General features: G+C 36.8%; 58 protein-coding genes, 1 pseudogene and 1 riboswitch (1 of these 60 only partly in view). Of the genes and pseudogenes, 15 read left to right on the top strand and 44 right to left on the bottom strand.

The features are described from left to right. Positions 1 to 47: 47 nt before the first annotated feature. Complete coding sequence (locus MKY81_RS11075) at positions 48 to 563, top strand: universal stress protein (RefSeq protein WP_165797667.1); 516 nt, start codon at positions 48 to 50, stop codon at positions 561 to 563. Between the two features lie 161 nt (positions 564 to 724). Beyond that, positions 725 to 2,299 carry an IS1182 family transposase gene (locus MKY81_RS11070; RefSeq protein ID WP_341116784.1) on the top strand — a complete coding sequence of 525 codons (1,575 nt, stop codon included), beginning with the start codon at positions 725 to 727 and terminating at the stop codon, positions 2,297 to 2,299. A 100-nt stretch (positions 2,300 to 2,399) separates the two neighbouring features. On the opposite strand, the gene thiT is transcribed toward MKY81_RS11070, so the two are convergent. Further along, positions 2,400 to 2,975 (bottom strand): energy-coupled thiamine transporter ThiT, encoded by a 576-nt coding sequence (thiT, locus tag MKY81_RS11065; protein WP_066234203.1) that lies wholly within the window; start codon positions 2,973 to 2,975, stop codon positions 2,400 to 2,402. Between the two features lie 135 nt (positions 2,976 to 3,110). Further along, positions 3,111 to 3,215: riboswitch (TPP riboswitch) on the bottom strand. Between the two features lie 210 nt (positions 3,216 to 3,425). Here thiT and MKY81_RS11060 point away from each other — a divergent pair. Then, positions 3,426 to 4,532, top strand: coding sequence for an ATP-binding protein (locus MKY81_RS11060; RefSeq protein WP_108071890.1), 1,107 nt, complete (start codon positions 3,426 to 3,428; stop codon positions 4,530 to 4,532). Between the two features lie 62 nt (positions 4,533 to 4,594). Here the strand turns inward: MKY81_RS11060 and MKY81_RS11055 are convergent, their stop codons facing one another. The 12 genes and pseudogenes from MKY81_RS11055 to MKY81_RS11000 all read right to left on the bottom strand — a co-directional run bounded on the left by MKY81_RS11055 (position 4,595) and on the right by MKY81_RS11000 (position 15,316). After that, positions 4,595 to 4,846, bottom strand: coding sequence for a hypothetical protein (locus MKY81_RS11055; protein ID WP_108071892.1), 252 nt, complete (start codon positions 4,844 to 4,846; stop codon positions 4,595 to 4,597). 201 nt (positions 4,847 to 5,047) lie between these two features. Then, positions 5,048 to 5,125, bottom strand: a pseudogene (locus MKY81_RS21125) (YjcZ family sporulation protein); the annotation flags it as partial. 85 nt (positions 5,126 to 5,210) lie between these two features. Continuing rightward, positions 5,211 to 5,855, bottom strand: a complete 645-nt coding sequence (locus MKY81_RS11045) for a GDSL-type esterase/lipase family protein (protein WP_108071894.1) — start codon at positions 5,853 to 5,855, stop codon at positions 5,211 to 5,213. A 171-nt stretch (positions 5,856 to 6,026) separates the two neighbouring features. Then, positions 6,027 to 6,815, bottom strand: a complete 789-nt coding sequence (locus MKY81_RS11040) for a serine hydrolase (protein WP_181294649.1) — start codon at positions 6,813 to 6,815, stop codon at positions 6,027 to 6,029. A gap of 2 nt (positions 6,816 to 6,817) precedes the next feature. Then, complete coding sequence (locus MKY81_RS11035; RefSeq protein ID WP_108071897.1) at positions 6,818 to 7,825, bottom strand: ABC transporter ATP-binding protein; 1,008 nt, start codon at positions 7,823 to 7,825, stop codon at positions 6,818 to 6,820. Between the two features lie 15 nt (positions 7,826 to 7,840). Beyond that, positions 7,841 to 8,743 carry a C40 family peptidase gene (locus tag MKY81_RS11030; RefSeq protein WP_107920791.1) on the bottom strand — a complete coding sequence of 301 codons (903 nt, stop codon included), beginning with the start codon at positions 8,741 to 8,743 and terminating at the stop codon, positions 7,841 to 7,843. A 176-nt stretch (positions 8,744 to 8,919) separates the two neighbouring features. Next, positions 8,920 to 10,557, bottom strand: coding sequence for a peptide ABC transporter substrate-binding protein (locus tag MKY81_RS11025; RefSeq protein WP_066233809.1), 1,638 nt, complete (start codon positions 10,555 to 10,557; stop codon positions 8,920 to 8,922). A gap of 35 nt (positions 10,558 to 10,592) precedes the next feature. After that, complete coding sequence (locus MKY81_RS11020) at positions 10,593 to 11,603, bottom strand: ABC transporter ATP-binding protein (RefSeq protein ID WP_066233805.1); 1,011 nt, start codon at positions 11,601 to 11,603, stop codon at positions 10,593 to 10,595. A 4-nt stretch (positions 11,604 to 11,607) separates the two neighbouring features. Beyond that, on the bottom strand, positions 11,608 to 12,561 hold the full coding sequence (locus MKY81_RS11015; RefSeq protein WP_066233802.1) for an ABC transporter permease: 954 nt from the start codon (positions 12,559 to 12,561) through the stop codon (positions 11,608 to 11,610). Between the two features lie 6 nt (positions 12,562 to 12,567). Beyond that, entirely contained in the window at positions 12,568 to 13,494 is a 927-nt protein-coding gene (locus MKY81_RS11010) for an ABC transporter permease (RefSeq protein WP_108071899.1), read from the bottom strand. A gap of 183 nt (positions 13,495 to 13,677) precedes the next feature. Next, the gene (locus MKY81_RS11005; RefSeq protein WP_108071901.1) at positions 13,678 to 14,604 is read right to left on the bottom strand and encodes a dipeptidase; all 927 of its coding nucleotides are present in this window, start codon (positions 14,602 to 14,604) and stop codon (positions 13,678 to 13,680) included. 10 nt (positions 14,605 to 14,614) lie between these two features. Then, positions 14,615 to 15,316 carry a gamma-glutamyl-gamma-aminobutyrate hydrolase family protein gene (locus tag MKY81_RS11000; protein ID WP_066233788.1) on the bottom strand — a complete coding sequence of 234 codons (702 nt, stop codon included), beginning with the start codon at positions 15,314 to 15,316 and terminating at the stop codon, positions 14,615 to 14,617. 152 nt (positions 15,317 to 15,468) lie between these two features. Here MKY81_RS11000 and MKY81_RS10995 point away from each other — a divergent pair, with 152 nt between their 5' ends. The 4 genes from MKY81_RS10995 to MKY81_RS10980 all read left to right on the top strand — a co-directional run bounded on the left by MKY81_RS10995 (position 15,469) and on the right by MKY81_RS10980 (position 21,275). Continuing rightward, on the top strand, positions 15,469 to 17,538 hold the full coding sequence (locus tag MKY81_RS10995; RefSeq protein ID WP_341117789.1) for a CocE/NonD family hydrolase: 2,070 nt from the start codon (positions 15,469 to 15,471) through the stop codon (positions 17,536 to 17,538). A gap of 27 nt (positions 17,539 to 17,565) precedes the next feature. Further along, positions 17,566 to 18,516, top strand: a complete 951-nt coding sequence (gene corA / locus MKY81_RS10990; RefSeq protein WP_066233782.1) for a magnesium/cobalt transporter CorA — start codon at positions 17,566 to 17,568, stop codon at positions 18,514 to 18,516. Positions 18,517 to 18,772: 256 nt separating this feature from the next. Continuing rightward, positions 18,773 to 19,402 carry a LysE family translocator gene (locus MKY81_RS10985; protein WP_341118774.1) on the top strand — a complete coding sequence of 210 codons (630 nt, stop codon included), beginning with the start codon at positions 18,773 to 18,775 and terminating at the stop codon, positions 19,400 to 19,402. 199 nt (positions 19,403 to 19,601) lie between these two features. Continuing rightward, complete coding sequence (locus MKY81_RS10980; RefSeq protein WP_445663930.1) at positions 19,602 to 21,275, top strand: glycerol-3-phosphate dehydrogenase/oxidase; 1,674 nt, start codon at positions 19,602 to 19,604, stop codon at positions 21,273 to 21,275. A 38-nt stretch (positions 21,276 to 21,313) separates the two neighbouring features. On the opposite strand, the gene MKY81_RS10975 is transcribed toward MKY81_RS10980, so the two are convergent. Next, complete coding sequence (locus MKY81_RS10975; protein ID WP_108071903.1) at positions 21,314 to 21,808, bottom strand: PCYCGC motif-containing (lipo)protein; 495 nt, start codon at positions 21,806 to 21,808, stop codon at positions 21,314 to 21,316. 247 nt (positions 21,809 to 22,055) lie between these two features. Between MKY81_RS10975 and hmpA the strand changes: the two genes are divergently transcribed. Continuing rightward, entirely contained in the window at positions 22,056 to 23,273 is a 1,218-nt protein-coding gene (gene hmpA / locus MKY81_RS10970) for an NO-inducible flavohemoprotein (protein ID WP_341118771.1), read from the top strand. A gap of 35 nt (positions 23,274 to 23,308) precedes the next feature. Here hmpA and MKY81_RS10965 read toward each other — a convergent pair whose 3' ends face one another. The 3 genes from MKY81_RS10965 to MKY81_RS10955 all read right to left on the bottom strand — a co-directional run bounded on the left by MKY81_RS10965 (position 23,309) and on the right by MKY81_RS10955 (position 27,432). After that, the gene (locus MKY81_RS10965; RefSeq protein ID WP_107920797.1) at positions 23,309 to 24,724 is read right to left on the bottom strand and encodes a SpoVR family protein; all 1,416 of its coding nucleotides are present in this window, start codon (positions 24,722 to 24,724) and stop codon (positions 23,309 to 23,311) included. A 130-nt stretch (positions 24,725 to 24,854) separates the two neighbouring features. Beyond that, entirely contained in the window at positions 24,855 to 26,087 is a 1,233-nt protein-coding gene (locus MKY81_RS10960; protein ID WP_107920798.1) for a TolB family protein, read from the bottom strand. Positions 26,088 to 26,343: 256 nt separating this feature from the next. Beyond that, the gene (locus MKY81_RS10955; RefSeq protein WP_108071907.1) at positions 26,344 to 27,432 is read right to left on the bottom strand and encodes a hypothetical protein; all 1,089 of its coding nucleotides are present in this window, start codon (positions 27,430 to 27,432) and stop codon (positions 26,344 to 26,346) included. A gap of 225 nt (positions 27,433 to 27,657) precedes the next feature. Here MKY81_RS10955 and MKY81_RS10950 point away from each other — a divergent pair, with 225 nt between their 5' ends. Both MKY81_RS10950 and MKY81_RS10945 read left to right on the top strand, forming a co-directional pair. Further along, on the top strand, positions 27,658 to 27,921 hold the full coding sequence (locus tag MKY81_RS10950) for a YhdB family protein (RefSeq protein WP_066233757.1): 264 nt from the start codon (positions 27,658 to 27,660) through the stop codon (positions 27,919 to 27,921). A gap of 109 nt (positions 27,922 to 28,030) precedes the next feature. Further along, on the top strand, positions 28,031 to 28,450 hold the full coding sequence (locus MKY81_RS10945) for a disulfide oxidoreductase (RefSeq protein WP_066233754.1): 420 nt from the start codon (positions 28,031 to 28,033) through the stop codon (positions 28,448 to 28,450). A gap of 206 nt (positions 28,451 to 28,656) precedes the next feature. Here the strand turns inward: MKY81_RS10945 and MKY81_RS10940 are convergent, their stop codons facing one another. Further along, positions 28,657 to 29,064, bottom strand: coding sequence for a DUF5365 family protein (locus MKY81_RS10940; RefSeq protein ID WP_066233751.1), 408 nt, complete (start codon positions 29,062 to 29,064; stop codon positions 28,657 to 28,659). 116 nt (positions 29,065 to 29,180) lie between these two features. Here MKY81_RS10940 and MKY81_RS10935 point away from each other — a divergent pair, with 116 nt between their 5' ends. Next, positions 29,181 to 30,089: an RluA family pseudouridine synthase gene (locus MKY81_RS10935; RefSeq protein ID WP_108071909.1), complete on the top strand. Its 909-nt coding sequence runs from the start codon at positions 29,181 to 29,183 to the stop codon at positions 30,087 to 30,089. A 94-nt stretch (positions 30,090 to 30,183) separates the two neighbouring features. Next, positions 30,184 to 30,498 carry a DUF3870 domain-containing protein gene (locus tag MKY81_RS10930; protein WP_108071911.1) on the top strand — a complete coding sequence of 105 codons (315 nt, stop codon included), beginning with the start codon at positions 30,184 to 30,186 and terminating at the stop codon, positions 30,496 to 30,498. A 39-nt stretch (positions 30,499 to 30,537) separates the two neighbouring features. On the opposite strand, the gene MKY81_RS10925 is transcribed toward MKY81_RS10930, so the two are convergent. From MKY81_RS10925 to wrbA, 3 genes are all read right to left on the bottom strand, one after another. Further along, complete coding sequence (locus MKY81_RS10925) at positions 30,538 to 31,749, bottom strand: acyl-CoA dehydrogenase family protein (RefSeq protein WP_341117781.1); 1,212 nt, start codon at positions 31,747 to 31,749, stop codon at positions 30,538 to 30,540. Positions 31,750 to 31,760: 11 nt separating this feature from the next. Next, positions 31,761 to 32,948 (bottom strand): CaiB/BaiF CoA transferase family protein, encoded by a 1,188-nt coding sequence (locus tag MKY81_RS10920; protein WP_341118770.1) that lies wholly within the window; start codon positions 32,946 to 32,948, stop codon positions 31,761 to 31,763. A 278-nt stretch (positions 32,949 to 33,226) separates the two neighbouring features. Beyond that, positions 33,227 to 33,835 (bottom strand): NAD(P)H:quinone oxidoreductase, encoded by a 609-nt coding sequence (gene wrbA / locus MKY81_RS10915; protein ID WP_108071915.1) that lies wholly within the window; start codon positions 33,833 to 33,835, stop codon positions 33,227 to 33,229. A gap of 335 nt (positions 33,836 to 34,170) precedes the next feature. On the opposite strand from wrbA, the gene MKY81_RS10910 reads away from it, so the two are divergent. From MKY81_RS10910 to MKY81_RS10900, 3 genes are all read left to right on the top strand, one after another. Continuing rightward, positions 34,171 to 34,791, top strand: coding sequence for a DUF47 domain-containing protein (locus MKY81_RS10910; protein WP_108071917.1), 621 nt, complete (start codon positions 34,171 to 34,173; stop codon positions 34,789 to 34,791). An 11-nt stretch (positions 34,792 to 34,802) separates the two neighbouring features. Next, positions 34,803 to 35,807, top strand: coding sequence for an inorganic phosphate transporter (locus MKY81_RS10905; RefSeq protein ID WP_341117779.1), 1,005 nt, complete (start codon positions 34,803 to 34,805; stop codon positions 35,805 to 35,807). A 211-nt stretch (positions 35,808 to 36,018) separates the two neighbouring features. After that, positions 36,019 to 37,326, top strand: a complete 1,308-nt coding sequence (locus MKY81_RS10900; RefSeq protein ID WP_341117778.1) for an NCS2 family permease — start codon at positions 36,019 to 36,021, stop codon at positions 37,324 to 37,326. A gap of 213 nt (positions 37,327 to 37,539) precedes the next feature. On the opposite strand, the gene qoxD is transcribed toward MKY81_RS10900, so the two are convergent. The 23 genes from qoxD to paaA all read right to left on the bottom strand — a co-directional run. After that, positions 37,540 to 37,827, bottom strand: a complete 288-nt coding sequence (gene qoxD / locus MKY81_RS10895; protein WP_066233724.1) for a cytochrome aa3 quinol oxidase subunit IV — start codon at positions 37,825 to 37,827, stop codon at positions 37,540 to 37,542. Then, positions 37,827 to 38,435, bottom strand: coding sequence for a cytochrome aa3 quinol oxidase subunit III (gene qoxC, locus MKY81_RS10890; protein WP_425319829.1), 609 nt, complete (start codon positions 38,433 to 38,435; stop codon positions 37,827 to 37,829). The genes qoxD and qoxC overlap by 1 nt, the downstream gene beginning before the upstream one ends. Beyond that, the gene (gene qoxB, locus MKY81_RS10885) at positions 38,432 to 40,375 is read right to left on the bottom strand and encodes a cytochrome aa3 quinol oxidase subunit I (protein ID WP_108071925.1); all 1,944 of its coding nucleotides are present in this window, start codon (positions 40,373 to 40,375) and stop codon (positions 38,432 to 38,434) included. Before qoxB ends, qoxC begins: the two co-directional genes overlap by 4 nt. Before the next feature lie 20 nt (positions 40,376 to 40,395). Then, on the bottom strand, positions 40,396 to 41,334 hold the full coding sequence (qoxA, locus tag MKY81_RS10880) for a cytochrome aa3 quinol oxidase subunit II (protein ID WP_066233714.1): 939 nt from the start codon (positions 41,332 to 41,334) through the stop codon (positions 40,396 to 40,398). Positions 41,335 to 41,658: 324 nt separating this feature from the next. Beyond that, positions 41,659 to 43,101 (bottom strand): dihydrolipoyl dehydrogenase family protein, encoded by a 1,443-nt coding sequence (locus tag MKY81_RS10875; RefSeq protein WP_108071927.1) that lies wholly within the window; start codon positions 43,099 to 43,101, stop codon positions 41,659 to 41,661. Between the two features lies 1 nt (position 43,102). Then, the gene (locus tag MKY81_RS10870; protein ID WP_341118769.1) at positions 43,103 to 44,272 is read right to left on the bottom strand and encodes a dihydrolipoamide acetyltransferase family protein; all 1,170 of its coding nucleotides are present in this window, start codon (positions 44,270 to 44,272) and stop codon (positions 43,103 to 43,105) included. A 28-nt stretch (positions 44,273 to 44,300) separates the two neighbouring features. Next, positions 44,301 to 45,299, bottom strand: coding sequence for an alpha-ketoacid dehydrogenase subunit beta (locus tag MKY81_RS10865; RefSeq protein ID WP_107920839.1), 999 nt, complete (start codon positions 45,297 to 45,299; stop codon positions 44,301 to 44,303). Beyond that, complete coding sequence (pdhA, locus tag MKY81_RS10860; RefSeq protein ID WP_066227631.1) at positions 45,296 to 46,363, bottom strand: pyruvate dehydrogenase (acetyl-transferring) E1 component subunit alpha; 1,068 nt, start codon at positions 46,361 to 46,363, stop codon at positions 45,296 to 45,298. Before pdhA ends, MKY81_RS10865 begins: the two co-directional genes overlap by 4 nt. 39 nt (positions 46,364 to 46,402) lie before the next feature. Then, positions 46,403 to 47,512: a Leu/Phe/Val dehydrogenase gene (locus MKY81_RS10855; protein ID WP_341117773.1), complete on the bottom strand. Its 1,110-nt coding sequence runs from the start codon at positions 47,510 to 47,512 to the stop codon at positions 46,403 to 46,405. A 28-nt stretch (positions 47,513 to 47,540) separates the two neighbouring features. Continuing rightward, positions 47,541 to 47,948, bottom strand: coding sequence for a thioesterase family protein (locus tag MKY81_RS10850; protein WP_108071935.1), 408 nt, complete (start codon positions 47,946 to 47,948; stop codon positions 47,541 to 47,543). Positions 47,949 to 47,970: 22 nt separating this feature from the next. Then, the gene (locus MKY81_RS10845; RefSeq protein ID WP_108071937.1) at positions 47,971 to 48,771 is read right to left on the bottom strand and encodes an ABC transporter ATP-binding protein; all 801 of its coding nucleotides are present in this window, start codon (positions 48,769 to 48,771) and stop codon (positions 47,971 to 47,973) included. After that, entirely contained in the window at positions 48,749 to 49,780 is a 1,032-nt protein-coding gene (locus MKY81_RS10840) for an ABC transporter permease (RefSeq protein ID WP_066227616.1), read from the bottom strand. The genes MKY81_RS10845 and MKY81_RS10840 overlap by 23 nt, the downstream gene beginning before the upstream one ends. A 14-nt stretch (positions 49,781 to 49,794) precedes the next feature. Continuing rightward, positions 49,795 to 50,802, bottom strand: coding sequence for an ABC transporter substrate-binding protein (locus tag MKY81_RS10835; RefSeq protein ID WP_341117771.1), 1,008 nt, complete (start codon positions 50,800 to 50,802; stop codon positions 49,795 to 49,797). Positions 50,803 to 50,871: 69 nt separating this feature from the next. Beyond that, the gene (locus tag MKY81_RS10830; RefSeq protein WP_107958275.1) at positions 50,872 to 51,822 is read right to left on the bottom strand and encodes an NAD(P)H-dependent flavin oxidoreductase; all 951 of its coding nucleotides are present in this window, start codon (positions 51,820 to 51,822) and stop codon (positions 50,872 to 50,874) included. A 16-nt stretch (positions 51,823 to 51,838) separates the two neighbouring features. After that, the gene (gene paaX / locus MKY81_RS10825; RefSeq protein ID WP_341117770.1) at positions 51,839 to 52,717 is read right to left on the bottom strand and encodes a phenylacetic acid degradation operon negative regulatory protein PaaX; all 879 of its coding nucleotides are present in this window, start codon (positions 52,715 to 52,717) and stop codon (positions 51,839 to 51,841) included. 64 nt (positions 52,718 to 52,781) lie between these two features. Continuing rightward, complete coding sequence (locus MKY81_RS10820) at positions 52,782 to 53,981, bottom strand: acetyl-CoA C-acyltransferase (protein WP_341117769.1); 1,200 nt, start codon at positions 53,979 to 53,981, stop codon at positions 52,782 to 52,784. Between the two features lie 30 nt (positions 53,982 to 54,011). After that, on the bottom strand, positions 54,012 to 54,785 hold the full coding sequence (locus tag MKY81_RS10815) for an enoyl-CoA hydratase-related protein (protein WP_066227600.1): 774 nt from the start codon (positions 54,783 to 54,785) through the stop codon (positions 54,012 to 54,014). Positions 54,786 to 54,795: 10 nt separating this feature from the next. Further along, positions 54,796 to 55,572: an enoyl-CoA hydratase-related protein gene (locus tag MKY81_RS10810; RefSeq protein ID WP_066227598.1), complete on the bottom strand. Its 777-nt coding sequence runs from the start codon at positions 55,570 to 55,572 to the stop codon at positions 54,796 to 54,798. After that, the gene (locus MKY81_RS10805) at positions 55,565 to 55,858 is read right to left on the bottom strand and encodes an EthD family reductase (RefSeq protein WP_066227596.1); all 294 of its coding nucleotides are present in this window, start codon (positions 55,856 to 55,858) and stop codon (positions 55,565 to 55,567) included. The genes MKY81_RS10810 and MKY81_RS10805 overlap by 8 nt, the downstream gene beginning before the upstream one ends. A 49-nt stretch (positions 55,859 to 55,907) precedes the next feature. Beyond that, positions 55,908 to 56,411 (bottom strand): 1,2-phenylacetyl-CoA epoxidase subunit PaaD, encoded by a 504-nt coding sequence (paaD, locus tag MKY81_RS10800; RefSeq protein ID WP_425319830.1) that lies wholly within the window; start codon positions 56,409 to 56,411, stop codon positions 55,908 to 55,910. Positions 56,412 to 56,425: 14 nt separating this feature from the next. After that, on the bottom strand, positions 56,426 to 57,268 hold the full coding sequence (gene paaC / locus MKY81_RS10795; protein WP_445663929.1) for a 1,2-phenylacetyl-CoA epoxidase subunit PaaC: 843 nt from the start codon (positions 57,266 to 57,268) through the stop codon (positions 56,426 to 56,428). Then, positions 57,210 to 57,584 carry a 1,2-phenylacetyl-CoA epoxidase subunit PaaB gene (paaB, locus tag MKY81_RS10790; RefSeq protein WP_341117767.1) on the bottom strand — a complete coding sequence of 125 codons (375 nt, stop codon included), beginning with the start codon at positions 57,582 to 57,584 and terminating at the stop codon, positions 57,210 to 57,212. Before paaB ends, paaC begins: the two co-directional genes overlap by 59 nt. A gap of 29 nt (positions 57,585 to 57,613) precedes the next feature. Next, positions 57,614 to 57,671: the 3' end of a 1,2-phenylacetyl-CoA epoxidase subunit PaaA gene (paaA, locus tag MKY81_RS10785; RefSeq protein ID WP_108071980.1), read on the bottom strand. 890 nt of this gene lie beyond the right edge of the window; 58 of the gene's 948 nt are visible here — the last part of the coding sequence; its start codon lies off the right edge, out of view — the gene reads right to left on this strand; the stop codon is at positions 57,614 to 57,616.

Here is a 57,671-nt window from a genome sequence, read left to right as displayed (position 1 = left end):
CTGAATAAAGGGTATATAAGAAGTAATATAAATAGGAGCTGATGAATATGTATAAACATATTTTAGTTTGCTTTGATGACTCAGACGGCAGTAGAAAAGCATTGGAAATAGCAGCGGATTTATATTTATTAAATCAAGAATGCCAATTAAGTGTTGTCCAAGTAATAAATGGAACGACTTATTCGATAGACACGCCACTACCTGAAGATAGTTTAGGCAAGTCAGGATATACTGCGATCCCGCGTTCAGATGGTGGTGTATATGTCACACACCTTCCACTTGAACATTCAATTCAAGAAAATACAAAACATTTTATACAGGATGATGACCCCGATCTTCGAGCGGAAGTCACGGAGATTTTACAATCTAGAGGAATCTCTTTTCATTTTGATACGCTTTATGGAAAGACATCCGACAATATATGTGAATACGCGAATTCCAATCAAATAGACTTAATTGTCGTAGGTCAAAGTGAAGAAGGGATTTTCAAGCGGATTTTTCTAGGCAGCACGGAGGAAAATATTATTAAAAATACAACTAAAGATGTGCTAGTCGTTAAGTAATTAAAGGGGCTGGGACATAACCCACCTCTGAGATGAAAAAGCCGGTGGAAATTTACGACAAGTAAATTTTCACCGGCTTTTGGTTTTTTTACAATAAAATAAGGACCACTTCTGATAAAATTAAGTTACCACACCAAATAAAATCAGAAAGAAGGATCCTTATGTTTAAAAATTATACCATGAATCAATTAGTTTTGCCTTTAGATTTAGAAGTAAAGTTACAAAAAAATGATATTGCCTTCCATGTTCATCATTTAGTTGAAAGTATCCCTCATGAAGCGTTCGAACCATTTCAGAGAAATGATGGCTGTCCTGCCTACCATCCACGCATGATGCTTAAAATTATCTTATGTGCCTACACGCAATCTGTTTTTTCAGGGCGAAAAATTGAAGCCCTATTAAAAGACAGTATCCGTATGATGTGGCTAGCTCAAGGGCATGAACCAAGCTACCGAACAATCAACCGATTCCGTGTTCAACCAGAAGTGAAAAATTTAATTCGCCAATGTTTCGTCCAATTCCGTTGCCAATTAATTGAAGAAAAACTGATCGATCAAGAAGCAATTTTTATCGATGGTACAAAGATTGAAGCGAATGCAAATAAATTTACGTTTGTCTGGAAGAAGTCGATTGAGAAGTATCATCAAAGTTTAATTGAAAAGTCAAACCAGCTATATGATGAGCTTCTTGAGAATGAAATCATACCTGAAATCGAACGTGAAAGCGATGAACAGTTATCATTGGAAGAGCTCGCTCAATTGGTTCAAAAAGTGGATGATGTCGTAAACGAGTATGATAAACAAATTGAAGCATCATCGGATGTTCCAGAACGAAAAGCTTTAAGAAATGAACGCAAATATCCGAAAAAAGTGCGTAAACAGTTGATTGATTTTATCGTACGAAAACAGAAATACCAACGAGACCTTGAAATCTTTGGTACACGTAATAGCTATTCTAAAACAGATCCAGATGCGACATTTATGCGAATGAAAGATGATTATATGAAAAATGGACAATTGAAGGCTGGTTATAATACACAAATCGCAACGGAAGGTCAATATGCGCTTGCCTATGGATTATTCTCAAACCCAACAGACACACGTACGTTAATTCCCTTTCTAGATGAGATTGAGCAGGATTATTTCGAGTTACCGGAACACATCGTCACAGATGCAAGTTATGGTAGTGAAGAAAATTATAATGATATCCTTTTGAACAGAAAACGTGAAGCACTTATTCCTTATACGCTGTATATGAAGGAAAAAAAGAAAACCTACAAACAAAACCTATTCAATCCAGACAACTGGCCGTACGATGAAGAAACAGATACCTATACATGTCCAAACCAGAAACATCTTACATTTCACGATTATTCTGTCCGTACTGATCGTACAGGATTCCAACGGAAGTTTAAAATCTATGAGTGCGAAGACTGTTTGGGCTGCCCGTTCCGCCCCTCCTGTACCAAAGCAAAAGAAGGCAACAATCGAAAACGAATGGTGAATGAAAAATGGGAACAACAAAAAGAATATGTAAGAGCGAAGCTTTCAGAAGAGAAAACGAGTGCCATCTATCGAAAACGCAAAATCGATGTGGAACCAGTTTTTGGATTCTTGAAGGCTAATTTGCGTTTCACACGATTTTCCGTACGAGGAAAATCAAAGGTAGAAAATGAAATGGGCTTTGCATTAATGGCAGTGAATTTAAGAAAATACACTGCCCAACAACTAAGATAATAGAAGAATTACACGCAAAAAAAGAAAAAGGTGAATTTGAGTACACTCAAATTCACCTTTTTCACTAATTGAAGCTAGTTATGTCCCAGCCTCTTTAACTTTATTTTTTGATTTGGACAAGTCTTGGAGCAATAAATAAGATCATGACAACAAGTACTGAGCTTAAGACAAAATTGATCGACATATATGTTCCATTATAAATCAATGAATATAATGCAACCGGTTGTCCTTTCGGTGCATACGAACCGAAAAAGACAATACCTGTGTAGAAATGGGCAAGGAAACGTAATAAACTACCAAGAAAAACACCTAAGACAGTGTATGTAGTCCATTTTCCGATATTTCCATTTTCTATAGATGTTTTGATTTGCTTTGCAAAAATACCTGCTAAACCAATCACTGTAAAGGCGACAAAATAGTCGACAATCCCTTGTACCGGATGATAAAATACTGAAAATCCTGTTACAACTTGTAGCGTACCTAATATAAATCCAGTTAACAACCCGCCTTTTAAGCCCCAACGATAAGCCATTAAAAATATCGGTATCATAGCTAATGAAACGGATCCGCCTTCTGGCCAAATAGCCTTACAAATAAATGCTGAAACAAGGTCAAGCAAGTAAGCAAGTGCTCCGAGAACAGCAACTTCTACTAAAAACAATGTTTTTTTATTCATCTTATATTCCCTTCCTTTCTTTTCGTCTGAAGAGTGACTATGAAGGCTCGGAGGGAATGTAAAAACAACTGTATTGCGTTTTTTACACAAAAAAAGCAATACAGGACGGTTTAAGGAAATCGCTGCATTGCTTTCTATTCCATCAAACCACAGTCCCTGCGCTAGCATTATCTAACAGGTTCATAGGGTCAGAACTCATACGTTCACTCTCAGCCGATTTAGGCTCCCCTTGTGGGATTATATTTATTTAATAATACTAATTAACTATACTATTTTTTAATACCGTTTACAACTGATTTATCCATATTCTTAAAGATATTTATATGCTATTTTATGAAACTATAAGTACATTTATATAACTTTAACTTGGTATTATTTAAATATTTTGATATATTTTAGATGAAGAAATTTTTGCTAATTGTTATTTTGAAGAAAAGGGAGGTGAAAAAAATGATACCGCTTAGACAAGATATCGTTGCATTTTTTGATAAAAATATTGATAAAATTGTTGCGATTTGGAATGAACAATTGATAAACTCCAAGTCAAATCCTTTAAAATCCAAATTTTTCAATAAAGATACTTGTCATGATTTTCTTATTCAATCATTGTCAATATCGAAGGAAAAATTGGAGCACTTTTTAAAATCCCTTGCATCTAACTTTGCTAAAGAAAAACTTGATCAAAATATTGATTTAGGTGAAGTTACATATAATTTAAGTATTGGTAAATCAATAACTACTAAGTTTTTATACAATAATTATTTAAATGTAAACGATGTCAATGCCTATATTGACAAAATTAATTATGCTTTTGACAAATTATTGTTTTATGTTGTTACATATTATTCAAATGTTAAAGATCAAATCATTGATAAAAAAAATGAATACATAAATACAACACATCATGAACGTTTAACACTTTTAGGACAAATGACATCTAGCTTCGTTCATGAATTTCGTAATCCATTAACTTCTATTCATGGATTTGTGCAATTATTGCGTTCTGAAAATCCACAATTGCCTTATTTGGATATTATCTCTAACGAAATTGAGCAATTAAAATTTAATATCTCTCAATTTCTTATGCTATCAAAAAAAGAAATTGTGTCAATTGAAATGACCTCTTTTTCATTAAATGATTTAATTGAAGAAGTCTTATCCTTTTTGTATCCTCGTATTTTAGAAGTAAATGTTGATATCCAAAAACATTATTTGCATGAAATTAGCATTCATGGCTTTAAAGATGAAATAAGACAGGTACTTATTAATATTATTTTTAATGCGGTTGATGTACTGAAAAGCGTGAAGAATCCGATTATCCAAATTGAATTGGATATTACTGAAAACTCCGTTATTATAGACATAAGTAATAACGGACCAAAAATACCGGAAGAAATGGTTGACACTATTTTCGAGCCTTTCGTTACAACGAAGAAGAGCGGAACAGGGCTTGGTTTGTATGTTTCCAAAAATATACTTGAAAAACACGGTGGAACTTTAACTTGTCAATCTAATGACGATTGGACAACTTTTACAATAATCTTTCCAATATTATAAAAGGATGTATTCGTTGAAAAAGACTCCCTTTAAAATAGGAGTCTTTTTCAAAAGACAACGGCCTACCAGAAAAACCAAGGAAGAAGCGCTAAGCCAACTATGGCACCAAGTGCGACACCCCAGCCAAAGCCGCCCCAGCCCCAACCCCAACCATAACCGTATCCTCCATAATTCCTTTGTGGGAGTGGGCGTAAATAAACCATTCGATTATCAACTCGATGAATGATTCCTCTGTGCACTCTTCCATCACGCGTTCTTATTTCAACGGGCTTTCCAATATTTCTTGAACAAATATGGTAATGTGAAGCAGACATGTACTATTCACCTCCAAATATCCTTCCACACCATTTTATGGTCAAGTCACTTAATTGGAGTGGGACAATGGAGTAGGTTAAACGTTTGATTATATATAGAAAAGCGAAAGCGCCTTGGTCAGCCCCGACAAGCAAATGTTTTTCTTTTCTTAAAATAGGAAAAGTCCAGTCTTAAAAAAGACCGGACTTCTTTATTTTAACCTAATAAACATATGCTGCTCCTACAATGATAAGTAAGATGAACAATACTACGATTAATGCAAATCCTCGGCCTGCACCCCAGCCGACACCGTAGCCATATCCACCTACTGGATAACCACAACCGCCATACCACATAAGCTTCTCACCTCCTTTTCAAGTGAATTTATCCATCTTGTTCTCCTCTAATAGAGTCATAGCCAATTTCATGTAGCCGATTTGCAATTTCAATATGTCCTAAATGGTTTGGATATAAATTGTCACTAGTACACCAATTGTCCAATTTATCTTGTAAATGTTGCTGGAGATTTATCGTTTTTAAACATCGTCGATTTGCCCTACATTCAATATAGCGATTTATACGCTGTACCCATTTATCTGCTAAAGGATCATTAGGATACGGATTGTGCAAACCGAGAATAATAAGCATGTAGTTATCTTCTTGTTCCTCTTTCAAATCGCGTATCCCACGAATGATGTCATCAATTGTACTTCTACATTTTCTTGACTCATGAATAAACTCTTCTTCATTGCCCGTTTCATCATATTTTTTCTTTGCTGTTTGTAAATCTTGGTGTCCGGCAGATAAAACAATCATGTCACTTTGTTTAATGCTTCTCATTATATTTGGATCACTCAATGATTGGAGGATATCATTGGCATGATTATTTGCCGCTGCTACATTTGTAACAAACACCCTTTCTCTTAAATTCCGTTCTGCAAGACGTGCATGTCGATGTACAAAACTTGGAGATAAAAATGGTGCACCATGCCCTGCACATAGTCCGTCACCGATCGCGAGATATCTCATGTCACCCCTCCCTACCCATCAAAAGATAAATCCTTATTTATATTTATTCAGCTCTTTATATGTGGTAACTGTCCATATTAAAAATGGGCTTTCGTCTATAAACGAGAAAACAATTTAGAAAATTACGAAATAAAATAGTGTATCATAAAATGATACACTATTCCTGTATTGTTATTGAATTAAATAGTCATATACAGCCTTGCCGGTCCGAGCAATAATTTGTTTTCCCTCATACTGATTTTCTAATTGATCGATTAATACTGCCATAAATACTTGATCGTCATTATGCCTAATAATTGCAACATCATGTTCAACACCGGGAATTTCCCCTGTTTTATTAGCAACAAATACATGATCCGAATCCATCATTGCAGGTAATTTATCTTGAAATTGCTGTCCAGAAAGGATATTCAATATTTCATACGTACTCTTTGAAGTAAGGAATTGATTTTCCACGATTTCTTTTAGGAATATTACCATATCGGATGCAGAAGTAACATTATCTAGCCCCATATCCCTGGCCACATAATCCATTAATCTTCTTTCTAGTCTTGTATGATTGCATCCTATTTGTTTATTAAAATAATTAATCGTTTCCTGACCGACTAGATCAATCATCATATTTGTTGCCGTATTATCCGAAACGATAATCATTAATGTCAAAAGGTCTTTAACGGATAAAAGAGTTCCTTCTGTTAAATATTGAATAACACCTGATCCTCCCACTTTATGCTCAGGTTTCACCTCTATTTTCTCTTCTAAATCAATTTTCCCTAACTCCGCTTGCTGAAATGCAGCCATAATAATCGGAATTTTTATTAAGCTAGCAGAAGACATTTCGCGTTTACTATTTTTACTAATTATCGTCTCTTCGTTTATTTCTACGACTATGCTTACAATGCCTAACGATTGTTCGATAATCCCATCGATTTGTTTTCTTAAGCTTGCTACACTTCTCATTATCATGATCCCTTCGTAAGTAGTGCTTCTTTATTCATTCCGGGGTGATTATTGTATAAGTGACAAGCGACAAAATGTTCTTCTTCTATTTCTCTCCACTCCGGAATTTTCGATTGGCATATATCACTTGCTGCGGGACATCTCGTTCTAAATACACACCCACTCGGAGGATTTATTGGACTTGGTATTTCTCCTTTTAAAATAATTCTTTCACGCTTATCTTCAATTTCCGGGTCGGGTATTGGGATGGCTGAAAGTAATGCCTGCGTATATGGATGAAGTGGATTTTTATATAAATTACTGCTACTTGTTAATTCAACTAAATGTCCAAGATACATGACACCTATGCGATCACTAATATGCTTGACCATTGATAAATCATGGGCAATGAATAGGAAAGTAAGCTTTTTCTCTTTCTGAAGCTTTTTTAATAGATTTACAACTTGAGCTTGAACGGAAACATCTAAAGCGGAAATCGGTTCATCGGCAATAATAAACTCCGGATCTAGCGCTAAAGATCTTGCAATACCTATGCGTTGGCGTTGCCCCCCACTAAATTCATGAGGGTAGCGATTTGCATGCTCACGATTTAAACCGACATCCTCTAAAAGTTCATAAACCCTTTGACGTCGTTCTTCTTTATTTTTAAATAACCCATGCACTTCCATTGGCTCGGAAATAATCTCTTGGACTGTTGAGCGTGGGTTTAACGATGCATATGGATCTTGAAAAATCATTTGTATTTTTCGATTGAAGGCAAGCTGTTCACTTTTATTTAATAGGTGAATATTTTTCCCTTTATATAAAACTTCACCTTCAGTTGGTTGATATAACCTCATTATTAATCTTCCAGTTGTTGACTTTCCGCAGCCGGATTCTCCAACTAGTCCGAAGGTTTCGCCTTCATTTATATGAAAACTAACATTATCAACTGCTTTTAACCGTGCTCCTTTTCCTACTTCAAAATGCTTCTTTACATGATTAATTTCTAAAACTTTGTTTCTCTCCATATGTATACCCCCAAACTAGATCCAATAGCGACGTGCTGCACAAAGTTCTTTCTCGTATGTTCCGGCTATTTCTTCTATTACGATTGATTTTCCCGTATTCGGTGAATGAATCATTTCCCCTTCTCCGTAATAAATAGCGACGTGATGAATATGTCCTTTTCCTTCTTCATAAGCGAAAAATAATAAATCTCCCGGTTGAATTTGTTGAAGATCTACATCTATGCCTCCATCTGCTTGCTCATGTGCATCTCTTGCAATTATATAGCCGGCAGCGTTACACATTGTATAGCTGAATCCGGAACAATCAAAACCAAATCCACTCATCCCTCCCCAAAGATACGGGAGTCCGATAAATTTTTCCGCTTCACGAATAATGAATTCCCCATTCTGTCTAGGAGCCTCATTTATTTTAAAAATATGAATATCTTCGTTTTTCAAATAAGCATAGCCTGAGGGAACTTTAACTTTACTATATTCCTCTAGTGTTTCCACTATTGGTAATTTCGTTTGATAACTGACTTCCATCCACTTGTTACCAGGTTTTTCGTAAAGGGTGGCAGTAGGTTGGCAAACAACGGCTACTTGATCGTAATTATTTTCTTCCTCTTCTTTTTTTCTTAATTGGTTCAACGGAATCCATCCGGGGTAGCCGCGATCATCCTTCTTACTTGATTGACTTGGAATAACACAGAATGCCCAATCACCGTCAATCTCTATTACTTGAGCTTCTTCACCTAGTAGAACTTGAGATTGCACAAGGTTGTCATTGCATAGATCTAGCTTTGTTTCATAAGTTAATGAATTTAGCCATTTTGGGATATCTACTGGATTTGTAATGGCATCCACATCTATTTTTCTCGCTGAATCTTTCGATGTCCATAATGTTGCAACTGCTACATTTATTTGATATAGTTCCATATTCCCCTCCGTAGGTTTGCTTAATTTGAGGAAAAAACCTTATCAACTGATACGCATGATAAGGTTTCTTCCAAGTTTCAATAATCTACCACTCCATTTATTCAATGGTTGTTTTCGTAAAATTGTGTTTCGCGAGCTGAACATTGACCGTTCCTTTCCGCTACAGGCACTTGCTTCTACTCAATATATGCCCATTTTAATTCTAAGTAGCCAACTGGGTGACGAACAATGCCTTTTACATTGTCTTTTTGTAATGTCACTTGGTTGTAGAAATGAATTGGGATAATTGGCATTTCATCAAATAGGATTTTTTCCGCTTCATGCATCATTTCGAAGCGTTTCGTTTCGTCTGCTTCGTTCTTTGCATCTTTAATTAGTTGATCAAATTTTTTATTGCTCCAAGCTGTTCGATTCATCGTATGTCCGGTTTGGAAGTTTTCTAAGAAGTTAATTGGATCAGCATAATCAGCTAGGAATGAACTTCTTGATAACTGGAATTTAAATTTCTTCTGTTCTTCTTGGAACACATTCCATTCCATATTTGCTAGTTTAATATCTACGCCTAAATTTTCTTTAATCATCGCTTGTATTGTTTCAGCGATCTTTTGGTGGTCAGGACTTGTGCTATAAGTGAGCGTAATTGCCGGAAGTTTCTTATAGCCTTCCTCCTTCATTCCTTTTTCTAATAGTGCTTTTGCTTCTTTTGCGTCAAATTTAATTAAATCGCCACCCGCTTCACGGAAGTCTTTTCCATCTGGTTGGTTAAACCCATTTGAAACGAAACCATGTGCAGGTTTTTCTTTATTTTTAGTGACGAAATCAACGATTTGTTGCTGATCGATTGCCATTGCAAACGCTTTTCGAATATTAACATTTTGGAACGGCTCTAGTTTTAAATTGAAACGATAAAAATACGTTCCCGCTTGATCTTCAATTTGTTCCTTACCTTCTTTAAATATTTGTTCACTTGCTTCAGCTGGAATAGCAGAAGTATCTAATTCGTCATTTTGATACATTTGATATTCTGTCGTAGGATCATTCACCATTGCCCATGTTACTTTGTCTAATTTAACATTCGCTGCATCCCAATAGTTTTCATTTTTGGCCATTTCCATATTACTATCATGTTCCCATTTCGTTAATTTAAATGGACCATTCGCAACAAAGGTATTGCTTTCCGCAAACCATTTTGGATTGGCTTCAGCGACCTTTTGATTAATTGGGAAAAATGCCGGATTAGCAATGACACTTAAGAAATATGCTTGAGGACTAGTCAACACAACTTCAAATGTTTTTTCATCCACTGCTTTTACTTTGACATCGTCCTTTGAACCTTTGCCGGTATTAAAAGCTTCTCCACCTTCAATAAAATATCCTAAAAATGCTGCTGGTGAACCTGTTTTAGGGTCAAGAAGGCGTTTCCATGCATATTCGAAATCTCCTGCTGTAACTGGATCCCCGTTCGACCATTTTGCATTTTCACGAATATGGAATGTATACGTTTTTCCATCCTTACTAACATCCCATTTCTCCGCTGTCGCTGCTTCTGGATTATGATCCTGACCTAATCTTGTTAACCCTTCCATTAAGTTGTTTAAAGAACTCCATGAATACGAATCAAATCCCATTGGTGGATCAAATGAGGTAGGTTCTGCCCCATTGTTTAGTCGTAAAACTTGTTCCACTTTTTTATCTTTATTATCGTTCTTGTTTGTGTCTTTCTCCTCCTCTTTCCCAGCTTCTTTTGAAGTGGTACATGCTGCTAAAGAAAAAACGAGGAAAAGCGTCATTAATGTACCGATAAGCTTCTTCATCATACTCCCCCTTAAATTCTTTAATATTATTTCATCTATGAGCTCTGGCCCATAGTCGAAATCAAATGGTGTCTTGCTCTTTCATCTTGCAGCCAGCAACTAACATGATGATTAGCCGAAAAACTGTACGTATTAGGATAAACTTTTTCACATACTTCCATCGCAAACGCGCATCTTGCTGTGAAAGGACATCCGATTGGCGGTGCAAACAGATCAGGAGGTGATCCCGGTATTGGGACTAATTCCTCATCTTCTAAATCAAGTCTCGGAACAGAACTTAATAGTCCTTTTGTATATGGATGCTTAGGTTTGTAAAAAATTTCTTTTCTCGTTCCTGTTTCAACAATTTTGCCGGCGTACATAACTGCGATTCTGTCAGCAACTTGTGCAACTACACCTAAATCATGAGTAATCAAAATGATAGATACGCCCGTTTTCTCTTGAATCTCTTTAAATAACTCAAATATTTGAGCTTGGATTGTTACATCCAAAGCGGTTGTCGGTTCATCAGCGATAATAATTTCAGGTTCGCAGATTAAAGCCATAGCAATAACTATACGTTGCCGCATCCCGCCGCTGAATTGATGCGGGTATTGCTTTAGCCTTTCTTTCGGGTTTGAAATACCGACTAAATGAAGGATAGAAAGAACTTTTTTAGTCGCTTCTGTTTTTGATATATCCTGATGCTGTCGAATCGACTCAATTAACTGATCGCCAATCGTTAAAGTGGGATTCAATGCTGTCATTGGGTCTTGAAAGATCATTGAAATTTCTGCTCCGCGAATCGATCGTAAGCTTTTTTCACTCATCTTAGTTAAATCCTTATTTTTATAAATGATCGATCCATCAGTTATTTTTCCTGACGATTTAGGAATTAACCCGATAATGCTTTGTGATGTTACACTTTTTCCGCATCCGGACTCACCAACGATCGCCAATATTTCTCCTTTTTTCAATTCTAAGTGAACACCTCTTACAGCTTGAACGGTTCCTCCATAGGTTGAAAATGATACGTGCAAATTCTGAATTTCCAGGACGTTTTCCATCATTCTACCTCCTTAGCTTCGGATCTAGCGCATCCTGTAAGCCATCACCTAGAACGTTAAAAGCAAACATTGTTAATGAAATGAAGAATGCTGGAAAAAATAATGTCCACCAATGACCAGATAAAATGGCCGGTAAGCCATCATTTGCCATCACTCCCCAACTGGCAAAAGGTGCTTGTATCCCAAGGCCAATAAAGCTTAAAAAAGCTTCTGCGAAAATGGCGCTTGGAACGGTTAATGTCATTTGAACGATAATCGTTCCCATCGTGTTAGGCAATAAATTTTTGCGGATAATTCGTGCTGTTTTCGTTCCAAAGGTTTTGGAAGCTAATACATACTCATAATTTTTGATTTGCAACACTTGTCCGCGAACAATCCTTGCCATACCGACCCATCCAGTAACTGATAAAGCGACAATGATCGTTTTCAATCCCGGACCCATAACTACCATTAGCAAAATGACGACTAACAAATATGGCAGTCCATATAATACTTCAACAACTCGCATCATATAATGATCGACTTTTCCACCTTTATATCCGGCTATTCCTCCATAAATGACCCCAATGATGAAATCGATCAGGGCTGCCATTACCCCTACAAACAAGGAAATTCTCGCTCCATACCAAGTCCTTGTAAAAACATCTCTCCCCAAATTATCCGTCCCGAACCAATGTGTGGATGAAGGAGCGAGATTTTGGTCTTTGAGTGTGACCTTTGTTACATTTTGTGGAGAAAACATCGGACCAATAATCGCCATGATGATTAAAAGAATAAATATGATTAGCCCAAACATCGCTAATTTATTTTTCAATAATCTTCTCCATACATCTTGCCAATATGAAATACTTGGGCGGACAACAGCTTCGGCTTCGCCATTTTTCTTATTTATTGGAACGAACCATTCGGTTGGAATATTGGGACTAATTTGCTGATCCTCTTGTTTTAAAGCGCCCACTCAAGTTCACTCCTTTTTATGTAACTTTATCCGTGGATCTAACATGCCATATGCTAAATCTACGACAAATAACATTAATATTAAAAAAACACTGTAAAATACCGTTGTTCCCATAATTACCGGATAATCGCGGGTATTGATACTTTCTACAAAATATTTTCCCATTCCAGGGATGGCGAAAATTTTTTCGATAACAAAACTTCCAGTAAGGATACCTGCTGTTAATGTTCCAAGTATTGTAATAACAGGCATTAGTGCATTACGAAGTGCATGTTTTATTATTATTTTTACTGGAGATAGACCTTTTGCCCTTGCCATTTTAATATAATCTTGCGTTAATACTTCGAGCATACTTGATCGGGTTAAGCGTGCTATGATCGCCATTGGACCCGTCGCAAGAGCTGCAGTCGGTAATATCATATGCTTCGTACTTGCCCAAGTCGCAGCGGGTAATAGATGCCAGTTGACAGCAAATTGTTGGATTAAAAGTGTAGCCATGACAAAGTTTGGAATCGATATACCTAATACTGCAATCGTCATTGCTAAGTAATCAATTACTCCATTATGTTTTAATGCAGCTAAAACACCTAATGTAATCCCTGATATAACAGCAATGATTAACGCTGTTATTCCTAACTCAAAGGAAACGGGAAATCCTCGTCCTAACATATCATTGACGGTTTGGGACGGTTTCTTAATGGATGGTCCAAAGTCAAATTGTGCGATTGATTTGAGATAAGTGAAATACTGTTCATAAAGTGGTTTGTCCAAATGATAATGTGCTTCTAAGTTTTTTCGAACATGTTCATTTGTGTTTCGTTCTTCATTAAAAGGGGAACCAGGAATTGAATGCATTAAAAAAAAGGTTAATGTTGTAATTACCCAAATTGTAATGAGCATGGCTACGAATCTTTTAACTATGTATCTTCCCATTTCGTGATGCACCTCCCTCTATGTATTCGGTTACATTTACATCAACCGAACAATTGATATATTTAGATTATATTAATTTATCGAAATTTTCAATACGGTTTCAAAATAAGTTTTTTAGTATTACTTTTATAAATATAAGAAAGGCACTCAGATAAACTGAAAGCCTTTGAGATAAATATTCAATTAAATTGGACGATGATTGAGAAAGTTTTGATAAGCGAAACCTTTTACTTGTTCCTCGGAATAGTATTTTAATAGTTCGTTCACTAAGTTTTGATATTTTGAGGAGTCTTCTAATTTTGTTACCTTTGTTGATATTCCATCAAAGTCGGAACCAAAACCGATTTTGTCTACACCGCCTAATGAACAAAAATGATCAATATGTTTAATAAGATCAGGAATAGTTGCTTTACCACTTTCATTTATAAATGGTGGATTAAAAACAACATGAATTAAGCCATCTTTTTCAAATAATGCTCTTGCTTGCTGATCTGTTAAGTTTCTAACATGATTACATAATACTTTGGAATTTGAGTGGCTAGCGATTGGAAAATCAGCTATTTCAATCACATCCCAAAATGCTTTTTCGCATAAATGGGAGACATCGGTTAATATTCGATGCTGATTATTAAATTGCACAATTTCTTTACCGAAAGAAGTAAGTCCGGCACCACGGGGCTCCCCTGCGCCATCAGCTGCCAGATTTGCGTTATTCCAAGTTAAACCAACTGATAAAACACCTAACTCATGTAAAATACTAAGCTTTTGAATATCATTTCCGATTGCATCGACACCTTCTAGGGTAAGCATCGCACCTATTTCATTTTCTTTTAATTGATCGAAATCACGCCAATTCATAATCTGTTTCATTTCAATGTTTTTTGCTAACACTTCATTTTTCAAATAGTAAATTTGATCAAGAGCAGCTTGAAATTTCTGATCAGACTTAATGTCTGGTTCAATGAATATGGCAAAGCTTTGTACTTTTACATCCCCTTTTTGTAGTCTAGATTTGTTCGTATCTAATTGTGCTGAGTCAGCATAGCTTAATTTACCCTTTGCATCCGCTAATTTCATTAATGCATCGCAATGTAGATCGATAATATGCATTGTTATCACCTCATATACTAGATTGAATGAATCGTTGAAAGATTCTTTGCGAGATTGGATCACCGTGGACCGCCAATGGCTCGGGGTGCCATTGAACTCCTACTACAAATTTATGTAATTTACTTTCTATCGCCTCGATCACACCATCTGATGAACGAGCTACTACTTCAAATGGTTGCACAACTTTCCTGACTGCCTGATGATGAAATGAGTTTACTTTAAATTGAACTTGACCAGCAATTTCCGCTAGTAAACTATTTTTTTCTACTTGAACATAATGAGACAAATGGTATCTTACCGCATTTTGCGTATGTTGAATGACTGGAGAGTCAATCTGACTATATATATCTTGGTACATATCCCCTTCAACAGCAATATTTAATATTTGAATTCCTCTGCATATTGCTAAGATTGGTTTATCGAGCTTAAGCATATGTTGAATTAATTCTATTTCATAATGGTCCCTTCCAGGTGAAATCGACCCTAGTTTTTGATGAGGTTCATCACCAAATAATGTAGGATCAATATCTCCCCCACCTGATAAAACTAACCCATCTAATTTTTTCGCTAAATGTGCCGCATCTCCAATCACTCCGGCCGGCAATATGATTGGAATGCCGCCTGCCTGGATGACAGCCTGTAAATAGTCATTTCCTAATGTATGTTTCCAATCAAAATCAACATTCGCTGTGATTCCTATAAGAGGCTTCACTTTGTATCTCCCCCTTTTGTCACTTTCTATTGCTATGTAAGGTCATTATACTGTATTTTATCATTAAAAATTATGAATGTTGTAAATTTTTAAAAGGAATATACAACTATTTCAAGAATTGTTATTTATACAAAGAGTGGGAGATGATTTGTTTGGAGCTTTTCTATTATGTTTCGGGGATATTACAAGCGAAAATACGAATGGGAGAAAAAATAGAGATTCGGGCTATAAATAAAAATATGAATTCATGTGTCTTTTCTTTGGAGAAAATCCAAAACATCCTCCATGAGGCAAGGCATGTGAACTGGACTGAGAGTGAAACTGTATTACTGAATTCTGGTGAACAGTTTACTAGATACGAAAAGGTCTCAGATTCTGTTTGGATATATGCGATGACCGGAGAAAAGCAACCAATTGATTTAGTAATTGAGCTCAATCAAATAATTGCCTTCCTTTATCACGAGGGAGTCGATAGTGCGGTTTTAGTTGTACCTGGGTACGAACACTTAACACCGCTAAAAATGTGGAATGATCCTTTACTTTCTCGTGCTTCATTTGAGATCGAGCATATCGGAAAAATCGATGTTGAAATGCGGGATGGCGTGAGATTAGCAACAGAGGTTTGGCTGCCGAAAAATTTGAAAACGGGAACACGAATCCCAACGATATTAATCAGAACTCCTTACGGAAGAATGTCATACGGATTGAATAAACTACGTTTTGTCCAACGGGGATTTGCTGTTATTTCACAAGACGTGCGAGGACGGGAAGATTCCGAGGGAGAATGGCTGCCGATGTATCATGAAATGAATGACGGTGATGATACACTTAATTGGATCGCTTCCCAAAGCTGGTCAGATGGGAATGTTGGGATGATAGGTTCCTCCTATAGCGGTTTTGTTCAATGGGCAGCGGCTGCAAGTGGAAACCCCCATTTAAAAGCTATTATAAGCATTGTTACGGCCGGCACTCCATTTGGAGATTTACCGCGAAAAGACGGTCTTTATTCTTCCGGATTAATGGCATGGATTTTTATGATGGCGAAGCAAAAAGCGAATAGAGATGCATTAAAACGAGATGATTGGGATGAAGTGCTAGCTATTCGTCCGCTTAAGGATATTCCGGAGAAAGCGCTTGGTTTTAACATTCCTTTTTGGAATGAGTGGATGAAACATCCCGATTATGATGAGTTTTGGGCATCTTTTGATTGGTCAAAACTTGGTGAAAAAATCAATGTACCTTCCCTCTATATTTCTGGTTGGTATGATGATGATGGAAATGGAACGACGGAGGCATGGGAGCTAAATCAGAAACATAATCGTGAGAATCAAAGATTAATTTTAGGCCCATGGTATCATAATTCAAATGCTACACGAGAAATTCATCATGTCCAATTTGGCTTAAATGCGATTCGATATGATCTTGATCTATTATGTCAGCGTTGGTATGATCGCTTTTTGAAAGGAATTGAAAATGGTGTGGACACAGAAACAGCTGTTGACTATTATACAGTTGGTGAGAATCAATGGAAAAAGGCTAACAACTGGCCGCCAAGCAACGTACATTTAACAAACTATTATATTCAAAGTAATAGTAGCGCCCAAACAAGCTTTGGTGATGGCAAAATAAGCACTTCCCCTTCAAAAATTGATGGCTGTGATCATTATCTTTTTGACCCAAAGGACCCTGCCCCCTATTTAATAGATGTGTCTGAAAATGAGTGCAGTGTTCCGGAAAATTATCGTGACGTAGAAACAAGAAAGGATGTTTTAGTCTATACTTCTGAGCCTTTGCAGAATGAAATTGAAATCGCCGGGGATATTTATGCAATCATTTATGCAGCAACTTCTGCAAAAGACACCGATTGGTTAATTCGGATAACAGATGTCGATGAAAAAGGGAATTCCATTCGCCTATCTGATGGAATGGTTCGCGCTAGATATCGAACGTCGTATGAAAGCCCAAAATTGGTAACACCACATCAAATTGAAAAGTATGAAATAAAATTATCGAAAATTGCTCATTTATTTAAGAAGGGACATCGTATCCGTATTGCCATTACATCCGGAGCAAAAAATGCTTCATTTCCGAATCATAATACAGGAAACGATCCGGCAACTGACACGGAATGGGTAATAGCAGAACAAACGATATTCCATTCAGAGCAATATCCAAGTCATATAAAGTTACCAATTGTGGGTAAAATGGGGCATACTAACTAAGAGTAATTTTTAGTAAGGAGTATACCCATGATTAGAACATTAGCAGTTACAATAACTTATGATTTACTACATGATGTTCCGCTTGAGGAACTATCTTCTTCCAAATATATTTGGTATTGGATAGATTTCGATCGTCCTACAGAGGAAGAAATTCTGAAACTAAGAAATCCATTGAAATTTCATCCTTTGGCAATTGAGGACTGTATTCATAAACTTCAAAGGCCAAAATTAGATTATTACGAAGATCATACATTTTTTGTTATGCATAGTCTTCATCCCGATGAATTAGTAAAAGAAGAAATCAATATCTTTCTAGGAGAAAATTTCATCGTCACTTTTCACCATCACAAAGCAAAGGAAATTTTTGATGTATGGACTCGTTTTAGCGAAAGCGAATCCTTTGAAAATTGGGATTCGTATCATATTTTATATGAAGTGATGGACAAAATTGTTGATAATTATTTTCCGATTATTTATAAGCTTGAAGATCGGCTTAACGAAATTGAGGACAATTCTAAAAATGAAACAATGGAAGTGTTGTTAGAGAGTTTATTTGATACGAGACATGATTTGCTTTCGATGCGAAATACAGTCACACCTATGAGCGATTTATTATATCGCATGTTAAATTCACACCGTTTAGAAGGGATTCAAAATAGAATCGCCTATTTTGCCGATATCCACGATCACTTGCTTAAACTTGCCGGAATGATTGATTCCAGTCGGGAATTAACGGCAGATATTAGAGACAGTTATCTTTCATTAAATGCACATCAAACCAATCGTGTCATGAAGGTTCTTACCGTCATTACCACCATCTTTATGCCGCTAACACTAATCGCAGGTATTTATGGAATGAACTTTGATTACATGCCCGAACTACATTGGAAATTTGGCTATTTCATCATTCTATTCATCATGTTTTTAATTGGAGCAGGAATGTCCGCATGGTTTATGAAAAAGGGTTGGTTTAAATAAAAGTCTCTTTTAAAAAGGTTGTTGCTTTTAACAAAGCGCAGAGTGGATTGGAGCGGAAGGTACGAGACTCCTGCGGGATCAGCTGGATAGATGAGACCCCGCAGGAGCGAAGCGACGAGGAGGCTCATCACCAGCCCCGCGGAAAGCGAGTACCTGCAGCGGAAAGGAACGGACACTGTTTTTTTACATTTTCAATACCAGTATGACGTGGTAAAATATAAAATATTCAAAAGAGTGATATAAAAGGAGCTGATAAATCGTGTCTAACTTTCTTTTGTTTGCTTTTATGTGTATTTGCTTAATTATTTTACCAGGTCCTGATACCGCTATTACTACCAAAAATACATTAAGTTTCGGAAAACAAGGTGGATTTCAAACCCTTTTTGGAACGTGTTGCGCACTCTGTGTTCATACTTTTGCTGTTATCGTTGGGCTATCAGCAATAATCGTTAAATCTGCTATTCTTTTTTCGATTATTAAATATGCAGGAGCCATCTATTTAATCTATTTAGGGATAAAAACATTATTATCCATCAAGCAAGACATGAACAGTGATATGTCTGAAATAAAAAGCAGCAAAGGCCATTCGTTTTTTCTCCAAGGCTTTTTAACCAATTTACTTAACCCAAAAGTTGCCGTCTTCTTTTTAACCTTTTTACCACAGTTTTTAAATCCAGCGGAGAATTCGTGGAGTCAATTTCTTATAATGGGAATCACATATATCGTTCTGACCGCGATTTGGTTCATTCTATATATTACATTAATTCAACGAATCAATGTCTTTATGAAAAAGCCGAAAACACAAAAATTTATTCAAGGGATCACAGGAGCAGTCTTAGTCGGATTTGCGATAAAACTTGCTTTTGAAAAGGCTGCTTTCAAATAGGCGACAGATCCTGCATATAAATTTATAGTACTATTAAGAAAATTATGATAGAATGAAGTTAAGTTAATTATTTGGTTGGAGATTAGAGACCACACAACATTTTAGTACGATTACTAATATGCTTGTTGTGGTCTCTTTTTGTATTCCTACTTTTATTACTTATGATTTAGGGAAACTATCTTAAAAAGGGGGAATTCAAATGGAAAACACTTTTTCAGAAATTACCCGAACTGAAAACTTTGAACAAATGAGCAAGGATAAATACGATCTTCTTATTATCGGTGGAGGAATTACCGGTGCTGGAATTGCTTTGGACGCTGTTACACGCGGCTTGAAAGTTGCTTTAGTAGAAATGCAGGATTTTGCTGCCGGAACATCAAGTCGTTCAACCAAACTAATCCATGGAGGACTCCGTTATTTAAAACAATTTGAAATAAATGTTGTGAAAGAAGTAGGAAGAGAACGTGCCATTGTTTATGAAAATGGCCCGCATGTAACTACACCCGAATGGATGCTTCTTCCCTTCCATAAAGGGGGAACTTTCGGAGCTTTTACCACTTCGATCGGGCTGAAAGTTTATGACTTTTTAGCACAAGTAAAAAAAACAGAACGCCGGACAATGTTATCTGCTGAAGAAACATTACAGAAGGAACCGTTAATTAAAAAAGATGGACTAAAAGGTGGAGGCTATTATGTCGAGTACCGGACAGATGATGCGAGATTAACAATCGAAGTGATCAAAGCTGCCGTAGAAAATGGGGCAATTGTTGCTAACTATGTGAAAGCGGAACAATTCATTTATGATGAACGCAAAAAAATTATTGGTGTAATTGTTCGTGATTTATTAACAAATAAAGAAGTAGAAATTCATGCTGAAAAGTTTGTAAATGCTGCAGGACCTTGGGTCGATGAAGTAAGAGGAAAAGATTACGCGAAAAATAATAAACAATTACGATTAACGAAAGGAATTCATCTTGTTTTTGACCAATCTGTCTTCCCATTACGCCAAGCAGTTTATTTCGATACACCGGATGGACGAATGATTTTTGCTATTCCACGTGATGGTAAGACGTATGTAGGAACAACTGATACATTTTATGATAAAGATACAGCTCATCCAAAAATGCTTTCATCTGACCGTGATTATGTCATTAGTGCCATTAACTATATGTTCCCGGATGTAAAAATAACAAAAGATGATGTAGAGTCTAGCTGGGCAGGCGTTCGCCCGCTTATATACGAACAAGGCAAAGATCCTTCTGATATTTCAAGGAAGGATGAAATATGGGAAGCAGATAGCGGCTTAATTACAATCGCCGGCGGTAAATTAACCGGGTACCGTAAGATGGCTGAAAATGTCGTTGATCTAGTGGCAAAAGAATTATGTGTTACACAGCAAAGGAATCTTAAACCTTGCCAAACGGTTCACTTCCCCATTTCTGGTGGGAATCTAGGCGGCTCCGCCAATTACAAATTGTTCATTACTAAAAAAGCGAAGGAAGCGATTCAATTCGGTTTAACTGAAGAAGAAGGATATGCACTTGCAAGTAAATATGGTACAAATGTTGATTATCTATTCGACTATGCAAAGGATTATCAGGAACTTGACGAAAATCAGTTAACGCCTTTTGTATATGCGCAACTGATGTATGCAATTGAAAAGGAAATGGTCCTAAAACCTGTTGACTTCTTTATTCGCCGTACAGGAGCCTTATTTTTTAACATTATCTGGGTAAAAAAATGGAAAGAGCCTGTTCTTGCAAAAATGGAAGAAGTGTTTGGTTGGGATCCTGAACAAACGAAAGAATATACCGCTGAATTAGAAAAAGAATTAAAAGATGCGGTTATTCCTATTGACGAGCAAGTATTGTAAAAAATTTAAGGGGTGAACATTTTAAATGTTCACCCTTGTTATACTTCCGGTATTGGTGTCGGTGTTGGTTTAGCATAGCCTTCCTTATATTTTTCATCAATAGTTTTGCGAATCTCTTTCATCGATTTGCCTTTATTGTAATCTACGATTGATTGTGCCGCAATTTCTAAGCATACATCACAATTCACTCCATGTTCATCCCAAACAACGGCACCGTTTTTTTTATTCTCTTGGATAAAGCAATCATAATTGTTTTTATGTCCCATTTCTCCACAACCACAATAACACGGCATATGCTCTAATAATTCCTGATGTGAAGCTGCAGCTTGATAGATCGTTTGCACTGTTTCAGATGTATTATTCAAAAACATTGGTAAAACATCTTTACTCGCCGTCTCTTCACCCATCGGCATTGTATGCTCTGCTGTTTTCTTTTTTGGTGATTCCTTGCTTTCATTTTTAACACTACTGCAAGCTGAAAGAACAAGAATCACAGCAAAAAGGGTCAGAAGAATTCTATTTTTTCTATACATAATTTTCATCCTTTCGAGGAATTAACTTATCTTCATTTTAAAAATAATTAAAAAGGGAAACAAGCTGTATGGAAGAAATGACATAAATTGATCACACGCTAACTATTTTTCCCATTAGTAATTCGATTATATAAGGGGAACATATCAAATGTATTTATTCAGCTTTAGAAAGGATTGAAACCTTTGAATCAAGCTATAAAAGAAAAATATGAATGGAAAGATATACTAAATACTGTGAAAAAATTAGATCCAAAAAAAATTAGAAATCGTTAAAGCAACCCTTCCGATAGTTCAAGAACATGGTGAAAAAATTACGAAGCGATTTTATAAAAGATTATTTGAGAATCATCCTGAACTGAAAAATGTTTTTAATATGACACATCAAATTACCGGCCATCAACCGAAAGCGTTAGCAAATGCCGTGTATGCAGCTGCTGCTAATATTGAAGATATGAGTGCCATTATGCCAGCTTTAGAACGAATTGTGCAAAAGCATCGAAGTTTACAAATTAAACCTGAGCAATATCCAATTGTTGGCGAAAATTTATTAGGCGCGATAAAAGAAGTGCTTGGGGATGCAGCAACAGATGAGATCATCGATGCATGGGCAGACGCATATGAAGTTATTTCCGATGTATTTATCCGGATGGAAAACCGTTTATATAAAACAGCGGAAACGCAGCCTGGAGGTTGGGCCGGATTCAAAGACTTTATTATTGATCGGAAAGTGAAGGAAAGTGAAGTCATCACTTCATTCTACTTAAAGCCTAAAGATGGAAAAGAATTACCTCAATATATACCAGGACAATATATTACCGTAAAAATTGATATTGAAAAAGAGAAGTACACTCATTTACGGCAATACAGTTTATCCGATCGTCCTGGAAATGATTATTATCGTATCAGTGTAAAACGGGAAGATCCAAAATCGGAAGAACTTCCTCCGGGAGTTGTTTCGACGGATTTACATGAACTATTTAACGAAGGGGATATTCTCCCTATTTCCGCTCCTGCCGGTGATTTCTACCTCGATATGAATAGTAACACTCCTGTTGTTTTAATTTGCGGAGGAGTGGGAATTACGCCATTAATGAGTATGCTAAATACGATTATTGAGAAACAACCGGACAGAAAAGTATATTTTATTCATGCTGTAATGAATGGAAAAGTTCAAGCGTTTAAAGACTATATTAAAGAAGTAGCTGCTAAGAACTCTAATGTTGAAGCATATTCCATTTACTCACACCCAACGGACGAAGACAGAAAAAATAAAGCCTTCGATAAAGAAGGGTTTATTACATTAGAATGGATGAAAGAAATATTGCCAAATCATGATTCGCAATTCTATTTCTGTGGTCCGGAGCCTTTCATGAAGGTTGTGAATCGCGCGTTGTTAGACTGGGTTGTTCCTAAAGAGAATATTCATTATGAATTCTTTGGGTCTTTCGGAGATTTAGAAGGCTAAAGTAAAAAAAGGGTTGTCAACCCTTTTTTACTTTTTCATAAATATTTCCTTTGTACACTACGTCCATCATACGTAAATAACATTTCCTTATTTTCTACAATCGATTCTAAATGAACTGTTCTTCCCCATATTTGATATATATATGGCAAGACCTTTTCTAAATATTTTAAATCTAATTCGATCCCCTCATACCAATGCTTTAAATACAATTCACCATTTTTCATATAATCGCCATCATTTACTGTAATATATGGAAAACCGCCATTAACACGGCTATTTACTAGCTGGTCACGGACTTTTTTCCAATCTTTATCAACAATTTTATAATCGCGGCCTTGCTTTTGGAAAAGATACATATCCTCTCGCATAACCAAATCTTTCGTTAAATAATTCCTAAGAAAGGAAATATCCCCTTCAATTTCACGCACTTCAAACATTTTTTCTCGTCCTGAACCCGGTTTTTCTCCGCGTTTGATCATTTCTTCGGTCGGATTATTGTATCGCTCCTCAATATCTTCAAAAATTTTCACACCTAAATAATACGGGTTAATTCCTGTTTTGGATGGTTGGACGACGCCTGCGTTTAATTTAGCAAATTCAATTGCTTCATCACTTGTTAAATCCATTTCACGAAGGATTCGTTGATGCCAATACGATGCCCAGCCTTCATTCATGATTTTTGTTTCCAGCTGCGGCCAAAAATAAAGCATTTCTTCACGAATCATTGTCATAATATCCCTTTGCCAATCCGTTAATTCACGGCTGTATTGTTCGATAAACAACATAATATCTTTTTCAGGTTGTGGAGGAAATTTCTTTATTTTTTTCTTTGGCTTAGGTTTTTTATCTTGTTTCTCATCTAACGACCATAAATCATCATAGGGTGAGGACGTTTTTTTCTCTTCTTCCCACTCCTCTTCCTCTTCAATCGACCAAGTTAGTTTCGGCCTCATAAGCGATGGATCAATATGTTCTTCAATAGCAAGGACAGCATCGATAAATTTTTCCACTTCACTTTTTCCGTATTTAATTTCATATGCGCGAATTCGTTCTGCAGTAGCTGACATACTTTCAACCATGTCTCGCTTCGTATTTTGAAAGCGAACATTGTTTTTGAAAAAATCACAGTGTGCCAGAACATGTGCAACAATTAATTTGTTTTGAATAAGTGAGTTGGAATCTAGTAAGAAGGCATAGCATGGATTTGAATTGATAACTAATTCGTAAATTTTACTAAGTCCCAAATCATAATGAAGTTTCATTTTAAAAAATTGTTTTCCAAAGCTCCAATGCGAAAATCGAGTAGGCATTCCATAGGCTCCAAACGTATAAATGATATCTGCCGGGCAGATTTCATAACGCATCGGATAAAAATCTAAACCGAAACCAGTCGCAATTTCGGTTATTTCAGATATTGCATATTCCAAGGCTTTTTCTTCTTCATGATTCATCAATATCCCCCTTTTCCTCGGTCTCCATTATTTAATAGAGAACACTGTTAAGGAACTATCCTCTTACAACAATGTATGAAGGACATAGAAAAATCATGTAGTTGAATTCGTACCATTATTTTACTAATAATTATTGGTTATATATATCTATTACATCTTCCCAGTCCCTTTTTTCATAATAATCAGGTACTGTATCAATTTGTTTAATATAGATTTTCGCCATCTCCCCATTAGGCTTAGCCATCCACAGATCTGTCGTTTTTCGATTTGAACGAAGCCAGGTTAGTCGATTGATAGTAGAAATATAGGTAGGGTGATAATCTCCAAATCCTTTATTAGGAGATGTAATCTTTGCCTGCTCATTCTGTTTTGTATCGATTTTGTATAAAGATGGAAGCGGTCTTTTCTTAGGATTATTCGACCATTCCGTCTCCTTCGCTCTCGATACTGTAAGAAGCGATGGATTTTGCCAAGTAAAATCCCAATCGACAAAGCCTTTAGGGGTAAAGGAGTTCGTTTTTAAAGCCGGCAATATCTTTATATTTAAATGCTTATTTTCAATGGCCATTCTTCCTTCGCCGCCGATGTATGCTAAATAATTTTTATCTGGTGCCCATTGAAACCATGATTCGTTTAATATCATATCTTCAAGCTTTGTAAAGTTCGTTCCGTCTGTTCGGATAATGCAAAGCATATCGTTGTCCATCGACCAGGAAGCCGTTGGTGTAGCCAAAAAAGCTATCCACATACCATTAGCCGACCATTTAAAACGGCTCGTTTGAATGGCAAAAAAGTCAGAAGATTGTTTAGGTAATGTATAGAAATGCTCCATTTTGGCAGGGTCCATTTTGGCATCAATTGGAATTTTGTATAATTCTACACTTGTCCAACCTGTTGGCAGCAAATTCGATATCGAAGAGGCTAAAAATTCCTTTCCGTTTGGAAACCATGAATAATTGCCTACACCGGATGCCACATTTTCAAATCCTTTATTTCGTTTTTCTACATCAATCGTGTTAATATCATTAAAAATTTGAAAGGCAATAATATTCTTTTTCGGGGACCATTGATAATTTGAAGCTTCTCCCCCGTATAAGCGAATTTGCTTTTTTGATTGTGTATTATATGTCCAGAGCTCTTTTCCTTTTTTAAAGGCTATCCACTTACCGTCTGCTGACCATTTTGGACCGCTTACATTTCCTTCTTTTGTGATTTGTTGTTCTTTATTTCCTACTTTGATCCATAAATTCGTGTGTCTTATAAATGCTATTTTGACCGATTCTATTTTTGCGAATAGTGGATCTGTATTTGTAAAAAGAAAGAATCCAATCATTATAGCTATTATCCAGTATTTCTTTTTCATGTACTCACCTTCCCGACAAAAATTCTTCCATTACTTAGTTTCGCCTTTTTGTTGGGAAATATTTCGGTTTTGTTTTTAAATAATGACCGTTCCTTTCCGCTGCAGGTACTCGCTTTTTCGCGGTTCTGCGATGAGCCTCCTCATCGCTTCGCTCTTGCGGGGTCTCATCTGTCCAGCTGATCCCGCAGGAGTCTCGTACCTTCCGCTCCAATCCACTCTGCGTTTTTTTAAAAGAGCCTTTCGAATAAGAGCCTTTTTAATCCTGGTTGGCTTTTTCCAACAAATAGTATAAACCCAAAAAAATAGTCAGAGTGCTTGTTATCAAATACAATGAACCAACACCATATACGTCAATAATCAATCCGAATGCTAATAGGCTGATCACCATCACACTTGTTAAAAAGAATCCATTTTGTCTTAATATGCTTTTTTTTATTAATCTTGAAGTAAGGATGGTGTCTCTGATTTGTGAGGTTGCTCCACCGAGAAAAACAAACAAAATCATCCATAGATGATGAGTAGTAAAGGACAATAGCAATAGAATAATTCCCATACATAAAGTATTTATAATTAAAATCTTACGTTCGAACAAAACGAATATTGAATGAAATTTCATGAGTAAAAAATAGGCAAACACGATTCCGCTAAAAAAAATGGAATTGATGATTCCCCACCAAGATATTTGATTGTGCACTAATAAAAAAAGAATAACTGCCGTCCATGAGGTTCTAACGACTATTTCAATTACATTTACAATATGTATATTTTCACCATTATGTCTTTGGTGATTCCGTAGGAGAATAGCTGAATTTTGAGAAGGGATAGCATAAAAAATAATTAAACTAACTGTGGATAAAATAATTGCAACAAAAAGGACAATTTCACTATTTCCTTTTAAAAATAACAGCGAACCAATAATCCAACTACTTAAAAGGATGAGTGGGTCTAAATAAACATGGAACCCATTCGACACCAACATATCTTCACGTTTTGAAATAAATGATTGAAGTGTATTCATATTATGAAGAAAAAATCCATCAAGAGTTGCTATTATAAAGCTAAGAACCAATAATGGAATGCTCGTTGCATGATGGTTAATAACCAAAATAAAAAAAAGTACCAAAACGATAATCTTTATGGATTGAGTGCTGAAAATGTAATTATTGGCTAATCTTAAACCAACGACATTGCCAATATATTTACCAATAAGAACGAAACAACTAATCAAAACCAAAAATAATGGTGAATGTGTAACGATAGCTATAAAAGAAATAAAGTAGAAAACCTCTGCAAACTTGTTTAAAATTTTGGCAAGCTGAAACAATCGAAATACCTTTGTTTTCATCCCATTTCCTCCAAGTGCTTGTTTATCCCTTTTTCATTTTACCGAACTATTCACATTATTCATAGAACAATAATAAACATTGACTATCCATGTTAAAATAAAACAACCATGTGGCATCAGCATCACCAAGTTTTTCAGCAACAAAAAATAGATGTGATGCATATACTAAAAACAACTCCTTAAAAGTGTTAGTTATACAGTTGATTGATAAAGGAGGAGGTTGTTTTGAATAGTGTTGACTACGATCGTGCTCTATACTATACCCATCGATCACAATGGGATAATTTATTGATTTTGATGGTACGAACGAAAGACGACATGCTTTCCAAGAGAATCGAGCATCTTCTTCATGCATATCATTTTTCGCACGATTACACAGTAATTGAACGTAACCTATATTCCCTACTCCGTTATATTGATCACGCACATGAAATGAATGTAGCAAATGATGTGATAAGTGCCGAAGCAGTTCATTATACAAAGGTATAAAGCAAAAAGCGGCTTTTTCCCCGAGGAAAAGCCGCTTTACATTTTACAATTCCCATATATGAATACTATAATTTCTTTAAGTAATTATGTTTTTAAAAGGAGTAACAATATGCAAAACAAAAATATGTTTTGGAATTTTGCTTGGATTGTGTCAATTATCGCGATGTTAGGCAGCCTTTATTTTTCCGAGATACGACATTTTGTCCCTTGTGAATTATGTTGGTTCCAGCGAATTCTTATGTATCCATTAACAATTATTATTGGCGTATCTATATTCAGAAAAGAATACCAGCTCTCAATATACACAGCGATCTTATCAGGAATTGGAATCCTTACTTCACTTTATCATTATTCTATTCAGAAGGTTCCTTTCTTAAGTAGCCATGCACCTTCGTGCGGACAAATATCTTGTACAGGCGAGTATATTAATTGGCTTGGGTTTATTACCATTCCTTTTTTAGCACTCATTGCGTTCATTTTAATCTTTCTATCCAGTATCATCGTTTATCGAGAATTTGAAAAAAAATAAAAAGGTTATTTTCGTAATAAAGTTTTTGGGGAAAACTGGCTTTTATATAAAAGCACAGAGTGGATTGAAGCGAAAGGCACTTGACTCCTGCTGGATCAGCTGGACAGATGAGACCCGCGGGGAGCGAAGCGATGAGGAGGCTCATCGCATCGCAGAACCGCGAAAAAGCAAGTGCCTGTAGCGGAAAGGAACGGTTCATGCCTATTTTATATAAGCATTTCGTTCGCAGCACTTTTATATATGCTAAAAGATTCCGTCGATATTTTTTGATTTGAATTAAATTGGGTATAAAAAAATGGGAAGGGGATTGTAAATTTATTTAAAATTTGGACATTATGGTTAAATAATTCTTCATATCGTTTATTCATTTTCTTATGGATTTTTTCCTCTAAAATAACGATTATTGTTTGCAAACTGGCTATCACTTGATAGGCGTCCTTCAGTGTCCCAATTTTTTCAAAATGGTGTTTTTCTATTTTTAATACACCAATGCTTTTAAATTCAGCAATCTCTTCATCTTCATAATAATACGGAAATATATCGCTATAAAAATAATTAACCAATTCGTTTATTTTTTCCTCTTGCTCCTTCGTTGATGCAAATAAAACCTTCACTAGTGACCCACCCTTGTATTTGTATTACACCTTGACCGATTGTTATATTAAATAAAGAATAACATATAAAAACAGTAAAAAAGCGTGGTAATTATGACCATGTGAAAGGATAAATTATGGAGACAAATCAATCAGGAAAATGGTTTCAATTTCATATCCCAAACAAATGGAATAATTTTACGATTGAAAACATTTTAAAAGAGGAATGGAAAGTACCAAAAAAACTGCTACATGAAATTCGAATGGATAAAGGTGTCCGTATTAATGGGGATTATATAAACTGGAACATACCTTTAAAAACAAATGATTTATTTGAGATCGCTATTTTTCAACATGAAGATTATGGTGTAATTCCACAAAATTTATTAATTGAAGTGCTTTATGAAGATGACCATCTAATCATTGTCAATAAGCCGGCTGGGATTGATACACACCCAAACGTTGATGGCCAAAAAGATACTTTAGCAAATGGTGTTGCTTATTATTTCCAGGAAAAAAATGAGTTTCACCGTGTTCGTCATATTCATCGCTTGGATCGTGATACATCTGGAGCAATATTGTTTGCAAAGCATGCACTTAGTCACGCCATTTTAGATCGCTTGCTAAATGAAAGAAAAATTAAAAGAACGTATTATGCACTCGTACAAGGGATTATTCGACCCTCTTCTTTTGTTATTGATGACCCAATCGGCCGAGATCGCCACCATCCAACGAGAAGAAGAGTTTCCAAATCTGGTCAAACAGCCATAACAAGAGCAACCGTTTTAAAAGTCTTTCCGAAAGAAAAATTCACTCTTATTGAATGTTCACTCGATACGGGGAGAACGCATCAAATTCGCGTTCATTTAAGCTCCATTGGGCATCCACTTGTTGGTGATACCCTTTATGGGGGAAAAGCTACTTTTAAAAGACAGGCGTTACATGCAAGAAAATTATCCTTTGTCCACCCATTTTTAGGACAAAAGGTGGAATGCATTGCACCTTTTAATGATCCATCTCCTATCTTCGAAAAGTTTCAGCTTTGAAACATTCGTGCAATATATCGTTAATTATCGTATAATCAGTCTATACTTTTCTTAATTTTCATTCTATTAGGACGAACAAGAAGGAGAGATGCGTATGAATACCCTTTTTATTGCGGGACATGCTAAGCTGCCGGCAGGAATGGCCGCGAAGAGCATATACGAAACGTTAACGATAACTGCTGAAATTGATCGCAAATATGGAGTAATTGTTGAAGCAACTTGTACCCTTGCTACATCTCATGGACGTGATTTCATCGCCCATTTGTTAAAAGGCTATAGCTTAAAGGATGGGATTGAAGCACCTCTTCACGAATTAAAAAGCTGTTATTTTGGAAAAGCCTATAATGCCTTATCATCAGCATTAAAAGATTTACATAAACAATATTTAATTATGACGGAAAAAAAATAGAGAAGACATAAAATATCTTCTCTATTTGTAATGGAGTTTTTAAACAGGCAGATTTGAATCTACTTGAAACGGCCATGAAGGAAGCATCTCATTTAATGGTTTATCCGTTCTGTATCCCAATACGTACTCAGCCTGCATAATTGTATGAATTTCACGGGTTCCTTCATAAATAACAGGAGCCTTTGAATTACGTAAATATCTTGCGACCGGATATTCATCTGAATAGCCGTATGCACCATGAATTTGAACGGCATCATCCGCCGCTTTATTAGCAAAATCACATGCTTGCCATTTCGCTAATGATGTTTCCCGTGTATTCCTTACACCTTTATTTTTCAATTCTCCAGCTCTAAATACGAGCAGCCTGCTCATTTGTAATCCTGCTTCCATATTCGCAATCATTTGTTGGACGAGTTGATGTTTTCCAATTTCTTTTCCAAAGGTTTTTCGCTCATGACAATATTTCACACTCGCTTCTAACGATGCCATGATCAAACCACATGCGCCTGCAGCAACAGTAAATCTACCGTTATCTAACGCTGACATCGCAATTTTGAATCCTTCCCCCTCTTTACCGAGAAGATTTTCTTTCGGAACCTTTACTTGGTCAAAAAAGATTTCCCCCGTGTTTCCGGCACGAATTCCCAATTTATTTTTGATTGCCTTTGAAGAAAAACCTGGCATCGTTCTTTCTACGATAAATGCCGAAATGCCATGGTGTTTCTTACTTTTATCTGTGTATGCAAAAACTAAAAAATGGTCTGCTATATCACATAAGGAAATCCATGTTTTTTGTCCATTTAAAATATAATGATCGCCATCTTTCACGGCGGTTGTACTTATTGCCGCTACATCGGATCCTGCACCTGGTTCAGTTAAGCCAAACGCTCCAACTTTTATTCCTTTCGCTTGTGGAGTTAAGTATTTATGTTTCTGCTCCTCCGTTCCCCATTGTAATAACGTTAAACTATTGAGGCCGGTATGAACTGATACAGCCGTACGATAGGCTGTATCACCTCTTTCTAATTCTTCACAAACAATTGCTAAAGAATTATAGTCCATTCCACTTCCACCATAGCTTTCTGGTATACAAACTCCCATTAATCCTAACTCAGCCAGTCGTTTCATAATATGAGGCTGAAAAAGTCCCTTAGAATCCCATTCGCCAATATACGGCATAATTTCCTTGTCTACAAAATTCCTTACCGTTGATCGTAACATTACTTGTTCTTCAGAATAATCAAAATTCATTTTCTACACTCCTATACGACTTTATTATTTTTTAATTCACTAATTTCTTCATTTGAGTATCCGATTGAATGGAGAATTTCTTCCGTATGCTCTCCTGCAATTGGCGGATGATGCTTTATTTGAATGGGTGTTTTTGAAAGTTTTAGTGGACTTCCAACAAGTTTAACCATTCCTGCTGAAGGATGCTCCTTCTCCACAACCATTTCTCTAGCTAATACTTGTTCGTTTTGAAAGACCTGCTCAAGATTATTAATTGGTCCCGATGGGATTCCGTTTTCATTACATAAGGCTTGCCAAAATTCTGTCGGCTTCTCACTTAATACTTGTTGTAAAATTGGAACTAATTGCTCCCTATTCTCGACCCGTTTTGCATTACTTGAAAATAACGGATTCTTTGATAATTCTTCTTGCCCAATCATCTTAACGAATTTTTCAAATTGCCGGTCATTTCCAACTGCAATAACCATTTTTCCATTTGCTGTATCGAATGTTTGATATGGAACAATGTTGGCATGGGAGTTTCCTAGTAATCCCGGAATTTTTCCCGACATTAAATAATTGCTTGCAATATTTACAAGTGAGCTCACTCCAGCATCAAACAATGAAATATCTAATTTTTGCCCGGTGCCGGACGTTTTTCTTTCAAGCAAGGCAGCTTGTATGCCAATACATGCATATAGGCCTGTTAAAATATCAGTAATTGCGACACCGACTTTTTGTGGTCCGGAATCCGAATCCCCGGTAATACTCATTAACCCGCACATTGCTTGGATAATATAATCATATCCAGCTAAATCCTTATATGGACCTGTTTCACCGAAGCCTGTAATCGAGCAATACACGAGTTCGTTATTTATCTTTGAGAGATTTTCAAAGTCTAGTCCTAATCGTTCCATTGTGCCTGTTTTAAAATTATGGATGAGTACATCACATTCTTTGACTAATTTCCGGATAATTTCTTTGCCTTTTTCAGATTTTAAATCGACGGTTAAACTTTTTTTATTTCGATTTGCACAGAGATAGTAGGCACTTACTCCATTTTTAAATGGCGGTCCCCAATTTCTTGTGTCATCGCTACCGTTGGGCGCTTCAATTTTAATCACTTCAGCTCCCAAATCTCCTAACACCATCGTGCATAACGGCCCAGCTAAGACTCTCGTTAGATCAAGTACCTTAATTCCGGATAATGTTTCTCCCAGAACTACTCCCTCCTTTCTAAAAAACAAAAAGCCAGCCCTTCATTTTGCGAGATCGCTAAAAATGAAAGACTGGCTTATAATCTGATTGATTCATTTCGGCAAGAAATGTATACAGATTTTAACAGTCAAAGTGAGTTATTCTTAATTCCTGTATCCGCCTAAAGGTAATTTAGGTCAAAGGAATTTATATATTAATATTTTACTCTATTCATAATTATTTGTAAATAGCAGATAAAAAAAGAACCAGATCTTTAAAGAACTGGTTCCAAGTTTTTTATTTATTGTAATCCTGCTTTTACCCATTCAGCTACTTGAACCGTACGTTTTGCTTGATGTTTTACTGCTGCTTCTGCATCTTCAACGATTCCTTGATCTGTTACGGTAACAGTTGTTCCGTAAGGATTTCCGCCTGCTGCGTAAATGGATTGATCAGTATAACCAGGTGCTGCAATAATTGCTCCCCAGTGCATCATTGAAGTGTAAATAGTATGGATCGTTTGTTCTTGTCCACCATGTGCATTTCCCGCAGATGCCATTGCACTTACTACTTTATTAGCTGTTTTCCCTTGTGCCCAAAAGCCGCCTAATGTATCTAAAAATTGCTTCATTTGTGAAGGGATATTACCAAATCGTGTAGGTGCACTGAAAATAATTGCATCTGCCCATTCAATATCGTTTGCCGTTACTACATCAACATTTTGAGTTTCATCGACATGTTTTTTCCAAGCTGGGTTTGATTCAATTGCTGCCGCAGGAGCTAATTCTTCTACTTTCAAAACTTTCACTTCTGCTCCCGCTTCTTTCGCAGCAGCTTCTGCCCATTTTGCCATCTGGTAGTTCGTACCAGTTGAACTATAATATACGATTGCTAAATTAACTTTAGTCATAATGATTTCTCCTTTTTTGTAATAACATTAGAAGTTGTTTATCGATTTCATTTAAAGCGAACAATTTTAATATGCTCAAAACTAAATAAGTTAATTCTTATTTCAGTTCGAAAACTTTGAATCAGAAAATCTCAACTTCGAGATAAAATATAAATAATTTTAGGATTTTTGTCAAACAATAAAGATTAACTTTAAATTAATCATTTTATAATGTGAAAAATTAATGACAGTATGAAAGCGTATTCGCAAAAAAATTCGACATATTTCTTTAATCTTTTGTGAAAATCATATAAAATAAATACGTTTGATAATACAAAGCTTTTAGGAGGCTCTTTATGGTATTTAAAAACAAAAAAGACAAATTCGCGGTGCTGTTAGGGAATATTTCGACAAATTTAAGAGAAAGCATGAATTATTTTGCAGATTATAAAATAAATAATTCGGATGATTTAAAAGTTTTTGCTCAGAAAATGAAAGAATATGAAACACAAGGAGATACATATGTACATCAAATGATATTGGAGTTGAATGATACCTTTATCACTCCGATTGAAAGAGAGGATTTATTAACGTTAACGAATAGCCTCGATGATATTCTTGATGGCTTAGAACATTGCGCATATATTTTTGAAGTATATCATATAACCGCGGCGGACAGTTATATGTATAAATTTGTCGATGCAATTAGAAATTGTACGGTTGAAATTGATAAAGCAATTGATCTAATGTTTCACAAAAAGCTTCCAAGTATGCGACCACACGCAATTAAAATTAAAGAATACGAATCCATGTGTGATGACGTTTTAAGGGAATCCATCAAGGAGCTATTCAAAAATGAAAAGGATCCTATCCGTTTAATTAAATATAAAGAGGTATATGAGGACCTTGAAGAAATCGCTGATTATTGTCAAAGTGTTGCAAACATTTTAGAAACTATAATAATGAAGAACGCATAAGGAGTCTTTTTATGGATAGTGTATTAATAATTACCATACTCATCGTTGTTTGCGCGCTGGCTTTTGATTTTATTAATGGGTTTCATGATACAGCAAATGCAATTGCTACAGCTGTTTCTACTAAAGCACTAAAACCAAGGCATGCGATTATGCTAGCAGCAATCATGAACTTTTTGGGTGCAATGACCTTTACAGGTGTTGCCAAAACGATCACGAAAGATATTGTTGATCCCTTTACACTTCCTAATGGATCAATTGTTATCCTTTCTGCCCTAATTTCAGCTATTGCTTGGAATTTGATTACATGGTATTTCGGAATTCCTAGTAGTTCATCACACGCAATTATTGGCTCTATTGCAGGTGCTGCTATTGCAGCGGCAGGATTTGCTTCATTAAACTATAAAGGCTTTATTAAAATTATTGAAGCACTGCTTTTATCACCAGTTATCGCTTTTGCTATCGGATTTATAGTTTATAGTATATTTAAAGTCGTTTTTAAAAACTTCAATTTAACGAAAACGAATAAAAGTTTTCGTCTAATACAAATTTTCACTGCTGCCCTCCAGTCCTATACACATGGTACGAATGATGCGCAAAAGGCAATGGGGATTATTACGATGGCATTAATTTCAAATGGATATTTGACTGCAGCCAATGCAGATGTTCCACTATGGGTTCAAGCGTCCTGTGCTACTGCAATGGGTCTTGGTACATCCATTGGCGGGTGGAAAATTATTAAAACTGTTGGTGGAAAAATCATGAAAATTCGCCCTATTAATGGGGTTGCAGCGGATTTAAGTTCAGCGCTGATTATTTTCGGTGCGACCTATATTCATTTACCTGTAAGTACAACACATGTCATCTCTTCCTCCATCTTAGGTGTTGGATCATCACATCGAATTAAAGGAGTAAAATGGGATACTGCCCAAAGGATGATTATTACTTGGGTAATCACATTACCTATATCTGCTTTATTAGCTGGATTAATTTATTTACTTTTAAACAGTATATTATAATTTTTTAAAATGAAAAAGCAACGAAAAATAATTTCGGTGCTTTTTTCTTTCTGTATAGTAAATTTCCCATAAAAGAATCTATGAGTATTTATCATTAATTGGTAAAACTAAAATAATCCACGTTAAAAATAAAAATTTATTGCCAAAGTTTTAAAAAACGAATAATATATTATTTGTGACAAAAATTGTTCGTGTTTCGGAGGAAAACTTTATGCTTAAGCTTTTTAAATTAAAAGAAAACGGCACAAATGTTAAAACAGAACTTATTGCCGGTTTAACTACATTTTTAACGATGGTTTATATTGTGGTCGTCAACCCGGTGATCCTCAAAGATGCAGGTGTACCATTTGATCAAGTCTTCATGGCGACGATTATTGCCGCTGTTATCGGGACATTATGGATGGCACTGTTCGCAAACTATCCAATTGCGATAGCTCCCGGAATGGGATTGAACGCCTACTTTGCCTATTCAGTCGTTGGATCTCATGGAAATATTGATTATGTCACAGCATTTTCCGCTGTTTTTGTAGCTGGTATTGTTTTCATTATTTTATCGATTACACCGTTTCGAAGTAAACTAATCGAAGCAATTCCCGTTAACTTAAAGCTTGGTATTACTGCTGGTATTGGTTTATTTATTGCTTTTATCGGATTAAGACAGACCGGTGTCATCACAGCTAGTAAGGAAAATTTAGTTCAGCTTGGTGATCTTCACAATCCTCTAACAATACTAGCTTTAGTTGGACTTGCCATTACATTAATTTTGATGGCACGCAATATTCACGGTGCATTATTTATCGGTATGATTATCACTGCAATTATTGCCTTGTTCACAGGTCAATTGTCCTTTGATAAAGGATTTGTTGGGATGCCGCATTTTCCCGAGTTTATTATTCATAATCCGATCACTGCCTTTAGCGATGTGATTCATCATAGTTTATATGCTGTTGTATTTTCCTTTTTACTCGTTACCATATTTGATACAACTGGAACGATGGTTGGAGTCGCTGAACAGGCCGGATTAATGAAAGGTAAAACGATGCCACGGGCACGAGAGGCGTTGTTATCAGACTCTATTGCAACGACCATTGGTGCTATCTTCGGAACAAGCCCAACGAGTGCATTTGTTGAATCAACATCTGGAGTTGCTGCTGGAGGAAGAACAGGATTAACAACAGTTACCGTTGCTGTACTCTTTATCATTTCTTCATTCTTTGGCCCATTAGTAAGTGCTGTATCCGGCCTTTCCGCCATCACTGCTCCCGCTTTAATTATTGTAGGTAGTATGATGATTGGCAGTGTTTCGCATATTAATTGGTCTGAACTTGATGAAGCCTTTCCTGCATTTATTATTATTTTGAGTATGCCGTTAACTTCCAGTATTGCCACAGGAATTGCATTTGGATTTATTTCTTATCCGATATTGAAAGTTGTGCGAGGAAAATGGCGTGAAGTTCACCCACTCGTTTATTTATTTGCCGTATTATTTTTCTTACAACTCGCATTTATACCTCATTGATTTCGGAATCGGCATTGAGCCGGTTCCTTTTTTTTAAAACAAAATCATAGACTTTGATACAGATTTAGAAACCGATCAAATTTGCGGGGAGACCGATCAAAATTTCTGGCACACCCATCAAATTTTTGCTTGAACCAATCATAATAAGAGTAATAGGCTGCGTATTGCCATGAAAAAACGCCTACACCACAACTGGCGTAGACGTTACAATGATTAATTATGCATTACCCATATCGATCCTAATACAATCGTAAGGGCGATGATAATACTGTAAATGATATTTCCAATTTGTACGACCGAATTATCGCTTTCTTTAATATGCATAAACATGAATAGCTGCATGCCTGCTTGTAAGAAGGCTAGAATACCGATAATCGACATAATTGTTGGTCTTGGAAGATTCGTGTGAAGAGCAACAAACATGGCTGCAATCGTCATCACTAATGATAGAAAGAAACCAACGATGTGCCCAATTGGATATTTCGAATGATGTTGTTCCATTACTGAATCAACCCTCCTAAATAAACGAACGTAAAGATAAAGATCCATACAACATCAAGGAAATGCCAGTAAAGACTGATGACGAAAAATTTTCTTGATGTTACAGGTGTTAGCCCTCTTTTTACTAATTGGATAATCAACAGAATGCCCCATAAAATCCCCATCGAAACGTGCAAACCATGTGTTCCTAGTAAAACGAAGAAGCCAGATAAGAATCCACTCGTTTGTAAAGTTGCTCCTTCATGTACATAATCGATAAACTCATGAAGCTCAAAGTAGATAAAGCCTGCACCTAATAATAGGGTAATGATAAACCATAATAGCAAGCCTTTTTTATTATTATTTCTCATTGAAAAAATCGCAAGACCACATGTGAAACTACTAACTAAAAGGAGAATAGTTTCTGTCATTACATCTTTAATTTTAAACAACTCTAATTGATCAGGTCCTCCAGCTGTTGAACCAGAAAGAACAAAATAGGTAGCGAAGAGAGTCGCGAAAAGCGCGATCTCTGCACCCAAGAAAATCCAGAAGCCAAATATATTTAATCTGCTTTGCTCAGATTGATATTCTAACGGTAAAGATGTGTCTAAATGTTCACTCATCATCTTTCACCCCTTGCTGCAAGTTCTGTACTTAATATTTCATCTACCTCAACATGGTAGCCTTCATCTTTGTCAAATGAACGCCATGCTAGACAGCCAAGGATAATAATTAATCCAATGATCGCCATCCACCACCATGAGAAGACAAGTCCAAATCCTCCGATACCGAAGCCAACAGCTGAAATAAATGGCATAGCCGTATTGTTCGGCATATGGATTGGTTTCACATCCTCTTTATTAAAGCGAGGAGTTTTGTTTTGTTTCATTTTCCAATAAGCGTCTACATCATCAACAACAGGTGCAACGGCAAAATTGTAATGTGGAACAGGAGTTGGTGTTGACCATTCTAACGTACGACCATCCCAAGGATCACCTGTAACATCACGTTCACCTTTTTTAAGACTGTAGAGAATGTTCCATACTAAGACAAGGAAGCCGATACCCATTAAGACTCCGCCGATCGTTGAAACGACGTTTAATCCTGTCCAGCCAAGACCATCTTGGTAAGTGTACATACGGCGAGTCATTCCTTTTAAACCAAGAACAAATTGCGGCAAGAAACATACGTTAAAGCCGACCATCCAGAACCAAAATGTAATTTTTCCAAGCTTTTCATTTAGCATATGCCCAAACATTTTTGGATACCAATAATGTAAACCTGCGAAACATGCAAAGGCTACACCCGGAATTAATGTGTAATGGAAGTGAGCGATTAAGAAATAACTATTATGATATTGATAATCCGCTGCTGCCATCGCTAGCATGACTCCTGTTACCCCACCAATTAAAAAGTTAGGGATGAAAGCTAATGACCAAAGCATCGCAGTTGTTAATTTTATTTTTCCTTTATACATCGTAAAGAGCCAGTTAAATAATTTCACACCTGTCGGAATTGCAATCAGCATCGTTGAAATCGAGAAGAATGAGTTAACAGCCGCTGAATTCCCCATCGTAAAGAAGTGATGCACCCATGTGAAATAACTAAATAGCGCAATAGCTAACATTGAAAAGACCATCGATTTATATCCAAATAATCGTTTCTTCGCAAATGTACTGATAATTTCTGAATAAATACCTAAAGAAGGTAATAACACAATATATACTTCTGGATGTCCCCATATCCAGAACAGATTACTCCAAAGCATTGGCATACCGCCTGATGCCATCGTAAAGAAATGAGAGCCAAATAGACGGTCAAAAGTCATTAAAGCTAAAGCAACTGTTAATACAGGGAAAGCAAAGATAATAATGATACACATAATTAATACGGACCATACGAACATTGGCATCTTCATTAATGACATACCTTTTGCTCTCATCTTAAGAATCGTCACTAAGAAGTTAATACCCGTAATAAGTGTACCGATCCCCGCAATTTGCAACGCAACTGCATAATAGTTATTTCCAACTCCAGGACTAAATTCAGTACCCGCTAATGGAAAATAGGAAGTCCATCCTGCAGTAGGTGATCCACCAATAATAAAGGAAATATTAAAGAGTGCACACCCGGCAGCAAACGTCCAAAAACTGAATGCATTAAGCATCGGATAAGCAACATCACGTGCTCCAATTTGAAGTGGAACAGCAATATTTATTAACCCCATTAAAAATGGCATTGCCATAAATAAAATCATAATCGTACCATGTGTTGTAAAAATACCATCATAGTGATTCGCATCTAATAATTTTAAGTTCGGTGCCGTCAGTTGTGCACGCATCATCAATGCATCAACACCACCACGGAAAAGCATTAATACTGCGACTAATACATACATAACACCGATCTTTTTATGATCGACAGTTGTCAACCAGTTTTGCCAAAGCCATTTCCATTTTTTAAAGTAAGTTAAGAAAAAAACGATAGCGATCATCGCAAGGGCGATTCCTGCTTCTGTTACATATATAATCGGCTCGCCGGTGACGAAAAATTCATCAAGCTTCATCCTGTTCTCCTCCAATCTTTTTAGTGTTGATGTTCTGACATGTCCATGTTCATATCCATGTCCATACCATCCATTTTATGTTGTTTTTGATTGGTTTCTTGTTTCTTCATCACACCATGTTGATGTGGTGCTTTCACCCATGGTAAATGTGTACCTGTATAAGTCATTCGTCCAACTACACCAGGTTTTAATATCTTGTTATAATCAGCTTTTGTTAATTTTGGTGCTGTTTTCTTTACGTCTTTCACCCATTTATCGAAATCTTCCTGCGTTTGGGAAAGAACTTCGAAATCCATATGGGCAAAACCTTCACCATTAAAATTAGCATTTCTTCCTAAATAGGATCCCGGTTTATCTGCAAGTAATATTAGTTCCATTGAATGATTGGGCATCGTATATTTTTGACCGCCTAATTCAGGTATCCAAAATGATGCCATCGTTCCTGCAGATGTTAATTGGAATTTAACTGGAGTACCTTTAGGAATATTCACATAGTTCACTGTTTCAATCCCTTGTTCTGGATAACTAAAAATCCATTTCCAATCTGCAGAAGTCACATTAATCGTAATTGGCTTCTTATCCTCATAGCCTTTTGGTATATCTTCTAACGCATAGTTTGCTTTAATAGTAGGAATGGCAACAGCTATAATGATGACAATTGGAATTGCCGTCCAAATAATTTCAAGCCATTTATTACCATGTTGATCAGGTGGGATATAATCCGCCGCTAAGCGTTTTTCACGATATTTGAATATCATAAAAATAAATAATCCCAAAACAACAACTAAAATAATCATCATTAACCAAAATGAATATACGATTAAATCATATTGCTTTTGTGCAACAGGGCCTTGTGGATTTAAGACTGCTATTTTACTAGTGTCACAGCCACTCAAAAGAAATATTGATGATAGGAGCATCAATACTGTTATTTTCCATGGGATATGTTTCTTTTTCACACTTTCTCTCTCCTTCCCAATCTACGAAGTATGTATAATCTTTCACAAGTAAAAGAAAATATCATCATTTATTTTTTTAAATTTGTTCTGATAAATTGTACTGCAATTTTATCCTTTTGTGCACATCTTCACAATCTCGACAATTTAAATTCATAAATACGTCATAAAAATTTCTCGGATATTTTGTTGACAACTTGAAATTAGAATTCATCTGGTAATGTTGGTTTCTATGTGGAAAATGCTTTAAACAGAGAGGAATTTAAGCGGAAAAACAAAAAAAGACTAGTGACTAAATTGCAGTTCAGTCCTAGTCCAATCAACTATTTACGAATTTCTAACAACTTTTTCTTTTCTTCCCATTCGTTTTGGTGCTTGATGGATGGATAAACCTAATGTATCCTCCATTGCTTCAAGAATCGCCTCATTCATACTTGGATGCGGGTAAGTTGGAAATAGGAAGTCTTCATCCCTTGCCACCATTTCCCCACCAATAACAGCCGTTGAAATTAGTTCAATAGCACCCTCACCAATGATGTGCGTACCTAGTATTCTATTCGTTTCTTCATCAATGACAACTTTTGCCAATCCATCCCGATTTCCTGATAGCATGGCAAATCCGCTGCCGGAAAGTTGATAACGGCCTATTTTTACTGGATAACCAGCTGCCTTTGCCTGTTCCTCGGAAAATCCTGCATATGCAATTGGAGGTACAGAGTGTACAACCTCAGGCATCCATGTTAAATCGATTTCACTTTTTCCTCCAGCAATGATTTCGGCGACTGCTTTTCCTTGTTTGATTGCTTTAGCAGCAAGAAATGGGCCCCCTGACACATCTCCAATTGCGAATATATGATCCATATTCGTTTTCCCAATACGGTCACAAACAATAAAACCGTTATTATCGATCGCTAAACCCATTCTTTCCAATCCGAGTTCATTCGTATTCCCTTTAGCCTCCTCTTCAATATAAATAGCATTCGAATGAATCATCACTGTTTCATCTTTATGATTTGTAAACGTACAGTCTACTCCAAACTCATTTTCCGAAAAGTGAAGAGATTTCGCATTAGGATATAATGATATTTTTCTTTTTTTCAATTGTCTCTTTAGTTCTTTAAGAATGTCTTGATCAAATGAAAAATCATTATTTTCTTCTAAAATAATACTAACCTTCGTCCCTAGTAAACTATAAGCAAACGCTGCTTCTAAAATAATATAGTCCGAACCAACTAACAGTAATTGTTCCGGGATCGTGTCCACTTGAAATAACTCCCTGGAATTCAACTGATAGTTAGCACTCACTTTATGACTTCCCGCTTTTGTACCCGTAGCAATAATGGCCTGTTCAAAATTAACAACTTCATAATGATGGCCATTTTCTATTCCAATTTTATTAGCTGAAATAAATGACGCACTTCCATACATGACTTCAATCTTATTCGCCTTACAAAGCGATTCGATCCCCATTCTTAGTTGGGAAATTAATTTTTCCTTATAGGCAAGGAATGTTGCAAAATCAAATTTTTTCATTTCGAATTTATAGCCTATTTCGGTAAGGTGCTCCCAAGCATTCGCCTGTTTGGCTGTGTGTACAAATGCTTTCGATGGGATGCATCCTTCATGCAAACAAATTCCGCCAAGTTTTTTCTGTTCAATTAATAGAACATCTTTCCCTAATTGTGCAGCACGAATCGCCGCAGTGTACCCGCCTGGCCCACCGCCAATGACCACTATTTCTTTTTCTTGTGCAATTTCCCCTACGACCATCCTACGTCATCTCCAATAACATTCTTGTTGGATTCTCTATTAATTGAACAAATTCATTTGTAAAACGAACAGCGGTTGCCCCGTCTGCCACACGATGATCAAAGGACATTGATAGATTCATCATGCTGCGAATAACTATTTCATCATTTATGACAACTGGCTTCTTTTTTGTTTTATGAAAGGAAATTAATGCTGTTTGCGGATAATTAATTATCGGTGTTGCACCGATTCCGCCTAATGGACCGACATTGCTAATTGTAAATGTTCCGTTTGAAATATCGGCTTTTGTTAGTGTGTTGTTTTGTGCTTTTTCAATCGCAATTTTCATTTCATCCTGGATCGTTTTCACAGTTTTTTGTTCCACATTTCGAATGACAGGAACAATCAAGCCATCCTCCGCATCAACTGCGACACCAATGTTATACTCTTTCTTAAGCCTGATCACCCCGTGATCTTCGTCTAATACAGAATTAAAAATTGGATACTTCATCAATGTGAGTTGAATGGCTTTTATAAAGAAAGCTGCAACTGATATATTTATTCCATCTTCCTTACATTGTTGTTTGCAATCGAGGAGGTTGGTCATATCCACCTCTTCAAAATGGGTAACATGTGGAATGGTAAATAGGGATTTACTCATAAGAGAAGCGATTTGTTTTCTTCGCCCTTTAAATGGTATTTCATCGCTCTCAACTGCATTTTTTATTACTTCTTTAATTGGAGCCGCTATCGGTTCTACAGCTTTTTTTCCATAGTTATATACATCCTTATCTGTAATTCTGCCTGCAGGCCCGGTCCCGTTAATCTTTTCGATATCAATCCCTAACTCACGAGCTATTTTTCTAGTATATGGTGCAGCTAAAATCATTCGGTTTGTTTTTTCTACTTTGTTCCTATTACTTGATACAGTAACTTCTTGCTGAACATGTTTCGTTTGGCCTGATTCGATAATTAATATTGTTGTACCGACTGGAACAAGTGTCCCTTCGTTTACGAGAATTTCCTTTACTATTCCTGTAGTCGGTGAAGGAAGCTCTGCCGTCATTTTATCCGTTTGGACTTCCACTAAAGGTTGATCACTTTGTACCGGGTCTCCTACTTTAACCAAGTACGATACGATTTCCCCTTCCGTCATCCCTTCCCCGATATCATGAAGTTTGACCTCTACCAATTCTGTCACCTACTTTCCTTATAAACTTTTAAAAGTTAATTGCCTTTTTAATCCCTTCAATAATTCTATTTTCATCAGGTAGATAATGTTTTTCTAAAGTATAAAATGGAACAGGCACATCAAATCCGGTTACACGTTGAATTGGTGCCTTCAAATATAAAAACGAAGTGTCTTGAATTAATGAGAGAATGTCTGCTCCCAATCCACTTGTCGCATGTGCCTCGTGAACAATTACGGCTCTTCCTGTATTTTGCACAGATTCTGATATGGTTTCGCGATCGAGCGGATATAATGTTCGTAAATCAATGACTTCACAATGGATATTTTGTTCTTTTACTTTTTCAGCCGCCTTCATGGCTAACGGAATCATAGCTCCCCATGCAATAACGGTAACATCTTCCCCTTCTTTTAAACGATTTGCTTTCCCAATGTCAACTGTGTATCTTTCAGTAGGGACTTCATCTTTAAATGCACGGTAGGAACGCATCGGTTCTAAAAATAAAACAGGATCAGGATCTTCTATACTTGCTATTAATAATCCTTTTGCATCATAAGGATTGGATGGACAAACGACCTTTATTCCTGGCATATGTGTAAATATTGCCTCTACACTGTCGGAATGTATTTCAGGTGCCTTTACTCCGGCACCATATGGGGCACGAATGACCATTGGTACGTGAAAACGACCCATCGTTCTCATTCTGATTCTTGTTGCATGGCTCATGATTTGTTCAAATGCTGGATAAATAAAGCCTAAAAACTGCATCTCTACTACTGGAAGAAAACCGTTAATGGCAAGGCCAATTGCGGTACCGACAATCCCCGCTTCACTTAATGGTGTATCGATTACTCGATCTTCTCCGAATTCTTGTTGCAGCCCCTCCGTTGCGCGAAAAACGCCACCATTTTTGCCAACATCCTCCCCTAATATAAGGACTTCCTCTTGATCTTTCATTACTGTTCGAAGACCATCTGTTACAGCTTGCACTAATGACAACTTTTGCGTTTTTGCTGCAATGACACTCATTGATTCACACCTCGCAAAAATTCATAATATTGGTCCCTTTGGTCCTTTATCGTCCAGGTTGGCTCAGCAAATACATGAGCAAATAGATCATCCACGTTTGGTTCGGGAAAACTCTCCATTTCTTCTATTGCTTTTTCAATTATTTTTCCCGCTTTAGAAACGATTTCTTCCTTCCAAGTCTCATCCCAAATTCCTTCATTTTTCATGTATCTTTCTAATCGTATGATTGGGTCCCCGTTTTCCCGCCTTTTTTCACTACTATTTTGATCCCGATATTTTGTTGGATCGTCTGCTGTCGTATGTGCTCCATATCTCCATGTCACCGCTTCAATTAGTGTTGGTCCTTCCCCACGTCTTGCGCGGTCCAATGCTTTTTTCGTTTCAAAATAAACGGCAAAAATATCATTTCCGTCAAGACGTACACCAGGGATACTGTAAGCTACTGATTTTTGCGCAATCGTTTCAGAATTCATTTGCTTTTCAATCGGAACCGAAATTGCATATTGATTATTTTGATTAAAAAAGACAACAGGTGCTTTAAAAACGCTGGCAAAATTCAATCCTTCATGGAAATCTCCTTCAGATGTTGCCCCGTCTCCAAAATATACAATGGCAGCATTGTTCGTTCCTTTTCTTTTTTCAGCCATTGCAGCCCCTGTTGCATGAAGAAGTTGGGTTGCAATGGGAACAGCAGGTGGGAAAATCTTTTTCCCTTCCGGCGGGACACATCCTTCTACTCTACCATTCCAGTATAGAAGGATCGTTTTTAATGAATGGCCAAAGGTAATGCTTGCTGCATGATCACGATAAGTGGGGAAAAGCCAGTCATTCGGTTGTAAGGCGAGGGCACTGCCGACCTGTGCGGCTTCCTGCCCCTCAAATGGGGCATATGTGCCTAATCTTCCTTGCCTTTGAAGGCTAATTGCTTTTCGATCAAATGCGCGAACAAGGGTCAATCTTTCATATAATTCTTTAATAAAATCTAGTGAAAGCGCTTTCGAAATTTCGAAGTTTAATAGATTCCCATTTCCATCAAGATAACGAATCATTTGAAATTGCTCCATTTATTCGTCCTCCTTGTCGTCTCATTTCCAAATACAAACTTAATGCCGTATTTCCCATTTTGGCCGTTTATGATGCGAAAAGAAACTGTTTCTGTTTTTTCTTATTTCAATTTTTTCCTCGCAAAATTGATTTGCTGATTCGATTGTTGAAATATTTTTATTTTCGGCATTTCGGTATATTTCTAGCAAAGAATTATAGATTGCTTTCGTTTTTCTCATGACTCTATTTTTATTTGGACCGTAAAGCTCATCTGATACTTGAATAAGCCCACCCGCATTAACGATATAATCTGGTGCATACAAAATATTTTTCTTTTTAAGAAGATCTCCATGATGATCATCTAGTAACTGATTATTTGCTGATCCGACAATGGCTTTAACTTTTAGTAAATCAATCGTTTCGTCGTTAATAATTCCTCCAAGCGCACATGGGACAAAAGCATCTGCCTCTACAGCATAAATATCATTTCCCGACACTACTTTTACATTTTTGTTACCGATCTCATTTGCACGTTTTAAAAGGGCATCAATTACCTCTGAATTGATATCTGTTACATAAAGCGAGGCACCGGCTGCAAGCAATGTTTCTGCTACTTTAAAGCCGACCTTGCCTAAACCTTGAATGGAATAGGTTTTATCACCAATTTCATTGGAACCATAAAGTGTTTCATTTGTAGCTCTTATTCCGTAAATAACGCCTTGTGCTGTTGGTATGGAAGAATCGCCACTCCCACCATATTCCTCCGGTAATCCGACGATACAGTTTGTTTCTTTCATCGCATGCACAAAATCCTCTGGTGTTGTCCCCATATCTGTCCCTGTGTAATAACGACCATTTAAGGAATCAATGTATTGACCTAATGACCTGAATAATTCCGGCGTTTTATCTTTAACAGGGTCACCGATAATGACCGTTTTGCCACCACCGAAATCTACATCAGCAGCTACACACTTATATGTCATACCTTTCGAAAGACGAAGTGCGTCATTTAACGCATGCTCAAATGTTTGATAGGGATACATGCGGCAGCCTCCTGTTGCGGGTCCAAGTGTAGTATTATGTATCGCAATAATTGCTTTCAATCCTGTTCTGGGATCGTTACAAATAACAACTTGTTCATGATTATAAATTTTTTGAAAAAAATCCATGCTCGAATCTCCTCTCTAGAAGTTCATATTACGCTTCTGAGACTTTTTTTGAATTATTGATCATCTGTGTAATTTTTTCTTTTGGCAAAATGACTTGTTTTACTTCTCCGTGGCCAATTAACCCTTGATCATTCCATGCTTCCGTCCTTGTGATGACTATATTATTCTTTAATTCTATTAACGTCGCTTTTACTTTTACTCTCGTTTTTGATGTAGTAGGGGCAATATGTTTAATACTGACTGCCCCGCCCATTCCTTCTTCATGTGCTTCTAAGTAAGGAAGGATAATTTTCCTTGAAACCCATTCCATATGATAAACCATTGATACAGTAGAATATGCCTCATGTACTACCTTCCCTTCAAAACCAGCAAACATATCCGGTGTTACCTCGAATTCAATCGTTGCCGTTTGCCCGATTTCCATGCCTTCCTTCAATTCAAAAGCACCTCCCCTTTGATTAGTCTATGGAAAGAAGTGTTTTATCACTCAACATCGTTTCACCACGGATTTTCTGAAACTCTTTCATTAATAAATCAATAGTTAGTTTCTTCTTCTCCTCTTCCTTCACTTCAAGAATGATTTGTCCTTTATCCATCATAATTAGGCGATTTCCTAAATCAAGTGCCTGCTGCATATTATGGGTGACCATAATCGTCGTTAACTGATCTTTTTCCACTAATTCCTTCGTTAAATCGGTAATTAGTCTTGCACGTGAAGGGTCAAGTGCTGCTGTATGTTCATCTAATAATAAAATGGATGGTTGTGTAAAAGTAGCCATTAACAATGACAGTGCCTGCCGCTCTCCACCTGAAAGGAGACCAACTTTAGCATTTAAGCGGTTTTCTAAATTTAAATGTAGTGTTTTTAACGATTCTTTAAAAAATTCTTTTCTACTCTTATCCACCCCTTTTCTTAATGCACGGGATTTATTGCGTGAAAACGCCATTGCAAGATTTTCTTCAATCGTCATCGATGGTGCTGTACCGGCCATTGGATCTTGAAATACTCTGCCGATAAATTTTGAACGTTTAAACTCTGGCAATCTCGTGACATCTTTATTTTCAATTTGTATCTTTCCAACATCTGGTGACAGGACGCCTGAAATCATATTCATCAATGTAGATTTACCGGCGCCATTGCTCCCAATTACTGTTACAAAATCGCCTTTTTCTAATGTTAAATTGATTTGATCCAAAGCAATTTTCTCATCTGACGTTCCCTCATTAAAAATCTTGTTAATCTGTTGGAGGTGGAGCAATGTCATCACCTTTCTTTATCGTAATTAATTCAGAATACCTTTTTGCTTTACGACGTTTTTCTCGTTGCTTTTCAAGTATTTTTGGAAAAACTAATGCCAATGTCACGATAATTGCCGTAATTAATTTCATATCACCTGTATCCAAAAATTTAATCCTAAGTGCTAAACCAAGAATCACCCGGTAAATAATGGCCCCTGCAATCACCGCAAATGTTGTTCTAACAATCGTTTTTGTACCGAATATAGCTTCGCCGATAATAACTGAGGCAAGACCGACAATAATCATCCCAATTCCTAAATTAATATCCGAAAACTTTGCGTATTGTGCAATTAATGCACCAGATAGCGCAACCAATGCATTCGAAATTCCTAATCCTAAAATAATTAATGAATCCGTATTCGCTGAAAGGCTGCGAATCATTTTTTGATTATCACCTGTAGCACGTAAGGCAAGACCAACTTCAGTTTGTAAAAATCGATCAGTAATCCATTTGATGATTAATGTAATGATGAACATGAAAATGACAATTCCCCATGTAGAAGGTAAGTATTGAACACCTGTGAATCCAATGATTTTATTCAACCATTGATCAATTCCTAAAGGCTGCCAAAAATGAGTAAACTTCGTTAATAACGTTTCTGAATTTAATAGCGGGATATTCGGTCTACCTACAGATGTATCAGACGATGTTCCCATAATACGTAAGTTAATGGAGTAGAGGGCAATCATCATTAAAATTCCAGATAGTAGTGGATTGATTTTCCCTTTCGTATGTAAAACGCCAGTAATACAGCCAGCTATAAAACCAGCAACAATTGCCGCAAGTGTTGCCAAGATTGGATTATAGCCTAAAACAATCATCGTTGCAGCAACCGAACTTCCAGTAACGAAACTTCCATCTACTGTAAGGTCTGGAAAATCAAGCACTCGGAATGAAAGAAATACTCCAAGTGCCATGATTGCATAGATGATTCCTTGCTCTACAGAGCCAAAAATAGTCGCAAACATTGAATCATCTCCTATTACTCACTAAATTCTGCTTTCCAATCCTCCTTAACTTCTAGGCCAATCGTTTCCGCTGTTTTCTTATTGATGACTAATTTTAAATTTTGTGGTAGTTGCACCGGTAAATCGGCAGGTTTCTTTTCACCTTTTAAAATTTGAACGGCCATTTTCCCTGCTTCATATCCAATATCGGAGTATTCGAATCCGTACGCACCGAGTGCACCTCTTCCTACAGAATCGAATTCTGCTGCCATCATCGGCAATTTATTATCGTTGGCAACTGATACGACTGATTCTAACGCGGAAACAACTGTGTTATCAGAAATAATGTATAAACCATCAACTTTTCCGACAAGTGATTCAGTTGCTTGTTTAACCTCTGCTGAAGTTGATGCAGAAGCTTCGACAATAGTTAAACCAATGTGTTTTGCTAGTTTTTTAACATTATCTACTTGGGCACGTGAATTTTGTTCGCTCGAGTTGAAAACCATGCCTACTTTTTTCATATTCAATTGTTCCTTCATGAATTTTAAAGTGTTTGGAATAGCGTCTGGATGGGTATCAATTGTTCCTGTTACATTTGCACCGGGCTGTTCCATTGAAGAAACGAGTTCGGCACCGACTGGATCTGTCACTGAAGTAAAAATAATCGGAATGTCTTTGGTGGCACTTGCAACTGCTTGCGCACTAGGTGTTGAGTTTGCGAAGATGAGGTCTACTTTTGAACTGACTAAATTATTAGCAATGGTTGTGTTTGCACTATTGTCATTTTGAGCATTTTGTTTATCGTACTCCACTTTCAAACCTGATTCGTCAATCGCTTTTTTAAAGCCATCGAATGCAGCATTTAGAGAAGGATGCTCAACAATTTGAGTGACACCAATTTTGTATGTTTTCTCTTCCGGTTTTGAATCACCACTGCTTGCCTCCCCGCCTGCTGGTTTCTTCTCACTTTGAGATCCACACGAGGCCAGCATTATTGCACTGAACAAAACGATTGCGCTTTTTTTCCAACTTATTCTCATCCCATTTCCCCCCATTAATTTTAATCAATACTCTTTTGATAATTTCTTCATATAAGGAAAATGTCCTGCTTATATATTTAGTCGACTTTCAATGTTTTTCAACGTTTTTCGACAATCACTCATCATCTGCTCAAAGAGCTGACAAACAGTAGGTTCATCGTGAATCATCCCTGCAATTTGTCCACTATTCATAAATCCATCTTTCTCGTTTCCTTCAATCGCACCAATTAAATGATGTTTCTCGCTTGTAGCATCGATGTATTCGGGAAGCGAATAATTTTCTTCGTTTTTCAAGAGAGCTGAAGAATACTCACCATCTAACACTCTACGAACTTGGCCTTTCGAACGACCAAGAATGATTGTTTGGTGATCGTTTGCATTCAAAATCTTCTTTTTATAATTTTGTGAGAAAGGTGCATCCTTTGTCGCAACAAATCTAGTTCCCATTTGAACTCCTTGTGCACCTAAAGCCATTGCGGCGAGCAATCCTCTCCCATCGGCAATTCCGCCTGCAGCAACAACGGGAATTTTTACTGCATCCACGATTTGTGGAATGAGCGTCATTGTCGTCGATTCAAAAGGAGAATTTATTCCTGCAGCTTCAAATCCTTCCGCAACGATTATATCTGCCCCGGCCATTTCTGCTTTTTTTGCATGCTTTACAGATCCTGTGACCACCATTACCTTTATATCGTGATCATGAAAAATAGGAATCAATGGTGCTGGATTTCCGGCTGATAACGATACAATTGGCACTTTATGTTTAATGATTAATGAAACCATTTCTTTAATATGCGGATTCACATTTATCGGTAAATTGATCGCAAAAGGTTTATTCGTTAGCTCTACTATTTCTAGAATCATCTTTTCTACTTTTTCCGGAGTCATCGTTCCGACCCCCATCGTACCTAAACCACCAGCATTAGAGACTGCAGCGGATAATTTAGCATTGCTAATATTCCCCATCCCACCTTGAATGATTGGAAGCTCTATGCCGAGTAATTGTGTTAAATGATTCATGCTTTTCCTCCATTGTCTATTCCTCGTTTAGTAAAGGATGCTGAAATATATCATATTTTTTATTCTTTTTATATAGATGGTTTCCTTCACTAAAAACCAATTCAAAAAACTCACCCGCAGGTACGACAAGTTCCTTGTAGTAATCTGAAAAAAGTTGTGCCGCTTGGTTTCCGAACCATATTTCAGGTAGGAGTTCTTCCGGTAATCCGGGATCAATAAATAGAAATTTCCGGTATTCATGAACGAGTTTTGTTCGCTCAACAAAACAATCTGCAGGTGTCATATTTCCAGTTTGAATTCCTATTTTTGCTAGATCATATTTTTTTTGATAAATATCTATAAACTTTTTGTACTTTGAATTGATTGCGGGAATATCCCAACAATCTTGAACTAAGCGTATATTTTCATGGGGACCTTGATATTCTGTTAGAAAAATATGTACGTAATCGCTAATCTCATATTTTTCTACAAGCGTTTTGACTTGTTTCATTAATCGATTAGGTGATATCCAACAACTATTCGCAATGCTTCCGAAGCCGCTCCAAACTAATTCTTTCCTTAGTTCATCCCGAATTGCCCGTTTCTCCTCAGGAATCGAATAAATTAGCATTGTCCATTTCCCGTCCCATTTCTCCTGCTTTAATTTAAAGATCCGGGTCGCAGCCTCCTCCATTCGATCGATGCCACGTAGGGTTAAGTAATAATAGCTTCGATTGCTTTCTTTTCTTGCTTCCACCCATCCTTGCTTATTCATTCGAGAAATGGCAGCTCGAACCGCTTGTTCATTATGGCCAAACTCTTTCAATAACTTTATTAAACTGCCAATCCAAATTTCACTTCCATAATGTCGGATGTAATCTCCGTAAATTGTAAAAATCATGGATCTTGTATTCATTTCTGCTTTTACCTACCTTTTCTTGGAAGAGACGAATCATTGTTGATTAGAGTACTCCTTTTGTTTATACATTCTCCACGATAGTTGCAATTCCTTGGCCCACCCCTATGCACATCGTAGCTAGACCAATTTCCGTATTTCTTCTTTTCATCTCGTATATTAAAGTCGTTAAGATTCTTGCTCCACTCGCACCTAATGGATGCCCTAAAGCAATCGCCCCTCCATTCACATTAACCACTTCGGGATTTACTTCAAGCTGTTTGATGCATTCAATAGATTGTGAGGCAAAAGCTTCATTTAATTCTATTAGATCGATGTCTTTTATCGTCATATTAACCCGAGACAACAATTTTCTAGTCGCATAAATAGGTCCAAGACCCATCACAGCAGGTTCAAGCCCGGCTACTGCTGTTGCTTTATATTTAACGAGCGGAGTTAGCCCTAATTTCTTTGCTTTCGTTTCACTCATTAATAGTAATGCAGAGGCCCCATCATTTACTCCAGATGAATTTCCAGCTGTAACTGTTCCATCGGCAAATAATGGTTTTAATTTTTGTAGCGCTTCATAGCTTGAATTTGGCCGTGGATGCTCATCCAACGTGACTTCTGTGATCTTTCCTTTGCGATCGACTGTAGGAATGGAGATCACCTCATCAGAAAATAGCTGGCGTTCAAGCGCTTGTTTTGCCTTTAATTGACTGCATAAGGCAAATTGATCCTGTTCCTCCCGCGTAATGTTATATTTTTTCGCTACATTCTCTGCTGTTTCTGGCATGGAATCTGTCCCATAGATTTGCTTTAATTTGTCATTTACAAAACGCCAGCCTATCGTTGTATCAAACAATTCCATATTGCCTCGTGGAAATTCTGACTCCGGTTTCGCCATGACAAAAGGGGCTCTCGACATGCTTTCCGTTCCACCGGCAATAAAAATATCACCATCCCCTACGGAAATTGCCCTTGCTGCATAATTGACTGCATCTAAGCCGGATCCACACAAACGATTAATCGTTGTTGCGGCCGTCACTACTGGTAATCCTGCTAGTAATGCAGACATCCGGGCAACATTTCGATTGTCCTCACCGGCTTGATTTGCACAACCAAATACAACTTCTTCAATCTCGTTTACCGGGAGTTTAGGATTTCTTTCTAATAGTGCTCTAATAACAGCAGCCCCTAAATCATCCGGACGAACATTTTTTAAGGCTCCTTTATATCTGCCTATTGGCGTTCGTACCGCATCAATAATGACAACATTATTCATTTAGTCACACTCCCTACTGAAAACAACACTCTACTTACCTTCGAAATTAGGTTTTCTTTTATTTAGGAAAGCATTGATTCCTTCTTTATGGTCAGAGGATTGACCTACGATTCTTTGGGCATATGCCTCTTTATCCAATACTTCTTGCAAATTTGAATCCCAGCTTTGATTCATATAACGTTTTATTAAACCAATCGCTTTTGTAGGCATTTTCGCTAATTTTTCTGCAAAATGAGTAATCGTAGTTTCCCATTCTTCAAGAGGAACAACTTTTGTAATTAAGCCAATATTTTTTGCCTCTTCTGCTGAAATTTTTTCACCTAATATTGCTAGTTCTAATGCTTTGGCATGACCCACAATTCTAGGTAGATAATACATATTTCCGGAATCCGGTACTAAACCAACATGGATAAATGCTTCGATAAAGCTTGCATTAGCTGTTGCCAAGCGAAAATCGCATGCAAGTGCTAAGCTCAATCCTGCCCCTGCTGCTGTTCCGTTAATGGCTGCAATGATTGGCTTTTCAATCGACGCCATTTCTCTAATCATCGGATTATAGTATTTTCGTAAAAGTTCACCATAATCGGTATCTTCCTTCACTGATTGAAGATCTTGACCTGAACAAAAGGCACGACCTGCACCTGTAATAACGATGCTCCGTATATCATGATCTTTTGCTGCATCTTTTAATGCGTTTCTTACTTCGACTTTCATTTGTTCATTAAATGCATTTAATTTATCCGGTCGATTCAATGTGATCCACGCAACTTGATTTTTTACTTCATATAAAATGGTTTCATACATATCCTCACCCCTACCGTCCTTTGAATTGTGGCTTTCTTTTTTCCATAAATGCTTTCATGCCTTCTTTTTGATCTTCTGTTGAAAATAATAGTGAGAAGTTTTTCCGTTCATATTGCATTCCTTCGAGCAAAGAATCGTCGACTGCCTTATACACGGCCTCCTTAATGAATCGAACAGAGAGCGCTGGTTTTTCCGCTAATTTTTTTGCGTAATTAATTGTTTCTTCAATAACAAGTTCTTTTGGAAGTCGTTTATTAATGATTCCATGTTGTTCAGCTTCAGAAGCTGTCATCATCTCACCTGACCAAAGCCATTCCAATGCTTTTGTTTTCCCCATAAGCTTCGTTAATCTTTGTGTCCCACCTGCACCTGGCATGACAGCTAAATTAATTTCAGGAAATCCGAATTTAGCATCTTCTGCTGCAAAAAGGAGATCACAAGCGAGTGCAAGTTCAAAGCCCCCACCTAATGCAAATCCGTGAACAGCACCGATCATTGGTTTTTTCACTTGTAAAAGCAGGTCCCAATCAGCAAACTGGTTTAATAATTCCAGATCAATTGCCGAATCCTGTGCCATTTCATTTATGTCTGCTCCAGCTGCAAATGCCTTGCCATTTCCGCATAGAACGATCACTTTAACTTTTTCATCTCTATCCATATCCTCGATCGTTCGAACAATTTCATTCACCATTTTTCGATTGAGTGCATTTAACACTTCCGGTCGATTGAGCTGGATGATCCCGATATTCTCATCCGTTTCTACCTGAATAAATTTCAAATTATCCATTCACATCTTCACCAAACATGAATGTAACTAAATCACCGGCAAATTCCATTACATCTTTTCCGGAAGCCTTGGATTCAGGAGTTTTAGATGCTTCTTTAAATGCTTCTTTGCTTGCATAGTACATGACACACATGAGGTAATATGGACTTGAACCCGACATTTTTGTAATTTCTACCTTCTCTAGGCCCGGAATTTGATTCGTTATAGGCATATGGGTATTAAAATAATATTCATCAAAACTTGCAGGATCCTCTGGTTTTTTAAATAATGCGATCATTTTGTACATGTCGTTTCTCCTCTCATCTTCTTTTTTTAAATAATTCTTTTATTAGAATTTATATTAGATTAGATATTGGTTTCATTGCTTCAAATGGGTTTTTGCATGCTTTGCAGTAAAGGATACTGCGGCAAGCGGTTGGTCCGAATAAATTTTCCATTGTCGTATAGTAGGAACCGCAATATGGACATTCGACTTTCCACTCCTGTATTTCCTCGTTAAACACTGGTGGTGGTGCAATTCCAAATTGCTTTAGCCTTTCTTTTCCATCTTCTGATATCCGATCGGATGTCCATGGCGGGTGATAAATAAATTCCACTTCAACTGCGGTTACTTCTCTTATTTGTAAAACGGCTTCGGTTATATTTTTTTGAATAATCTCCAATGCTGGACATCCTAAAAACGTTGGGAGTGCCTTAATATGAACCTTATTTGATTCCAAAATTTTTATTTCTTCAATCATTCCTAGGTCAACAACACTTACTGATGGGATTTCCGGATCTTTCACATTTTCTAAGCACTTTTCCACTTGTATAAGTAATTCATTTTTTAATGTCAAGATATCCACCCTTCTTTTTACCAAGTTGCTTGCGGATCCAAGGCGTACACTTCACTTAGTGTTGTTAATGCATCTTGCAGGTCTTCGGTATGGAACCCTTCCCTTCCATTTCCTTTTTTCATTTGTGGTTCCCCGGGGTATGGCATTGAAATATCTTCAAAAACCTTCTTCATTTCTGTTTCCCAGCGCTTTTTAAATATATGCTCCGCTTCAATCAATCCGTAATCAGACATTAATTTGCCATTTGGACCGTAGGATAGTACTCCCGCAAATTCATCCCATACTTTTTGAATCGCCGCTCGCATTCTCGTTTTTCCTTCCCCATTACTCAAACACAACTGATTAAACCAAACTTTCCAATGCATAATATGATAATATTGTTCCATTTTCATTTTCATCGCAGCATGTGTTAACGGTTCAAAGGAAGAGTGTTTTAACGATTCAAGTTTTAATTTTTTATAAATATCATAGAAATAATGGCGGACGACGGTAAAGGCCCAATCATATTTTGGTTGATTTAAATAAGTTCCCGTACCATTGGCCATTTCTAGTAAAATAGCATTTTTTCGATAATCGGCTTTACGCTCATGGGCTAGTTCATCAGCAGCCCCTTCACCGAGGGATTCCAGTAGTTCATAATACATGACGGCGTGCCCCATCGTAGCCTGATTTATCGATGCATAGGCAATATCTTCTTCAATATGGGGAGCTAAACCGAGCCATTCTGAACCACGATAGGCTAGGATGAAATCATCATCTGCTAATTGATACAATAATTCGATTAGCACTTCTTTATATTCTTTATTTGCGATCTGTTGTTCCACGCTGCACCCCTCCCCATGACATGATTTCCTTTTCATCTAACACTTGTTGCTCATATTGGCGCCATTTCTTTTTCAAATAGCCGTATCCTTTTGTTAGGCGGTAATCTTTATTATCTAAGCGTGAAATAGACGCCCTTTCTTCAGGCTGTAATTTCCGGATATCAGAACGTTTCACTACCCAAATATCGACGACAGGTTCCCGCCTCATAAAATTTTCCTGAGCCATGACAAATGCTATTTCTTTATTTGGTGCGAGCAAACTAAATTGGTGCTGCATATCAGATTTGAACGTTCGTCGGCTGAAAACCTCATAGACTTCATAAAAATTATTGGAATTAGATTGTTTTTCCAATACGACCACTCCTTTTGGATCCAGTTACTTTATCCTAATGCTTCACGTACCCAGCGGTTATTTTCATAGGCTGTTATACGCAGCTGA

The sequence above is a fragment of the Heyndrickxia sp. FSL W8-0423 genome, assembly GCF_038009395.1.
Taxonomy (GTDB): domain Bacteria; phylum Bacillota; class Bacilli; order Bacillales; family Bacillaceae_C; genus Heyndrickxia; species Heyndrickxia sporothermodurans.
The sequence above is the reverse complement of the archived record's forward strand: the minus strand, read 5'-3'. Positions and strand labels throughout refer to the sequence as shown.

Bases quoted from the DNA above. Each gene is read 5' to 3' on its own strand.
- MKY81_RS10930 (WP_108071911.1), top strand. From the start codon at position 30,184: ATGAATACCCTTTTTATTGCGGGACATGCTAAGCTGCCGGCAGGAATG.
- MKY81_RS10900 (WP_341117778.1), top strand. From the start codon at position 36,019: ATGCTTAAGCTTTTTAAATTAAAAGAAAACGGCACAAATGTTAAAACA.
- MKY81_RS11010 (WP_108071899.1), bottom strand. From the start codon at position 13,494: ATGGGAAGATACATAGTTAAAAGATTCGTAGCCATGCTCATTACAATT.
- corA (WP_066233782.1), top strand. From the start codon at position 17,566: ATGATTAGAACATTAGCAGTTACAATAACTTATGATTTACTACATGAT.
- qoxC (WP_425319829.1), bottom strand. From the start codon at position 38,435: ATGATGAGTGAACATTTAGACACATCTTTACCGTTAGAATATCAATCT.
- MKY81_RS10925 (WP_341117781.1), bottom strand. From the start codon at position 31,749: ATGAATTTTGATTATTCTGAAGAACAAGTAATGTTACGATCAACGGTA.
- MKY81_RS11030 (WP_107920791.1), bottom strand. From the start codon at position 8,743: ATGGAACTATATCAAATAAATGTAGCAGTTGCAACATTATGGACATCG.
- MKY81_RS11035 (WP_108071897.1), bottom strand. From the start codon at position 7,825: ATGGAGAGAAACAAAGTTTTAGAAATTAATCATGTAAAGAAGCATTTT.
- MKY81_RS11045 (WP_108071894.1), bottom strand. From the start codon at position 5,855: ATGAGATATCTCGCGATCGGTGACGGACTATGTGCAGGGCATGGTGCA.
- MKY81_RS10965 (WP_107920797.1), bottom strand. From the start codon at position 24,724: ATGAATCATGAAGAAGAAAAAGCCTTGGAATATGCAATATCTGAAATA.
- qoxB (WP_108071925.1), bottom strand. From the start codon at position 40,375: ATGAAGCTTGATGAATTTTTCGTCACCGGCGAGCCGATTATATATGTA.
- MKY81_RS11070 (WP_341116784.1), top strand. From the start codon at position 725: ATGTTTAAAAATTATACCATGAATCAATTAGTTTTGCCTTTAGATTTA.
- MKY81_RS10980 (WP_445663930.1), top strand. From the start codon at position 19,602: ATGGAAAACACTTTTTCAGAAATTACCCGAACTGAAAACTTTGAACAA.
- MKY81_RS11020 (WP_066233805.1), bottom strand. From the start codon at position 11,603: ATGGAAAACGTCCTGGAAATTCAGAATTTGCACGTATCATTTTCAACC.
- MKY81_RS11060 (WP_108071890.1), top strand. From the start codon at position 3,426: ATGATACCGCTTAGACAAGATATCGTTGCATTTTTTGATAAAAATATT.
- MKY81_RS10840 (WP_066227616.1), bottom strand. From the start codon at position 49,780: ATGTTTGCGACTATTTTTGGCTCTGTAGAGCAAGGAATCATCTATGCA.
- MKY81_RS10820 (WP_341117769.1), bottom strand. From the start codon at position 53,981: ATGAATAATGTTGTCATTATTGATGCGGTACGAACGCCAATAGGCAGA.
- MKY81_RS11040 (WP_181294649.1), bottom strand. From the start codon at position 6,815: ATGAGAAGTGTAGCAAGCTTAAGAAAACAAATCGATGGGATTATCGAA.
- MKY81_RS10910 (WP_108071917.1), top strand. From the start codon at position 34,171: ATGGTATTTAAAAACAAAAAAGACAAATTCGCGGTGCTGTTAGGGAAT.
- MKY81_RS11005 (WP_108071901.1), bottom strand. From the start codon at position 14,604: ATGCATATTATCGATCTACATTGCGATGCATTAATGAAATTAGCGGAT.
- MKY81_RS10960 (WP_107920798.1), bottom strand. From the start codon at position 26,087: ATGAAAAAGAAATACTGGATAATAGCTATAATGATTGGATTCTTTCTT.
- MKY81_RS10875 (WP_108071927.1), bottom strand. From the start codon at position 43,101: ATGGTCGTAGGGGAAATTGCACAAGAAAAAGAAATAGTGGTCATTGGC.
- paaC (WP_445663929.1), bottom strand. From the start codon at position 57,268: ATGAAAAGGAAATCATGTCATGGGGAGGGGTGCAGCGTGGAACAACAG.
- MKY81_RS10830 (WP_107958275.1), bottom strand. From the start codon at position 51,822: ATGAATCATTTAACACAATTACTCGGCATAGAGCTTCCAATCATTCAA.
- MKY81_RS10835 (WP_341117771.1), bottom strand. From the start codon at position 50,802: ATGAGAATAAGTTGGAAAAAAAGCGCAATCGTTTTGTTCAGTGCAATA.
- MKY81_RS11075 (WP_165797667.1), top strand. From the start codon at position 48: ATGTATAAACATATTTTAGTTTGCTTTGATGACTCAGACGGCAGTAGA.
- qoxD (WP_066233724.1), bottom strand. From the start codon at position 37,827: ATGGAACAACATCATTCGAAATATCCAATTGGGCACATCGTTGGTTTC.
- MKY81_RS11055 (WP_108071892.1), bottom strand. From the start codon at position 4,846: ATGTCTGCTTCACATTACCATATTTGTTCAAGAAATATTGGAAAGCCC.
- MKY81_RS10955 (WP_108071907.1), bottom strand. From the start codon at position 27,432: ATGAAAACAAAGGTATTTCGATTGTTTCAGCTTGCCAAAATTTTAAAC.
- thiT (WP_066234203.1), bottom strand. From the start codon at position 2,975: ATGAATAAAAAAACATTGTTTTTAGTAGAAGTTGCTGTTCTCGGAGCA.
- MKY81_RS10975 (WP_108071903.1), bottom strand. From the start codon at position 21,808: ATGTATAGAAAAAATAGAATTCTTCTGACCCTTTTTGCTGTGATTCTT.
- MKY81_RS10865 (WP_107920839.1), bottom strand. From the start codon at position 45,299: ATGAGTGTCATTGCAGCAAAAACGCAAAAGTTGTCATTAGTGCAAGCT.
- MKY81_RS10810 (WP_066227598.1), bottom strand. From the start codon at position 55,572: ATGGATAATTTGAAATTTATTCAGGTAGAAACGGATGAGAATATCGGG.
- MKY81_RS10945 (WP_066233754.1), top strand. From the start codon at position 28,031: ATGCAAAACAAAAATATGTTTTGGAATTTTGCTTGGATTGTGTCAATT.
- pdhA (WP_066227631.1), bottom strand. From the start codon at position 46,363: ATGGAGCAATTTCAAATGATTCGTTATCTTGATGGAAATGGGAATCTA.
- MKY81_RS10935 (WP_108071909.1), top strand. From the start codon at position 29,181: ATGGAGACAAATCAATCAGGAAAATGGTTTCAATTTCATATCCCAAAC.
- MKY81_RS10805 (WP_066227596.1), bottom strand. From the start codon at position 55,858: ATGTACAAAATGATCGCATTATTTAAAAAACCAGAGGATCCTGCAAGT.
- MKY81_RS10905 (WP_341117779.1), top strand. From the start codon at position 34,803: ATGGATAGTGTATTAATAATTACCATACTCATCGTTGTTTGCGCGCTG.
- paaX (WP_341117770.1), bottom strand. From the start codon at position 52,717: ATGAATACAAGATCCATGATTTTTACAATTTACGGAGATTACATCCGA.
- MKY81_RS10815 (WP_066227600.1), bottom strand. From the start codon at position 54,785: ATGTATGAAACCATTTTATATGAAGTAAAAAATCAAGTTGCGTGGATC.
- wrbA (WP_108071915.1), bottom strand. From the start codon at position 33,835: ATGACTAAAGTTAATTTAGCAATCGTATATTATAGTTCAACTGGTACG.
- MKY81_RS11025 (WP_066233809.1), bottom strand. From the start codon at position 10,557: ATGAAGAAGCTTATCGGTACATTAATGACGCTTTTCCTCGTTTTTTCT.
- MKY81_RS10855 (WP_341117773.1), bottom strand. From the start codon at position 47,512: ATGGATTTTTTTCAAAAAATTTATAATCATGAACAAGTTGTTATTTGT.